The organism is Acinetobacter sp. SW-226 (assembly GCF_055632855.1).
On record NZ_CM145752.1, the window covers coordinates 2,875,024 to 2,932,694 of the forward strand.

Annotated in this window: 51 protein-coding genes and 1 pseudogene (2 of these 52 only partly in view); 23 read left to right on the plus strand and 29 right to left on the minus strand. The window is 42.0% G+C overall.

Annotated elements, in window-relative coordinates; genetic code table 11:
* Nucleotides 1-339: the final stretch of an MFS transporter gene (locus ACZ8ZH_RS13680; RefSeq protein ID WP_119063770.1), read on the plus strand. It extends 915 nt beyond the left edge of the window; the window shows 339 of its 1,254 coding nt (coding positions 916-1,254); its start codon lies off the left edge, out of view; it ends in the stop codon at nt 337-339.
* Between the two features lie 13 nt (nt 340-352).
* Nucleotides 353-688 carry a gamma-glutamylcyclotransferase family protein gene (locus ACZ8ZH_RS13685; RefSeq protein ID WP_119063769.1) on the plus strand — a complete coding sequence of 112 codons (336 nt, stop codon included), beginning with the start codon at nt 353-355 and terminating at the stop codon, nt 686-688.
* Nucleotides 689-824: 136 nt separating this feature from the next.
* Here ACZ8ZH_RS13685 and ACZ8ZH_RS13690 read toward each other — a convergent pair whose 3' ends face one another.
* A complete protein-coding gene (locus ACZ8ZH_RS13690; RefSeq protein ID WP_416332347.1) occupies nt 825-2,711 on the minus strand; it encodes a bifunctional metallophosphatase/5'-nucleotidase in 1,887 nt (628 codons plus the stop codon).
* Nucleotides 2,712-3,006: 295 nt separating this feature from the next.
* On the opposite strand from ACZ8ZH_RS13690, the gene ACZ8ZH_RS13695 reads away from it, so the two are divergent.
* Complete coding sequence (locus tag ACZ8ZH_RS13695) at nt 3,007-3,477, plus strand: Csu type fimbrial protein (RefSeq protein WP_104488387.1); 471 nt, start codon at nt 3,007-3,009, stop codon at nt 3,475-3,477.
* Between the two features lie 23 nt (nt 3,478-3,500).
* Here the strand turns inward: ACZ8ZH_RS13695 and ACZ8ZH_RS13700 are convergent, their stop codons facing one another.
* The 13 genes from ACZ8ZH_RS13700 to madL form a co-directional block, all read right to left on the minus strand.
* A complete protein-coding gene (locus ACZ8ZH_RS13700; protein ID WP_119063767.1) occupies nt 3,501-4,478 on the minus strand; it encodes a Csu type fimbrial protein in 978 nt (325 codons plus the stop codon).
* A complete protein-coding gene (locus tag ACZ8ZH_RS13705) occupies nt 4,469-6,838 on the minus strand; it encodes a fimbria/pilus outer membrane usher protein (RefSeq protein ID WP_119063766.1) in 2,370 nt (789 codons plus the stop codon). Before ACZ8ZH_RS13705 ends, ACZ8ZH_RS13700 begins: the two co-directional genes overlap by 10 nt.
* Nucleotides 6,839-6,844: 6 nt before the next feature.
* Nucleotides 6,845-7,594 (minus strand): fimbrial biogenesis chaperone, encoded by a 750-nt coding sequence (locus ACZ8ZH_RS13710; RefSeq protein ID WP_119063765.1) that lies wholly within the window; start codon nt 7,592-7,594, stop codon nt 6,845-6,847.
* Nucleotides 7,595-7,637: 43 nt separating this feature from the next.
* Nucleotides 7,638-8,114 carry a Csu type fimbrial protein gene (locus ACZ8ZH_RS13715; RefSeq protein ID WP_110973807.1) on the minus strand — a complete coding sequence of 159 codons (477 nt, stop codon included), beginning with the start codon at nt 8,112-8,114 and terminating at the stop codon, nt 7,638-7,640.
* Between the two features lie 580 nt (nt 8,115-8,694).
* Nucleotides 8,695-9,618, minus strand: a complete 924-nt coding sequence (locus ACZ8ZH_RS13720; RefSeq protein ID WP_119063764.1) for an acyltransferase domain-containing protein — start codon at nt 9,616-9,618, stop codon at nt 8,695-8,697.
* Nucleotides 9,619-9,642: 24 nt separating this feature from the next.
* Nucleotides 9,643-10,473: a triphosphoribosyl-dephospho-CoA synthase gene (locus ACZ8ZH_RS13725; RefSeq protein ID WP_470247760.1), complete on the minus strand. Its 831-nt coding sequence runs from the start codon at nt 10,471-10,473 to the stop codon at nt 9,643-9,645.
* Nucleotides 10,451-11,131: a malonate decarboxylase holo-[acyl-carrier-protein] synthase gene (mdcG, locus tag ACZ8ZH_RS13730; protein WP_119063762.1), complete on the minus strand. Its 681-nt coding sequence runs from the start codon at nt 11,129-11,131 to the stop codon at nt 10,451-10,453. The genes ACZ8ZH_RS13725 and mdcG overlap by 23 nt, the downstream gene beginning before the upstream one ends.
* A 10-nt stretch (nt 11,132-11,141) precedes the next feature.
* The gene (mdcE, locus tag ACZ8ZH_RS13735) at nt 11,142-11,858 is read right to left on the minus strand and encodes a biotin-independent malonate decarboxylase subunit gamma (protein WP_119063761.1); all 717 of its coding nucleotides are present in this window, start codon (nt 11,856-11,858) and stop codon (nt 11,142-11,144) included.
* Nucleotides 11,859-11,862: 4 nt separating this feature from the next.
* The gene (locus tag ACZ8ZH_RS13740) at nt 11,863-12,750 is read right to left on the minus strand and encodes a biotin-independent malonate decarboxylase subunit beta (RefSeq protein ID WP_119063760.1); all 888 of its coding nucleotides are present in this window, start codon (nt 12,748-12,750) and stop codon (nt 11,863-11,865) included.
* A 3-nt stretch (nt 12,751-12,753) separates the two neighbouring features.
* Nucleotides 12,754-13,062, minus strand: a complete 309-nt coding sequence (gene mdcC / locus ACZ8ZH_RS13745; protein ID WP_016166424.1) for a malonate decarboxylase acyl carrier protein — start codon at nt 13,060-13,062, stop codon at nt 12,754-12,756.
* A 5-nt stretch (nt 13,063-13,067) separates the two neighbouring features.
* Nucleotides 13,068-14,723, minus strand: a complete 1,656-nt coding sequence (mdcA, locus tag ACZ8ZH_RS13750; protein WP_119063759.1) for a malonate decarboxylase subunit alpha — start codon at nt 14,721-14,723, stop codon at nt 13,068-13,070.
* A 21-nt stretch (nt 14,724-14,744) separates the two neighbouring features.
* Complete coding sequence (gene madM / locus ACZ8ZH_RS13755; RefSeq protein ID WP_086208701.1) at nt 14,745-15,506, minus strand: malonate transporter subunit MadM; 762 nt, start codon at nt 15,504-15,506, stop codon at nt 14,745-14,747.
* Between the two features lie 63 nt (nt 15,507-15,569).
* Nucleotides 15,570-15,971 (minus strand): malonate transporter subunit MadL, encoded by a 402-nt coding sequence (madL, locus tag ACZ8ZH_RS13760; protein WP_119063758.1) that lies wholly within the window; start codon nt 15,969-15,971, stop codon nt 15,570-15,572.
* A gap of 136 nt (nt 15,972-16,107) precedes the next feature.
* On the opposite strand from madL, the gene ACZ8ZH_RS13765 reads away from it, so the two are divergent.
* Nucleotides 16,108-16,776, plus strand: a complete 669-nt coding sequence (locus ACZ8ZH_RS13765) for a GntR family transcriptional regulator (protein WP_086208703.1) — start codon at nt 16,108-16,110, stop codon at nt 16,774-16,776.
* Nucleotides 16,777-16,877: 101 nt separating this feature from the next.
* Here the strand turns inward: ACZ8ZH_RS13765 and ACZ8ZH_RS13770 are convergent.
* Together ACZ8ZH_RS13770 and ACZ8ZH_RS13775 are read right to left on the minus strand one after the other, a co-directional pair.
* Nucleotides 16,878-18,712 (minus strand): annotated as a pseudogene (locus ACZ8ZH_RS13770) (monovalent cation:proton antiporter-2 (CPA2) family protein).
* A 396-nt stretch (nt 18,713-19,108) separates the two neighbouring features.
* Nucleotides 19,109-19,975: a LysR family transcriptional regulator gene (locus tag ACZ8ZH_RS13775; protein ID WP_228199431.1), complete on the minus strand. Its 867-nt coding sequence runs from the start codon at nt 19,973-19,975 to the stop codon at nt 19,109-19,111.
* A gap of 122 nt (nt 19,976-20,097) precedes the next feature.
* Between ACZ8ZH_RS13775 and ACZ8ZH_RS13780 the strand changes: the two genes are divergently transcribed.
* Nucleotides 20,098-20,823, plus strand: a complete 726-nt coding sequence (locus tag ACZ8ZH_RS13780; protein ID WP_213069989.1) for an alpha/beta fold hydrolase — start codon at nt 20,098-20,100, stop codon at nt 20,821-20,823.
* Nucleotides 20,824-20,984: 161 nt separating this feature from the next.
* Here the strand turns inward: ACZ8ZH_RS13780 and ACZ8ZH_RS13785 are convergent, their stop codons facing one another.
* The gene (locus ACZ8ZH_RS13785) at nt 20,985-21,605 is read right to left on the minus strand and encodes a TetR/AcrR family transcriptional regulator (RefSeq protein ID WP_119063755.1); all 621 of its coding nucleotides are present in this window, start codon (nt 21,603-21,605) and stop codon (nt 20,985-20,987) included.
* Between the two features lie 132 nt (nt 21,606-21,737).
* On the opposite strand from ACZ8ZH_RS13785, the gene ACZ8ZH_RS13790 reads away from it, so the two are divergent.
* The 7 genes from ACZ8ZH_RS13790 to ACZ8ZH_RS13820 all read left to right on the plus strand — a co-directional run bounded on the left by ACZ8ZH_RS13790 (nt 21,738) and on the right by ACZ8ZH_RS13820 (nt 33,864).
* Nucleotides 21,738-22,580 (plus strand): enoyl-CoA hydratase-related protein, encoded by an 843-nt coding sequence (locus ACZ8ZH_RS13790; RefSeq protein WP_119063754.1) that lies wholly within the window; start codon nt 21,738-21,740, stop codon nt 22,578-22,580.
* Between the two features lie 72 nt (nt 22,581-22,652).
* Nucleotides 22,653-24,179, plus strand: a complete 1,527-nt coding sequence (locus tag ACZ8ZH_RS13795; protein ID WP_119063753.1) for a phytoene desaturase family protein — start codon at nt 22,653-22,655, stop codon at nt 24,177-24,179.
* Nucleotides 24,172-25,338, plus strand: a complete 1,167-nt coding sequence (locus ACZ8ZH_RS13800) for an FAD-binding oxidoreductase (RefSeq protein ID WP_119063752.1) — start codon at nt 24,172-24,174, stop codon at nt 25,336-25,338. Before ACZ8ZH_RS13795 ends, ACZ8ZH_RS13800 begins: the two co-directional genes overlap by 8 nt.
* Nucleotides 25,339-25,410: 72 nt before the next feature.
* On the plus strand, nt 25,411-27,078 hold the full coding sequence (locus ACZ8ZH_RS13805) for a long-chain-fatty-acid--CoA ligase (RefSeq protein ID WP_119063751.1): 1,668 nt from the start codon (nt 25,411-25,413) through the stop codon (nt 27,076-27,078).
* A gap of 625 nt (nt 27,079-27,703) precedes the next feature.
* The gene (gene atzF / locus ACZ8ZH_RS13810; RefSeq protein ID WP_119063750.1) at nt 27,704-29,533 is read left to right on the plus strand and encodes an allophanate hydrolase; all 1,830 of its coding nucleotides are present in this window, start codon (nt 27,704-27,706) and stop codon (nt 29,531-29,533) included.
* A 20-nt stretch (nt 29,534-29,553) separates the two neighbouring features.
* Nucleotides 29,554-33,156, plus strand: a complete 3,603-nt coding sequence (gene uca, locus ACZ8ZH_RS13815) for an urea carboxylase (RefSeq protein ID WP_119063749.1) — start codon at nt 29,554-29,556, stop codon at nt 33,154-33,156.
* Between the two features lie 3 nt (nt 33,157-33,159).
* Entirely contained in the window at nt 33,160-33,864 is a 705-nt protein-coding gene (locus ACZ8ZH_RS13820; RefSeq protein ID WP_086208713.1) for a GntR family transcriptional regulator, read from the plus strand.
* A gap of 71 nt (nt 33,865-33,935) precedes the next feature.
* Here the strand turns inward: ACZ8ZH_RS13820 and lysM are convergent, their stop codons facing one another.
* The 6 genes from lysM to ACZ8ZH_RS13850 form a co-directional block, all read right to left on the minus strand.
* On the minus strand, nt 33,936-34,409 hold the full coding sequence (lysM, locus tag ACZ8ZH_RS13825) for a peptidoglycan-binding protein LysM (RefSeq protein ID WP_119063748.1): 474 nt from the start codon (nt 34,407-34,409) through the stop codon (nt 33,936-33,938).
* A gap of 239 nt (nt 34,410-34,648) precedes the next feature.
* On the minus strand, nt 34,649-34,885 hold the full coding sequence (gene acpP / locus ACZ8ZH_RS13830) for an acyl carrier protein (protein WP_004695351.1): 237 nt from the start codon (nt 34,883-34,885) through the stop codon (nt 34,649-34,651).
* Between the two features lie 86 nt (nt 34,886-34,971).
* The gene (gene fabG / locus ACZ8ZH_RS13835) at nt 34,972-35,706 is read right to left on the minus strand and encodes a 3-oxoacyl-ACP reductase FabG (protein ID WP_086208715.1); all 735 of its coding nucleotides are present in this window, start codon (nt 35,704-35,706) and stop codon (nt 34,972-34,974) included.
* On the minus strand, nt 35,703-36,689 hold the full coding sequence (gene fabD, locus ACZ8ZH_RS13840; protein WP_086208716.1) for an ACP S-malonyltransferase: 987 nt from the start codon (nt 36,687-36,689) through the stop codon (nt 35,703-35,705). Before fabD ends, fabG begins: the two co-directional genes overlap by 4 nt.
* Before the next feature lie 176 nt (nt 36,690-36,865).
* On the minus strand, nt 36,866-37,048 hold the full coding sequence (rpmF, locus tag ACZ8ZH_RS13845) for a 50S ribosomal protein L32 (RefSeq protein WP_004279227.1): 183 nt from the start codon (nt 37,046-37,048) through the stop codon (nt 36,866-36,868).
* A 76-nt stretch (nt 37,049-37,124) separates the two neighbouring features.
* Complete coding sequence (locus tag ACZ8ZH_RS13850; RefSeq protein ID WP_086208717.1) at nt 37,125-37,682, minus strand: YceD family protein; 558 nt, start codon at nt 37,680-37,682, stop codon at nt 37,125-37,127.
* Nucleotides 37,683-37,779: 97 nt separating this feature from the next.
* Here ACZ8ZH_RS13850 and ACZ8ZH_RS13855 point away from each other — a divergent pair, with 97 nt between their 5' ends.
* The 6 genes from ACZ8ZH_RS13855 (at nt 37,780) to rluB (ending at nt 42,302) form a co-directional block, all read left to right on the plus strand.
* Nucleotides 37,780-38,442 carry an elongation factor P hydroxylase gene (locus tag ACZ8ZH_RS13855; protein WP_470247761.1) on the plus strand — a complete coding sequence of 221 codons (663 nt, stop codon included), beginning with the start codon at nt 37,780-37,782 and terminating at the stop codon, nt 38,440-38,442.
* 84 nt (nt 38,443-38,526) lie between these two features.
* Nucleotides 38,527-39,144 carry an L-threonylcarbamoyladenylate synthase gene (locus tag ACZ8ZH_RS13860; protein ID WP_119063746.1) on the plus strand — a complete coding sequence of 206 codons (618 nt, stop codon included), beginning with the start codon at nt 38,527-38,529 and terminating at the stop codon, nt 39,142-39,144.
* Nucleotides 39,145-39,193: 49 nt separating this feature from the next.
* The gene (locus ACZ8ZH_RS13865; protein ID WP_119063745.1) at nt 39,194-39,496 is read left to right on the plus strand and encodes a hypothetical protein; all 303 of its coding nucleotides are present in this window, start codon (nt 39,194-39,196) and stop codon (nt 39,494-39,496) included.
* A 276-nt stretch (nt 39,497-39,772) separates the two neighbouring features.
* Nucleotides 39,773-40,567: a segregation and condensation protein A gene (locus ACZ8ZH_RS13870; RefSeq protein WP_110973831.1), complete on the plus strand. Its 795-nt coding sequence runs from the start codon at nt 39,773-39,775 to the stop codon at nt 40,565-40,567.
* On the plus strand, nt 40,567-41,154 hold the full coding sequence (gene scpB, locus ACZ8ZH_RS13875; RefSeq protein WP_086208722.1) for an SMC-Scp complex subunit ScpB: 588 nt from the start codon (nt 40,567-40,569) through the stop codon (nt 41,152-41,154). The genes ACZ8ZH_RS13870 and scpB overlap by 1 nt, the downstream gene beginning before the upstream one ends.
* A 41-nt stretch (nt 41,155-41,195) precedes the next feature.
* Nucleotides 41,196-42,302, plus strand: a complete 1,107-nt coding sequence (gene rluB / locus ACZ8ZH_RS13880) for a 23S rRNA pseudouridine(2605) synthase RluB (RefSeq protein ID WP_119063744.1) — start codon at nt 41,196-41,198, stop codon at nt 42,300-42,302.
* 156 nt (nt 42,303-42,458) lie between these two features.
* Here the strand turns inward: rluB and ACZ8ZH_RS13885 are convergent, their stop codons facing one another.
* Genes ACZ8ZH_RS13885 through ACZ8ZH_RS13910 form a run of 6 tightly spaced genes read right to left on the minus strand, consistent with a single transcriptional unit; the run spans nt 42,459 to nt 51,961 of the window.
* The gene (locus tag ACZ8ZH_RS13885) at nt 42,459-44,186 is read right to left on the minus strand and encodes an ABC transporter ATP-binding protein (protein WP_119063743.1); all 1,728 of its coding nucleotides are present in this window, start codon (nt 44,184-44,186) and stop codon (nt 42,459-42,461) included.
* 10 nt (nt 44,187-44,196) lie between these two features.
* Nucleotides 44,197-45,342: an ABC transporter permease gene (locus tag ACZ8ZH_RS13890; RefSeq protein ID WP_119063742.1), complete on the minus strand. Its 1,146-nt coding sequence runs from the start codon at nt 45,340-45,342 to the stop codon at nt 44,197-44,199.
* A gap of 7 nt (nt 45,343-45,349) precedes the next feature.
* The gene (locus ACZ8ZH_RS13895; protein WP_086208726.1) at nt 45,350-46,288 is read right to left on the minus strand and encodes an ABC transporter permease; all 939 of its coding nucleotides are present in this window, start codon (nt 46,286-46,288) and stop codon (nt 45,350-45,352) included.
* Nucleotides 46,289-46,299: 11 nt separating this feature from the next.
* Nucleotides 46,300-48,315 (minus strand): M3 family metallopeptidase, encoded by a 2,016-nt coding sequence (locus tag ACZ8ZH_RS13900; RefSeq protein ID WP_119063741.1) that lies wholly within the window; start codon nt 48,313-48,315, stop codon nt 46,300-46,302.
* A 24-nt stretch (nt 48,316-48,339) separates the two neighbouring features.
* Nucleotides 48,340-50,148, minus strand: a complete 1,809-nt coding sequence (locus ACZ8ZH_RS13905; protein WP_110973837.1) for an ABC transporter substrate-binding protein — start codon at nt 50,146-50,148, stop codon at nt 48,340-48,342.
* A gap of 13 nt (nt 50,149-50,161) precedes the next feature.
* Entirely contained in the window at nt 50,162-51,961 is a 1,800-nt protein-coding gene (locus ACZ8ZH_RS13910; RefSeq protein WP_119063740.1) for an ABC transporter substrate-binding protein, read from the minus strand.
* A 749-nt stretch (nt 51,962-52,710) separates the two neighbouring features.
* Between ACZ8ZH_RS13910 and ACZ8ZH_RS13915 the strand changes: the two genes are divergently transcribed.
* The 5 genes from ACZ8ZH_RS13915 to ACZ8ZH_RS13935 all read left to right on the plus strand — a co-directional run.
* Complete coding sequence (locus ACZ8ZH_RS13915) at nt 52,711-55,395, plus strand: TonB-dependent receptor (RefSeq protein ID WP_086208730.1); 2,685 nt, start codon at nt 52,711-52,713, stop codon at nt 55,393-55,395.
* 140 nt (nt 55,396-55,535) lie between these two features.
* Nucleotides 55,536-56,234, plus strand: coding sequence for an energy transducer TonB (locus ACZ8ZH_RS13920; protein ID WP_119063739.1), 699 nt, complete (start codon nt 55,536-55,538; stop codon nt 56,232-56,234).
* A gap of 36 nt (nt 56,235-56,270) precedes the next feature.
* Nucleotides 56,271-57,152: a MotA/TolQ/ExbB proton channel family protein gene (locus ACZ8ZH_RS13925; protein ID WP_086208732.1), complete on the plus strand. Its 882-nt coding sequence runs from the start codon at nt 56,271-56,273 to the stop codon at nt 57,150-57,152.
* A gap of 17 nt (nt 57,153-57,169) precedes the next feature.
* Nucleotides 57,170-57,595 (plus strand): ExbD/TolR family protein, encoded by a 426-nt coding sequence (locus ACZ8ZH_RS13930; RefSeq protein ID WP_086208733.1) that lies wholly within the window; start codon nt 57,170-57,172, stop codon nt 57,593-57,595.
* Between the two features lie 18 nt (nt 57,596-57,613).
* Nucleotides 57,614-57,671, plus strand: partial view of an ExbD/TolR family protein gene (locus ACZ8ZH_RS13935; protein ID WP_119063738.1) — the 5' portion only. Its footprint extends 359 nt past the window's final position; only the first 58 of its 417 coding nucleotides appear in the window; the start codon lies at nt 57,614-57,616; its stop codon lies beyond the right edge, outside the window.

Genomic DNA, 57,671 nt, shown 5'->3' on the forward strand with positions numbered 1-57,671 from the left:
GGCTTTTCATGCATGCTTTTAGGCGTGCTACTCACCCTTTCTGCATCTTTATTTCTGATTATTCTTGGTATTGGCTGTGTGACCACTGGCTTTTTCATTGCCCATGCCATTGCCAGCAGTCGCGTAGGCGAACTCGCAACATCCAATAAAGGCCATGCCACCTCCTTGTATCTGCTTTTTTATTATTTAGGTTCAAGCATTATAGGCGCCTATGGCGGAAATATTTGGCAAAGCTATGGCTGGAATGGCATCGTTATCTTAAATATTTTTCTGATCCTAATTGCACTCATCGTTATTTTTTCAATAAAACCACTCCATTCATCCACCCCAACACCTTAGGAATTTCGACCTCATGCAACAACACTTATTTGTCTACGGTACCTTAGCTCCCAATAAACCCAATGCCCATATTTTAGAAGCGATTGGCGGTACATGGAGCAAAGGCTCTGTGAAAGGATGGCTTAAAGAAGCTGGTTGGGGTGCAGAACTTGGCTTTCCTGGCCTGACACTGAGTCCAGATGGGCAAACTATTGATGGATATATTTTTAGTTCAGAACAATTAGATAGCCTGTGGAACAGTTTGGATGAGTTCGAAGGCAGTGAATATCAGCGTGTTTTAACTGAGGTCACTTTAGAGAATGGGCAAATACAACAGGCCTATGTCTATGCACTAAATCAGCAGGTATAAGTCGTATTTTTATGTAGCGAAGTCTCAAAAACTAAATTAAATGAAATCGAATACGGATGATTGCTCATTTAAGCTGATGTTTGAATGGTCTCAAAGTCAGTTACATACCGACTGACTTTGAGACATTAAACCAGTTTTACTCTTTATAATGTTGTGTACTGTAGTGCTCAACAGGTAAACGTGTTAACACCTTTTGCCCTTTCGCACCTGGCATGCTTTCGACATACTGTAAGAAAGCTTCGGCATAATCTAAACCCACATCAATCCGACGATCACCCGTAATACCTTTTAAACTGGTATAAAAGTCTTGACCATCGGCAAGGAAATTAATGGTAATCACTTGATAGGTTTGGTTTACATTTAAAGGCAAATACTGTCCATCAGCATTTCGTACTTGTAAATTCGATACCCGTTGGCCTTTGACTTGGGTTAAATCGACATCCCACGTTAAGCCCCCTGTATAGGGATAACTGCCAGTGTTGTTCAAAACCACGGCATCAATCGCATCTTCTAAAGTTGATTTAATTTCCTGCCCCGTGGCTTGTAATTGCACCAATGTATTTTTAAAAGGCAAGACCGTATAAATTTTCTCAACCGTGATATCGCCTTGTGGTACATCGACTCTGACCCCGCCACCGTTTTGAATCGAAATATCCGCATTAAAATACTTTTTGCCTTGTTGTAAAAAGGCTTCTGCCACCAATTGTTGCACATCTCCACCATGTTGATTGGTGAAATCAGCTTTATTGCAAATATCTCCTAGACTTGAACGTGAGGCATCTCTAGTGGTGCCTGGAACACGACGTAAGCAAAGATTGCTTTCAGCTCTTGCTACAATTTCTTTGCCTAATAAATTTTTAGCCACTTTATACGGTTCTAAAATACTTAAAGCCGTCGCATCAGGCTGTACAATTTGTAAAGCATTGCTATTTTCAACATCTTGCCTAATATGCGCGATTTCAGTTGTATTCAGTAGGACTGCATCTTTTGCGGTACGTTTAAAGTCACCACCAATCAATACATTGGCCTTACCTGTACAAGCATCAACTTTACCATTGGCGTCAAAGTTGACTTTTAACTGCCCCACCACATACGCATATTGCCATGCTTGTACTACGCAAACTTGATCACCCTCTTTATTTTTCAATAAAGTTGGATAATCACCCTCAGGGGTGATGCCATAGTTCTTCAACTTTGCATCGGCCAATAAAGTATGCGAATCTCCGCCCACAATCACATCAACTCCAGATAACTGCGTAGCCAGTTCTTTTTCCGCCCCATAACCCAAATGCGACTGTACAATAATTTTATTGATGCCTTGCTGTTTTAGTTCATCAATATATTTCTGTGCAGTAGTCACTTCATCTTTAAATACAGTATCTGTATTTGGGCGTGATGCATTTTTGGTCTTATTGGCAATGGTGAGGCCAATCAATGCAATTTTTTGCCCTTCTTTTTCTATAATGGTATACGGCTTCACCAAATCTGTTCGATACAACGGTGAACTTGGCCCAAACTCGACATTGGCACTGAGTATCTGAGTTTTAGTCTTACAACTGCCTTTATCGTTTAAAAAACCCATAAACTTTTGTAGACCAGCATCTGTATTATCAAATTCATGGTTGCCCAAGGTCATCGTATCGAAACATACCGTATTCATAAGGTCTGCCTCGGCCTCACCTTCTTTCAAGGTAAAATAGAGATCCCCCGTTATGGCATCTCCTGCGTGAATTTTGATTGCATTTTTCTCACGACTCGCCAAATCATTCATCAATGCTGTGACTCGTGCAAAACCACCATTCGAGACTTGGATTTCCTCTCGCTTTCCTGCCGAAGTTTCTAACATTAATTTTACCGTCTCCTCATCTAAGTGTGAGTGGCTATCATTAATGTGGAGAAGATTGACTTCGAGTGCTTTATTCTGCACGTCAGGTGCAGTATTGTTTTTATTATCGTCGTCATTACATCCAACAAGTACGCTGCTACACAATAAAAAACCACCACTCAAACTTAACAGCTTAATGGCTCTATTTCGAAGAATCACGGTTGTCCCCAATGCTTATTTATTAAACAACCATCATGCAAGGGCACCGTTTAAAATTCGTGACACTGGTGAAATATTCTTAATATTATTTACATTGTTTTGATATTTAAACAGTTTTTCTATAACTTATACCAACATGGTTTTACCAAACGATTAAATATAATTCAGTTTCTGCATTATTATGTAATATAAATTATAGTAATCAACGCTATATTTCCCTATATTAGTCACATAACTATTGATAATCATTGTAGTCTCGTGGAGACAGTACACCATGAAACTTTTCAAATATTCTTTCGCAATTCTTGCCGTCATTTCTGTTTCGGCGTATACCATGAGTGATCGTCAATCCTCACAATTTCAAGTCAAAATGCAAGTTACAGAAATTTGCGATATTGGAACAGGCAGTACTTCAGATATTGATTTTGGAACAGTGACTCGTAATGCACAGAATGTGCAAGCGACAGGAAGTTTAAATGTTTATTGTACCAATGGAACACCCTATAACATTGCGTTAAACAGCAATGGCAGTTTAAAACATAGTAATGATATTTCTATACAAATTCCTTATCAGCTATACCAAGATGCTGCCATGAGTAAAGAATGGGGCAATATTGCAGACAATCGTTTGTCTCAACAAGGTACTGGGCAAACGCAAAATATTACCATTTGGGGAAAAGTTCCCAATGCTAATGTCCCTGCAGGACAATATAGTGACAAAGTGACCGCAACCATTACCTATTAAGCTTAAAAGGAATAATGAGCAACTTAGTAAGTTAAAGTGACTGTGATTGTATCGGAGTATTGTCCAATACTTGTGATCGTTTGAGCTGGAACAGCTGCATACACAGGAACACTCTGGTTATCTACAGGATAAAAAACATTCGCCTGCCATATTTGTAAACGACTAACATCTTTATATAAATTGTACTGAATATAACTTCCCACTGCATTTCTCATTCGTCTTTGGCTTCCTTGCGCATTTACGCCATTATCCAAACTAACTTGCATACTGGTTCCTGTTGGACAAGCCAAACGAATAAGTCCTGAACCAAATAATGGGGTGTTTAATTGCTCAACAGCTCCAAAGTCAATATCCGTAGCCGATTGGATTAAACAACTATTTTCATAATTGGAGTTAACGATGAGGTTATTATTTCCTGTATTTGAATTTGCAAAAACCTCTTCATGGCTGGGTATTGCAGAACCATAACGAAAAGCAGAATAAAGTTTCAGATTTACACTATTTGTGGTGTAACTTCTCGCAGGAACCACTTGCCCAGCGAGCACTTGTCCATATATTTTAATTTGAGTACTTGCATTCGCCTGCCCAGCCTCGACTTGAAAAGTCTGGCACTGCGCCTGACTTTTACGGTCTGAACCTGGAATTTTGTACGTTCGCGCAGCATCATAGTACAAATGATAATTGAGCAGTGTTTCAGGATTATAGCTAATCATACTACGAGGATCATTCCCCGAAGGAGATGTACTATCAATTGCTAAACACATTTTATATGTGACTGGCTGACTCCAATTAGAGTTACAGCTAACCGTGACGTCCGTTGAAGCAGTAGAAGAACCTTGAGCATTTGCAGTACCTAAACTGAGAGTTGCCCCCCCAATCCAGCAGCTTTCTGCATGCGCAGGCGAATAGATCAGCCCACAACTAAGGAGCAACAAGCCAATACAAGCCAAATACTGGCTAGAATAGTTCATTTTAAACCAGTGACTGTAGTTTACTGACATACGATTTGCCCCAAATCACTATAACCATTTAAAGTTTCAAGATCTGGCAACTTTACTCTGCACTGCTTGAGCTGATCACCTATATATAGGGTATTATTTTTTACATTATCCAAATACACCATACCATCATGCGCCACAATAGTCGTCGGTTGAAGTTGCTCATTTGGTTTTTCTTGCCAGACAGAAGTTCCTACCGAAAGGTTATTTCCTTGCAAATCGACCACTTGAAGTTGTACTGATTTGACCTGATACATCGGGAACCGAATAAATACCCCACTCGACTGCCGAGGAACTGCATCCTGCTGGGTCGTTTCAATTTTTAAATTGATCGGTAAATCCAAAGTATCTACAGCCACACTGTTATGTTGATACGGATTTAAATAATCAAGCAGTAAATAACCTTTCCGATTTGTTTTGCCAATTAAACGATTTTCTAAACGTACAGGTACATCTGCAACTTGATCTGTTGAAACAACTGCAAATGAACCATTGCCCAGACGTTTAGCTAATACTGTATCTTTTAAAATCACCAACCCACCACTCACAGAAGCATAAGCACTGGTATTATTTTGTTGATCAGATTCGGTATGTTGCACATTAAATTGTGCCAAACCATAACGTCCTAAATAATCCAACTGCCCCTGAAATTGTGAATATTGCTCAGTATGGTTGGCTAAAGCTTGCCAACCTAAACCACCTTGGTCTTGATCCACAGAATGTAAAACATTCAGACTCATTTGGTTTTGGTCATTGCTACGCTGAGCGGTAAGTGTCGCAGAATTACGCTTTGCCCATGGTAAATTTAAAGATAGATAATAACTATTCTCTTTATTTAACAAGTCACGGCTATAACTCAAACTCAAGTTCATTCGTCGCGGTAAAATATAAGACCAGTTGAGCAAAACAAAACGATTACTCGCTTGATCTATGTATTCCTGCTGAATATAGCTACCGCCAAATTGTCCAAATTTAGTATTTAGTCCCATATAAAATTGATCGGACTGGCTTGCAAATGTTGCATCGTTTAAGCTTGCAATATCATTAAACTGTCCGAACTGACGTAGGCCATTATAGTTTAGACTGAGCAATGCGGAGTTCCAGCTATAGCCAAAACCCAACAATTGACCTTGTTGCTCGGATGTATGGCTATAAGCATAGGAAACATTGATTTGCCCTGCGCGCTTGCCTAATTGATAAACTGTTCCTAAACCTGCTTGTTGCAATTGTTCCGTAAGCTCGGCATGCGTTTCTACTGTGAAAGTATTACTTAGCCCATAACGATAATTTCCACTAAAAGCGGGATCATTCGCATAATCAAAAGAAGATAGACCATAATTAAGCTTAGGATAACCCAAGTTCAAAGACCAATCATTTAGTCCCTGTGCCAATAAATGATTGGCACGATACAAAGAAAAACTTTGAACTTGCTGCTGACCATTGATGTCGGTAATGACCATCTGGGCATTTCCAGCCCCCGTAATACTCGGGATGGTTTGGATATCAAATTGCCCCGGTACCACATTTTGTGAAGATTGCTTGATCCCATTAATAATCAGATCAATTTGAGAGGGCAAAGTCACCTGCCCCTTAAAACTCATTAAGGGCGTGGTTACCGTATAAGGCTGTAATGCAAAGTTTTTAGATATGCTCAAACCGCTCAAACGCGTTGAACGTGTCCATGTAAGCGCATCACTTTGAGCATCACCTAAACGCAATCGCAGCAATTGATTTGGAAAATCTTTTTCCCAATACGTATCAAGTATTTGACCATCAGTCGCGACATGATCTCGATACTGATAATTTCCTGACAGACTTAAAACGCCATTAAATAAGCCAAAATAGCGTAGCTCATTCCAACCATTAAATGAAAAAACATCATCATTTTGTTGGGCAAATGCCGTGTAGTTAAGTAACAACCCCTTTTTTTCTTGTAATGGGTTAATACTGGCGGCAGGTAAAGCTTGATAACCATATTGGTTTTGTCCGCTTAACAACTCGACAGGTACTTGTATTGATATTTTCTGATTCAAATCATCATACTGATAGCTCAACCCATTAATTTGATCAAGCGCAATATAAGTAGCTTGATCAATGAGCATTTGCGGAGCATCCGCATGAATGGCAAAACTATCTAAAGATGCACGGTCTATATAAAGCTGTTGACCTCGTTGCAGGAAATGACCAATTTGTGGCTGAACAGACTGATTAAGTTCGACATCCAAGTATAAGTCTTGCTGGATTTCACTTGCTTGCTCTGGGGAGTCCGACTCTGCAAAAACGTGAGGAGCAATAACAATAATTAGCCCTGCACAGAGTAAACGACTGACTCGAACGTTCAATGAAGAAACTCCCAAAGACATAAGATATCAAGGAGATATAGGAAGTTCTTGTTCCCGAACATCCATATTTACAACTGCTACAAATTTTCCATTAGGCTTGACATTTATCGTAGCTGGAATAGACCATTGCATACTTTGACCACTCAGCACATAACCCATGAGTCCTTTTTGGATGGGTGTTTTTTGCCCCTGCGCATCAACATAGGCAAACTGGCTAAAACGTTTATAGTGCGGAGACAGGTTAGTAACCGTTAATTTGTTCGCATTGTATTTAAATGTCATGCCATTGAGCGAGGTTACACCTTGTTGAATGACATCAGTGCTTGAGACCTTAAAAAATACAGGAATTGAATATTTCAGCAACAACTGAAGACCACTTTGCTTTTCTGCTTGAGGGTTCGGTAGCTCATCAACAATCAAACGATAAGCTTGCTCAGATGAGTTATTGCTTGCAGTACTACGAATAAGACGAACCAACTGTCTTTGGCCTGCGGGAATCGTCAATACCATTGGGCTTGCGATCAGATCTTTAGACGGGGTTAAAATATCTTGATTATTGGTTTGCGTCCAAGCATTTACTCGAACTTGACCTTGGATGGCTTCATCCCCAGTATTGGTTAACCAAAGTTCTTTGACTTTTTCTTGAGGCGAAAATTCCAATAAAATAGGCGCAACCTGCAAACTTGCAGCATGCGCCTGTATCATAAAAATACTCGTTGCCAATATACCTAAGCTACACTTACGCAGTACATTTGACCAAAGCGACGTATTTTTCATGCCGATACCCTTTTCGTGAAGAATATCCTTACGATAGCAAAAATTAATACGTTACTGTAGCGGTAACCGTGTCGATATATTTACCTGCTCGAACATTAGTTGAACCAGATACTTTTGCAACAACAGGAATAGCCTGTACGCTACCTGAACCTACACCTGAGTATAGATTACTATTATTATCCCACTGGCTTTTGTCACTCGCATTTTGGAATAATTGATATGCGATGCTAGATGAAGTATCTGTCTCATGTGTCATTTTCCCACTGCCTGCTAAACCCACTTTATATGGTGTTTGGCTTGTACAAGTAACATTTAATGTTCCTGTTTTATCATTTGCAGCCACAGCACTGTTTACACTACCAAAATCAATATCAGTGGCATTGATTGCACAAGTAGAAAGCACTTCAATTTTCACTTTAAAGTCAGCAGTTGCCGTTTTTGAAGTGGTAGCCGCATTTGCCTGTCCAGCTAAAACTAAACCAGCAGAAGCCAATAATGCAGTAGTAAGAAAATTTTTCATATAACGACCTAAAACTATTAAATTAGATAATCAAAAAGCAATCGCTATGAATAACATTGCTTTTTATAGATACTTTTTTATATAGAGGTTCACACATATAAAAAGTAAGCGTGAAATCTATCACATTTTTTAAAATTTTCAATAATTTTTTTTATTTTTTGGCATTTTTTGTTATTTTCATCATTTTTATTTATTTAATAGTGAGACCATACGCATAGTAGAAGATTATAGATTTTGGAGCACAATTTTTTTCTAAAATCCCATAAACGAGTGAGGTAATCGCTTAAAAATTAAAAATAAATGATGATATGTAGAATAGAAAATTCAGCATCATACTGCGTTTTAAAACTCGATAAACATGATTGCTATCAATAATCCATTGCCCTTCTAAACCAACCTTTCGTCGTAGATTCAAGCTAATTTAATCAGGACAAAAAGCGGATAAGGGAACACGGCTCTTCATGTGTTATTCAGTTCATCTACATACTGAAGAAGTGATGTAGACATTGAACGATCTTCAGGACGACTGAATGTGATTTAAAACGAAAAAGCACCGAATACATTTCATATCATCTTCGTTTCAAGATGATCCAATACTTTGCTTTTCTAACCATACCTGCAATCCAGACCAACTTTTAAAATCATCCACCGCACGTACAATACAATGTGGATTCCGCTCCAAGAGCATTTTACTTAAGGTGTTGCCTGGCCCAATTTCTAAGACTACATCAGGCTGATTTTCTTGTATTGCACTTAAACAAGCATCCCAATCAATCGCGTGATTCATTTGCTGAATTAGCGCACTCACGGCATCTGTGGTCTTAAAAAACTTATGCCCACCCGAACCGCTAATCATGGCCGTGCACAAACCAGCAAAGTCTTGTTGCTGTAAAATCTGCCGATACGGCTGAACCGCAGCATCCATGCATGCCGTATGCGATGCAACGGTGACATTCAAGCGTTTAACAAAACGTGTTCCTCGCAATTCGAGTTGCCGGGTCAACTGCTGTAAATTGGCATCAGTCCCACCCACGACAAAATTACTATCACTGAGCTTAATGGAAAGTGCGGTTGACGTTTCAGTCAACAACGCTTCAAGTGTATTGAGATTGATGCCCTGAACAGCCATTAAGCCACATGCATGCTGAGAGGCTAAAGACATTAACGAGGCTCGCTGCTGGGCCAAATATAGTCCTTGCTCCAAACCTATCTGCGTTGCACAAATGAGTGCACTTAACTCGCCGAGAGAATAGCCTGAGAAACTCATAAGGTCCTCAATCTCAGGCTTTAACTTTTGCCAACGACACCATTGCAAAGCAACAATAAAAGGCTGCGCGAACTCATTCGCATACAAATCTGCTTCGGTTAAATCGGAACAAAATAGTCGTGGCAAATGTTGCTTTAAACTCTCTGATACATGAAGCTCATCTGCCAAAGTGAGTAGCTCTTGCACATGGGCTAAGCTTTGGAGTCCTTGTCCACTAAATATGATTGCGAAATTCATGTTCCACCTTCAGCATGAATAAAGTCACCCCCAACAAGTCCGCACTGCCCCCGGACTTAAACGATGCTGAACGAAATAATCTTCCACTTTAGCTACGTCTTGCACCCAATTGTGCTGTAGCACACCGCCACGAGCCAAAAACTGCTTGGCTAGATCCTGCACAATATATAAGGCTGATAAACCACCGCGCCAAACAATATTGGTGTCTTGTACATAGGCCATCAGACTGAATAAAGTCTGAATTGTAGCCTGCTGTGCATTGGCCGTTCTGGCATAAATTTCGATATACGTTGGCAAGGCAACATCCATCACCGTTTTAAAACCTGAAGCCACCTCTTCAATCGCCCCTGTGATGCCATATTGACTACGCATACGTTGCCCGTGGCTGTTAGGATTTCGTTCTAAATGATGTAACAGTTCATCTTGCCAAGTACTTTGAATTTTGTGACTGATTGAGCCTGCATTCAAGGGACTATCAGCTGCTAGACATTGCCCTACTGCAGCGCTGGCAAAGCCTAAATTAAAAATCGCCCCTTTATGGGTATTGATCTGCTGAGTTGCGGTCATCATTTTTTGTTCAGCTAAAATGCCACATTGTCGAATCTCGTCAAAATCGACATTGTGATAGCCATTCAAGCATTGCGCCTGAAAATAGCCCTGTAACGCATCCACACTGCATTGGAACAAGCTAAAGTCCATATCACGATGACTGCCCTGCGAACTTGGACAAACCAAACCGGGCTTATGTTCTAAACTGGCTTCATCCAATAGCGCCATACATGCCAAACGGTCTAATCTTTCAGCAGTCCTGATAATGCTTGGGCATAAAACTTCATGTGGTTGTAGCATTTGCATATTCAAGCTTCCCTTCGAATAATTGTTCTAATCTCAGCATCTCGACACGCTGAATTCCTTTGACGATCACTTGCTGTTTCATTTCAGGAAAAACCGCAATTAACTCATTAAATGACACATGCCAGTCTGGATGGGTTTGAATCTCTCCATCCAAGCGAATAAAACTCTGGGCTTGGACTTGTTGAATGAACTGTAAAATCTCTGGTACATCATGTTGGTGCTGCGGATACAACAACAGATCTAAGTCTGATGTTGAACGTACATAAGCTTCTTTAGTGAGATATTCATAGGCATAGGAGCCATAGACATATACTTTGCAGCCCAATTGTTCTAAGTTGCCTGCAAAATCACTCAGCACTTTAGGTTGTAGGAGCTGCGAATCAGCTTTTAACAAAGCCTGTAAAGAAAGCGGTCGAGTGATCTGCTCGATATCGTGTTTCTCGACTAAGCACGCCACCCGATATTTATAGCCTTCAACCAAGCAATTGATCGCCAGCTTCACTTGTCCCGCATCCATATCGTCCTGCCGACAAACGGTCATTGGAATATGTTGGCTCAACAGCTGATACACCTTTTGTTTCACTGTTTCAGGTAAAGAAACATCTAAAAAATGTAAGTGTGCTGAATCACAAAGATAAGCTAAGTCATGACGATCCATATCTGCTTCCTTAACTGTGGACAACTTTCTCAATAATGGCATTACACAACACACGTCCTTGACGTTGCTGCCCCACCACACGGCGTTGATCTGTCAGATAAGTTTCAAGATGTTGTTGTTGATTTAACAGCATTTGGCTAACCCAATCGGTCTCCAAATCTGGCCAAATGGCATTGATTGCGCCCATTTTGTAAAAATTTTCTGCCCCTGGAGCAAAAATAGCTGAGCTTTGCGACAACTCTTTTAACTTTTCGACTGGAATTTTAGTGACCCGTGCCATCGCGTTTAAGTCCATGACTTTTACTTGCGAATCACTCAGCGCATAAACTTCGTTTGCCATGAGGCCATAGGACAAGAATCCACCACTGACAGCTTGACCAAAAATAATCGTGAGGTTGGCATGTCCACTTCTGCGCAGTAGGTCAACACAAGATGCCAAATGCGCGAAGGTACGGTTTAAGCACAGTAACTCATCAGCACGGGAAAGATCTTGACCTTGCGTATCCACAATAAACACCACAGGCGTCTGTTGTTTCTGCTGTACTAGCTCTAAGATTTCACCGGCCAATTCCATGGCAATCTGTTGATTAATAGGTGCTGCATTGACTGTGCCAAGAATACGCACTGGGCCTGCATCCGTTTGCGCATTGCCCTTAATCACATAACCTTCGATCTGATAATCCAGTTGACGCGGAAACAACTGTTGTAAAAGTAATTCTGTATTCATGAGCTCATCCTTGCTTTAACAACACAACTTCATGGGCAGACAACATCGGAATTTTTTCTGGCTGTGTAATGCCCATATCATGCCAAATCTGTAAACCATCATTTTTACCAAACCAGCGTTGGTATTGTTGCTCAAGCTGTTGCTGCTGTTGCAATAATTGTTCTAAGTCTAAAGAAGCGACCTTAGCATCTAGCTGCGTTAAAATCGCGTCACGAATATCTGCGACATCATCCTCAACCAAAGCCTGTACATGGTTCAGTAAGTAACGATGTTTACCGCCTGTAACGCGCCAAACCAAAGCACGATCTTTCGAATCAAACTCTTCTACGCCTTTCACTGTTTCAATCACTTCTGGACCAGACAGTGCCAAACGCCCTTCTTCCGTCATGACGATGGCACTGCTTAAACACGCACTGATGCCCATACCACCGAAAGCGCCACAGGTTCCGCCAATCACCGTAATAATGGGAATGCCTGCATTTCGTACCTGTAACATCGCACGCATAATTTCCGAAATGGCAATCAGACCTGCATTGGCTTCATGCAGACGCACACCACCTGAGTCGACAAAAAACAGTACCGCTTGCGCTTGATCTTGAATGGCTTTATGCAAAAGACCGACAATTTTCGCCCCGTGGATTTCACCCACAGCTCCACCCATGAATTGCCCTTCTTGAGCCATGATATGTACAGGTGTTCCGTTTACACGTGCCGTACCAATAATCACGCCATCATCAAAACTACCCGGAATATCCAAAGCAGACAGGTGTGGGCTAACTTCAATTTCAGCAGGCTTTAATATTTCATTAAAACTCTGAGCATCGACGACCGCTTGAATCCGCGCACGTGCAGTTTTTTCATAAAAACTGTTTTTGAGCATCACTTGATCCATATTCTATACTCCCTTAAACATAGATATTGCTTGGCTTAATCGCAGGTTCACCACAGCTGGGGTCGCGCCCATATCATTTAACTGAAATTTAAGCCCTGCTACCGCATGACGTTGTGCAAATTCATTCAGTACAGACTGCCAAACATGTTGAAAACCGACGGCCGATGTCGTGACTTCAATCTGACAAATATCCGCCTGATCATGCTGTGAAACCAAGACTTCTAAATTTCCAGAACCGACCACACCACAAATGACAGCTGCTTGTTCAGCGCTCAGTGGCGCTGATTGCAATTCAAATTTTAACTTTTCCATGTCGATCACCAGTTTCTAAAGCGACTTGGGGGGCTATATAAACCACCCGACCATTTAACTAAATCTTTCACCGATTTTGCCGCCAACAAATCACGACTGACCTGTGTTGGATCAATGCCTAAATCTTGTGGGCGTTGAATAATGCCGCGCTGGCGTAACTCATCCACTTTGGTCTCATCACGCTGCATCCCCACTGGGGTATAACCTGCCACACCACGGATGGCTTGTTCACGTTCTTCAGGTGTGCGACATAATAGTAAGTTAGCAATACCTTCTTCCGTCACAATATGGGTCACGTCTTCGCCATAAATCATGATGGGCGGAAGTTCACTCTCCATTTTGTCCTGTAACTGCCACGCATCTAACTCTTCAACAAAGACAGGATGCATATGTTCACGGTATGTTTCGACCAATTGCACCACCAATTTACGCCCCTTAATCAGTTTGCCATCGACCGCTTCACGCCCTGCTTTGGTATAGGCATAACTGGCATGACGGCGTCCATGCGGGTCAGAGCCCATATTCGGCGCACCACCAAAACCAGAAATACGGTCTACGGTTGCAGTTGAACTGTTGCCCTGCAAGTCAATTTGCAAGGTTGAACCAATAAAGAGATCACAGGCATATAAACCGGCCGTTTGACTAAAGGCACGATTGGAACGCATGCTGCCGTCACTGCCTGTAAAGAACACATCTGGACGCTCTTTAATATAGTCTTCCATCCCCACTTCAGAACCGAAGCTATGGATCGAATCGACAAATCCACTTTCAATCGCAGGAATTAAAGTTGGATGCGGATTCAAAGCCCAATTGGTACAAATCTGTCCCTTTAGTCCTAAGGATGCCCCATACGTAGGCAGCAATAATTCAATTGCCGCAGTATCAAAGCCAATACCATGGTTTAAACGTTGAATTTGATATGGTGCATAGATCCCTTTAATCACCATCATTGCCATTAAAATTTGCACTTCGGTAATTTGTGCAGGATCACGGGTAAACAATGGTTCTATATAGTTGTGCTTGGGACTTTCGATATAAAAATCGACCCAATCCGCAGGTACATCCACACGCGGTAACTTATCGACAATTTCATTGACCTGCACAATCACAATCCCGCTTTTAAATGCAGTCGCTTCAATAATTGCAGGGGTATCTTCGGTATTCGCACCTGTATAAAGATTGCCCTCTCGGTCGGCCGCATGTGCCGTAATCAGGCAGACATTTGGCGTCAAATCAATAAAGTAACGCCCATACAGCTCTAGGTAGGTATGGATCGAACCAATACTGATTTTTTGCTGCTGAACCAATTGTGCTAGACGTAAACTTTGTGGGCCTGCAAAGGAAAAATCGACCTTAGAAGCAATACCTTTTTCAAAGACATCTATGTGACTGGGTAAAGCCAATACCGACTGTACGATATGTAAGTCATGAACCACCTCTGGATTACACTGACTTAAACTCTTTGACAAAAAGTCGGCCTGCTTTTGGTTATTACCTTCTAAACAAACGCGATCACCACTGGAAATTACCGTTTCCAAAAGTTCAATCACCCGAGCATGCTCAACTTGTTTTGCAAAGCCTTTTTCTTTAGCAAGATTCAGTTTTTCTAGTCTGCGGGTACGCTGCTTATCCCATAAGCGCGTCTTAACCATTTGGTTCATGGGGTCACCTTTATGCTGTGCTTAGCCGAAGATGGCATTGATTGTGAGAAAAAATACAGAGGGTCCAAGTAAACAACCAAGACCGGTATAGAAGGTTGCGACCAATGCACCATAGGGTACTAAACGCACATCCGTTCCTGCTAAACCTGCTGCTGTGCCACTGGTCGTCCCCGCCATTCCACCAAAAACCATGGCAGAACGTGGACTTTTGAGATACATAAATTTTGCGAATAACGGTGTACCCACCATGAAAAACACCGCTTTAATCAGACCAATTGCAATTGATAATGCAATCACTTCTGAGCTTGCACCGATGGCTGAACCTGTTACTGGGCCAACGATATAGGTCATCGCACCTGCGCCAATCGTGGTCATCGAAACGGGATCTTTATAGCCCATCAACCACGCCACCATTGCACCGATCAAAAATGGAATCACGCAACCAAGTGCAAGCGCGATCAGACCCACCTTTCCTGCTTTTTTCACTTCTTTAACGTCGACTTCAAACGCCGTTGATGCAATGGCCAAGTCACGAATCATGGCACCACCGAGTAAAGCGAAACCTGAGAAAATAGCGATATCTGAAATGCCCTTTTCACCTTGAGTATAAATCCCTGCAAAATAAGCCAAGACCAGCCCCAGAGTGATCGCGATGGCTGAGCTTTGTAACTTGCCTTTGGTGAGATATTTCGACAAAAGATGCGACACATACATCATTAAACCAGTCACTGCGAGCGCCGCGACGAGGGCATTTTTGGTAAAAACCGTAATTATTTCTTCCATTGCGTTTCTTCCTTGTAACCGTACAACTGATTGTTATTTCGTGTTATGACAACACCCTTATCCTTAAGCGGCTTTTTCAGTCTGCTCTACAGCCCATTCATAGTTTTCATAGTCACCACTGGATTTATTCAACCAACGAATCACTAAGACGGTACCAATCAAAGACGCAACCGAAACTATCAAACCCAACATCCCACCCGACATAGCCGCAACTACGTTTTGACCTGCCGACATGGCAACCACAATCGGGATATACATACCTGACCAGTACAACACACCAAATTGAGTCACTTGAGGTAAGTGCCCACGTTTGGCTAATAGCTCCTTCGATAGAATTAATAAAATCATGGCGATGGCCACACCACCTACATTGGCTTGTACACCAAGTGCAATCCCAAGGGCATTGCCTAGATAAACACCAAGCAAATGGCAGACTGCCAATATGGCTGTTCCGTAAATAATCATTGCTGAATCCTCCCTGGATCATGCAGCGCTTCTAATAATCTGACTTATAATTTGCTATAGTTATAGCTTATCTGTATCCAGTGTACAATGTTTTGTACTCAAATAAACATAAATTGTATACAATTTTTGGTGATGTATGACTTCAATTGCGGAACTTCCTCTTTCTATTCAAATTAGTAAAAAGTTAGAGGATGATATTATTTATGGCTTTTTCCTGCCTGGGACGAAGCTGGATGAACAAGAACTGTGCGAACGCTATGGTGCTTCACGTACCCCGATTCGTGAGGCATTAAAGCTATTGGCCGCTGAAGGCTTGGTTGAAATTCGCCCACGTCGTGGCGCAATTATTCCAGCCATTAATTCACTCACTCTCTGTGAAATGTTCGAGGTGATGGCTGAATTAGAAGCCATGTGTGGACGACTGGCAGCACGGCGCATTCAACCTGAAGAAAAGCAAGAATTACAACGCCTGCATCAGTTATGTCAGGACTATTTAAATCAGAACGACTCAGAAAATTATTATGAGGCCAACCGTTTATTTCACTTTGCTATTTACCAAGCCAGTCATAATGCCTTTTTAATTGAACAAGCCTGTACCTTGCACAAACGTTTGCACCCATACCGCCGCCTACAACTCCGCGTTAACCATCGAATGAATCATTCATTTTCAGAGCATAGCGCAATTTTAGAGGCCATTTTTGCAGGTCATGAACAAGAAGCCGAGGCTTTGCTGAAAGCACATGTGGTAATTCAAGGTGAGAAATTTACGGATTTTATTTCAACCTTAGAACATTTAAATACTTAATTAAGCAACCATACCCTTAAGCCACATGGAATTACTTCATATAGAAAAAGAGGCCTGAAACAGACCTCTTTTATCTCCACGTTTAAGCGTTAAACGAAAACTCAACTATCCGTATCACGAGGCTTTATTAATTCGTTATCATTTAAAACTTGCCCTGTATGCTGTGGCTTAATCAACGGTGCAGTAGGACGAGGGTTACGCTGAGTGTACTGTATCCCAATACCTGCATTAACATCATCAGCCGCTACCTCCGTTTCAAAACGCTGACTATCTAAAGCACGAATATCATCACTCACTTGCTGTATTTCTTCTGGACTAACACCCAGTTGCTGCAAGGCAGTTTGACCTAAAACCAATGCGGATTCAAAGGTTTCCCGTACCATCAAACTGACATTTTTCTTCGACAGATACAACGCATGTTCACGGTCATAACAACGTACAATCAGTTTGGCTAAAGGAAACTCAGCATTGACTAGTTCTACAATTTTATTAATGGTTTCTTTGTGATCAACACAAACCAAAATGGCTTCGGCTGTATCTGCACCAGATGCATGTAAAATATCTAAACGACATCCATCGCCATAATAGACATCAAAACCAAATTTTTCTGCGTTTTGGATCATGTTGACATCGTTATCAATAATGGTCACATCCACGCTACGAGCCAATAACAACTGACTGGCCACCTGACCGAAACGACCGAAACCAATCATTAGTACTTTGCCTGTTAAGCCGTCAGCAACTCGCACCTGATCTAATGAATGCTCATCCGTTGCAATGGTAAAGCGTTTAAATATCACCCCAATGATTGGAGTCAACACCATGGATAGCACGACAATTGCAGTTAAATTTGACTTAATGGTGTTATCAATAATTTGAGCGGTCGTTGCGGCACTAAAGAGCACAAATGCAAACTCACCGCCCTGTGCCATGAGTAAAGCTCTATCCAAGGCTTCAATATGATTACTCTTGGTTAAACGTGCCACCACATAGATCATGAGTGCTTTAGTCAACATCAGCGCAATCACACCACTGAGGATGAGTTGCCAATTTGCTTTGACCACAGACAAGTCTAAAGACATGCCTACCCCTAAAAAGAATAGCCCCAAAAGTAGACTTCGGAACGGTTCAATATCCGCTTCAATTTGATGGCGGAAAGTTGATTCGGAGAGCAAAACACCTGCTAAAAATGCTCCTAGCGCCATGGATAAACCACTGAGTTGCATCAGCAACGCGGCACCTAAAACCACCAAAAGTGCAGCGGCAGTCATGACTTCACGTGCTTTCGCTGCTGCTAAAACTCTAAATAAAGGATTGAGTAGCCAATGCCCAGCAACAATTAAGCCAGCAATTGCCAGTAGCCCTATGCCAATCCCTTGCAAATCAATTGATGAACTTTCAGTCGCATGATTGGGGGACATAAATGCGACCAAGGCTAATAATGGAACAATCAATAGATCTTCAAACAGCAATATTGCAACGATCTTTTGCCCCCGCCGTTGATGTAATTCGCCTCGATCATTGAGTAATTGCATCACGATGGCAGTCGAGGTCAAAACAAAACCCGCAGCAGCAATGAAAGCTATTTTCCAACTAAAACCAAACAGCATGCCCATGCCTGTCAACGCAGCCACCGCGATCAAGATTTGCAAACTGCCCAATCCAAAAATTTCTTTCCTCAAACTCCACAGATGTGAAGGCTGCATCTCCAATCCAATGATAAAGAGGTACATCACGATGCCCAGCTCAGCGATATGTAAAATGGCTGTAGGATTATTAAAAAAGCAAAACCAAATGGCCCAATAATCAGCCCTGCAATTAAATAACCTAAAATAGAGCCTAGACCAATACGTTTAAAAAGGGGAACGGCAATCACCGCAGCACTTAACAGTACGACAGGACCCACCAATCCTAATGAATCAACTTCTGCACTCATGTTTTTCTCATCTTTATTTTTTGCTAATCCGTACTAACTTTACTATTTTTTAATTTTACTCAATAAAATCTATTTAAAATGGACTGACCTGTAGTTGATGACTTTTGCTCGAATCACAACTTAATTTTCACAACTTGGCAACTAGCGGACTAAACGAATTACGCTCATAAATGACGCTATACTGAGAACTATATACAGCATTGTCGTTTTACATCAAGGCTTTGTTTCATCAAAAAGAACAGCATTTTTGCTTCAGTCGCAACATACTTCCATTGAAGACTCGTTCAAATTATCAATCTAATGCCAAAAATAATTTAGAAAAACTAAACAATTGAGTGTCATAGCAAGCGTAAAATTGAGCTAAAAATATATTCAATGCTATGGCTACTGCTCCTTTTAAATTCCAAATTTAAGTAAAATAAAATCAATAAAACTCTTTAATTTAGGCGTCATTCTGCGATCACGTGAATACAAAATATGTAATGAACCAATCACTGGCTCATACTCAGGTAATACCCGTATTAATTGCCCTCTTTCCAAATCATCCGCCACCAGCTCATAAGGCTGTAAAAGTAGCCCCTGTCCCGCAATCGCAGCTGCACGTAAGGCTTCACCACTATTTGTCCAAAATCTGCCTGTAATTAAAACCGAACTTATTCCATTAGGCCCTTTAAATGACCATTCTGTGCGCAAAATAGAATGTGTAAAGACCAAACATTCATGGTTTTTTAAATCTTCTGGTATCGACAGTGGAGCAGTAGACTGAATATATGCTGGAGAAGCACATAATACGAGTTGATAGGGAGCCAACCCCCGCACCAATAGCCCACTATCCTGCAATTCACCAGAACGAAAAATAATATCGTAACCTTCCTCAACTAAGTCGATTTTACGATTGCTAAGATTCAATTCAACAGAGACTTCAGGGTAGGTCTTTAAAAATTCGGTAATGGCGGGTGCCAAGGCATGATTCCCAAAAGTGACGGGTGCGCTGATACGTAACTTGCCTCTAGGCGTTGAACGTGTCTCCGCTAAAAAAGCCTCTGCTTCTTGCATCTCAGCCAAAATATGCTTGGCTTTTTCATAATAAATCCGTCCTGCATCAGTCAGACTTTGCTGGCGAGTTGTCCGATTCAACAACTTAATTTCTAAGCTTTGTTCAAGAAATCTTATGTGCTTTCCAGCCACTTGTGAAGACAGATCCAACTCAATTGCTGCGGCAGAAATAGAGCCTAGCTCCACAGCCTTAACAAACACTTGCATACAAGAGAATCTATCCATTTGAATCTTTTTATACCTAATGTTGATATTTTTAGATAATTTATCTCAAATTATTTCCTATGTATAGTGAGCACATCAACAATATTCAAATCAAGAGATACATCATGCAAAACCATCAACACACAGATACTCAAGCAGCCTCTAACCATAAACCAACAATTGTACTTGTACACGGTGCATTTGCAGACGGTTCAACATGGAATCAAGTTCTCAAACTTTTACACGCTGAAGGCTTCAATACCATCGCGGTACAAAACCCTTTAAGCTCCTTAGATGACGATGTAATCGCAGCTCAACGTGTATTAAATAGAGTTGAAGGTCCGGTCGTCCTTGTGGGGCATTCTTGGGGAGGCATGGTGATAACTGAAGCAGGACAACATGAGTCAGTAAAATCTTTGGTTTATGTCGCCGCTTTTGCACCCGCCGTTGGTGAGTCGATCGTCGACTTAGGACAAGGCCTTCCTACACCATCGGGCTTTGCTCATTTAGTCAGTGACCAAGACGGCTTTTTAACTTTGAGCCTTGAAGGTATTGAACAACATCTTGCACAAGATCTTAATGACTCTGTTCAAACCCAATTGATGTATGCAACACAAACCCCAATTCGGGCAAGAAACTTTGAAGAAAAAGTAAATGCTGCCGCGTGGAAAGTGAAACCATCCACTTATATCATTAGTGAAGATGACTATATGTTGCAACCTGAGCTACAAAAGAAAATGGCTGAAAGAATGTCAGCCAATATCACCACCTTGAAGGCAAGTCATGTTCCACATTTGTCACAAGCAGCTGAAGTTGCAAAAGTAATTATTGAGGCAGCGTCAAAAATTTAACGGTTATATAAACGAATGATTAGAGCTTAAAATGTTTCATGCATTCAGCAGAATGTTGCATTTTAAGCCTCTAAAAGCGTTTCCACGATCTAGCCATAAAATTAAATCACAAACATGAAGATTTACGTTATTCAATCACAAGAGAAATGCCATACATCCTTTTATTCAAAATCTAAATGCACCTTCACCAATTGATTAAACCCTAAAAGTGCTTTTTCAATTACAGCATCTTTAGAAATATGTTCTGGTAACTCAAAAACATTATGAATCATCAATGACGCGAGTCCGTGTGCAAAAGACCATGCGGCCAGCGCAGCAGAACGAACTTCTTTGGACTGAATATCTTTCTCAAGCACATCCGCTACACACTGCTCTACCACAGCATAAGCATTTTTTCGTGCCGTAGAAAGAGTAGGATTCATTTCACTATGTGCCAATTGAGAACCAAACATTAACTGATACATGGCAGGATGTTCAAAAGCAAATAACATGTACTGCCGACTAATCACCTGCATTTTATTTTTCTTGTCTATCCCTTGCTGACATTGTCCCAAAACACTTTCTAGCTGAGCAAAGCCTTGTGCGGCAAGATGACTCAATAGTTCATCCTTATTGGCAAAGTGATGATAAACAGCCGTTGCACTCACACCCACTTGTTCAGAAATAGCCCGAATAGACAACTTATCTGGTCCGACTTCTTCAAGCATTTTCTTCGCTTGATCAATGAGTTGGGGTTCAAGATTACCAACATGGTAATTTTTTCTTTTGACGGATTTGTTCATAAAGTGCTGAGTAAAAATCAATATTCTTCTGCCATTTATCCTAGCATAAATTTAAATGCACCATTTAAATTAATCTTTACACTGTAAAGATTAAGGTTTAGAGTATTTTTTAAACATCTTAAGGACAGAGTGATGAATCAAAATTATGAGTGCTTTCAACTGAGTATTCAGGCTCAGATTGCGCATATACAACTTTCCCGCCCTGAAAAAGCAAATAGCTTAAATTTGTCTTTCTGGCGTGAATTTCCTCAAGTGATTCAACAATTGCATAAATCTGGACAGATCCGAGCGTTGATTATCTCGGCTCAAGGTAAAGTATTTTGTGGAGGTCTTGATCTGAGCATGTTTAGTAATCAGGCCGAATTTCATGCACAAAATGCTGTAGCACGTGAAAGCATCATGCAAAGCTTAGCTCTGATGCAAGACGCATTGACTTGCCTTGAAAAAGTTAGATTCCCTGTAATTGCAGCAGTACATGGTAGTTGTGTCGGAGCAGGTTTTGATTTGATTGCAGCATGTGATTTTTGTTTTGTGACTCCACAGGCTAAGTTTCGTATTGAAGAAACCAATATTGGGATGATGGCGGATATTGGCGTATTACAACGCATACCCCATCAAATTCCCTTCAATCTTGCCCGCTATCTTGCTTTCACGGGAGACACATTGCTCGCTGAAGATGCGTACCGTCTCGGACTAGCGGTTAAAATTTTAGAAACACCAGAAGCACTATTGGAACATTCTTTTAGCATTGCAAAAAGTATTGCTGTAAAGCCACCTGTAGCCATGCAAGGCATTAAACGCAGTCTACTCTATAGTCGAGATCATAATGTGGCTCAAGCCCTAGACCATACTGTGATGTTGCAATCAGCTATTTTAAATGGACAAGATATTTTAACCATGGTGCAAAGCCGTATGTCTGAAGCATCACCGCAATTTGAAAACTTACACCCGATTCAATTCGCTGAAACTCAATAAAGCGCTAGAAAAAATCAACCCGTTCTAATTTTTTTTAATCAAATCTTACCAGTGTTAAGATTGGAGTTTAAAATGCAAAACTATGATGTCGTAGTCATTGGCTCTGGCAACGCAGGCTTAACTGCAGCCGTCACAGCACAAAAGGCAGGCAAAAAAACCTTACTGGTCGAACGTCATAACATACCCGGTGGCTGTGCCACCTCTTTTGTCCGTGGTGATTTTGAATTTGAAGTGGCATTGCATCAACTAAGTGGTTTAGGCACAGAAGAGCGCCCATTTATCATGCGACAGTTATTCGATCAACTCGGTGTGATGGATAAAGTCGAATTTGTACAAGAGCATGAACTTTATCGACTCGCTGTTCCCAATCAGGTCGATATCACCTTACCCGCAAGCTGGTCAGGGATTCGTAAGTTGCTACAAGCACAGTATCCTGCTGAGGCCGATCAACTTGAAAAATTTATGTTGGCCTGTGAAAAAGTCACTTTAGAAGGTTTTACAACCCTACCTAAAGCACAAAAAAGCAATGATCCACTGCTCGTTGATCAACTCTGTCCATACTTTAAACGCTATGGTCTACGTTCTGCCCACGATGTATTGCATGAGTTTTTCACCGATGAAACCTTAATCAGTATTTTGGCGACCTATTGGTTTTATTCAGGTATTCCACCCAAAAATCTCTTATTTAGTGATCTCGCCAATATGTTATATGCCTATGCGGTGTTTAAGCCATGGCATATCAAAGGAGGATCACAAGCCATGTCCAATGCGCTGTTGGAATCGTTCTTAGAGTCAGGCGGTGAAGCACAATTCAACTGTGGTGTGGAAAAGATCATCACTCAGGATCATGCCGTCACTGGGGTTAGGCTTGAAGATGGGCGCTTGATCAACTGTAAAGCTGTGATTTCCAATGCTAGTCCTTTACTCACATTTAATGAATTATTAGACGATCCCCTCCCTACAAAAATTCAGCAAGACTTCAAATCTCGACGTATGGGAACATCTGCCTTTGTCATTTATTTGGGTCTAGATTGCACCCCAGCACATTTAAAGATCAATGCAGCATCAACCTTTATTTCCTCGACCATGGACTGGGAAAAAACCCATGACAATATGGAAAGTTTTGATAGCCCTATTTCAGGAATGCTGACCTGCTATAACTACGATGATCCACAAGCGGCTCCAGAAGGCAAAAGTCAAGTGGTGTTGGTGTGCTTGCAATATGCTGATGTCTGGAAAAATGTGAAAGCCGAAGACTATGCCAAAACCAAATATCGTTTTGCGGATGAATTAATTGATCTGATTGAACAGGTCTATCCGAACCTACGTCAACACATTCAGGAAGTTGAAGTCGCGACACCACTCACCATGATGCGCTATTTGAATACTCCAGGCGGTGCAATTTACGGCTATAAGCAAACACGCGAAGACACCAGTTTTATCCGAGACCGATTGAACCATTTACAAGGGCTTTATTTTGCCAGTGCGTGGACCACGATGGGCGGATTCCAACCGACTTATGCTGCGGGAGTATCTACAGCCAAAGCCGTGGTGCGTCAACTCGACAAAATGGCACAACAGGAGCTAAGCAATGTCTGATCTACATATTTTAAATGCAGTCACAGGCTATCAGGAAATTATTCAAGCCAAATCTGAACTAGAACAAAATGGTACAGACTTTTCTGAATATAAAGGCCAAGTGCAACGGATAATGCACTCGCTGCATCCCAAGCGTATTGATTTGATTGTTCAGGCGATTATTGAAGAAACGCCAACGACTAAAACCATCCGCCTAGCCTCTCAGCATGGTGAAGCCTTGCCAGCATTTCAAGCAGGTCAATACATCAATCTATTTGTCACTGTGGCAGGTACTTACACAGCTCGTCCCTATGCAATTGCATCTTCGCCAACCCAAGCAGACTACTATGATCTCACCATCAAAAAAGCAGACGCGGGCTTTGTTTCACACTATTTGGTCGATCAACTATCGGTAGGACAAACCTTGCAAAGTAGTGGTCCAATGGGGAACTTTCACCACAATCCGCTGTTTCATGGTGATGATCTGGTGTTTTTGGCAGGTGGCTCTGGTAGTGTGCCAGCGCGCAGTATGCTTTTAAATCTACTTGAACAAAATCTTCAACAGCGATTCCACCTGATTTATGTCAATAGCTTTGAAGATGATGTGATTTATGCCGAAGAGCTCAGAGCACTGGCCAAACAGTATGCTCATTTCACTTTAACCGAATATATCACTCGTCCGACAGCAGACTATCAAGGTCAAACAGGACGATTAAGTGCAGAGCGCTTGAGCGAATTATTAGGTACAGAGCCGAAACAAAAGATGTTCTACATCTGTGGCCCAACGCCATTTAACCAAAGTTGCCAACAACTTTTGGCTGAGTTAGAAGTTCCTGCTCGACGTATTCGAGTTGAAGCCAATGGCGCCCCCAAAGCCCCAAACACACAGTCAACTTGGACGTCGGACATTGCATTAAATCAAGAAGTGACAGTCACAGTAAGAGGCAAAGGACAGTTTACTACCACGGTTGGTGAGCCTTTACTGAACAGTCTAGAACGACATGGTTTCTTTGTCGAAAATGCCTGTCGCTCAGGCGAATGCAGTCTGTGTCGGATCAAACTGATTTCAGGTGAAGTCTTTAATCCCGACGAGGCGCACTTACGCCGCTCAGACCGCCAATTTGGCTGGATTTATAGCTGTGTTGCATTTCCACTCAGCGATATTGAAGTAATGCTTTAAATCATTCCGCTGAACTTTTTAAGAAAGTTCAGCTTTTTATTTTTCAATACATGCAAAACAAAGGAATAAAGCATGAACAATAAGTTATGGGAAAAAAGTTATCCAAAACAATTAAAAAATTATCAACTCAATGAATCACTCCTGTCGGGTTCGGTCAGTGAATTCTGCCTTTATGCCGCGCAACATTATCAAGACCAACCAGCATTTAGCGTGGTTCTACCCAATGGTTTTAGCCAAAGTCTAAGTTTTAAAGAAATTCACTACTATTCAGACCATTTTGCCAACTATTTAAAACATGTTCTCAAGTTGAACACAGGTGATGTTGTTGCCATCCAAATGCCCAATAGCCTGCACTATCCAATTGCAGTCTTTGGCATCTGGAAAGCAGGGCTCATTCTCACCAATATCAACCCACTCTACACCGCAACTGAGCTCAAGCATCAGCTTCAAGACAGCGGCGCCAAACTGCTGATAGCCTGTGATTTATTTCTTAAAACCGCACAACCTGTCCTGAATACACTGAAAATTGATTTGGTCGTAGCGAGCTTAAGCGACTTTTTTAATTTTCCTATTGGTCTGATGATTAAAATGAAAATATCCAGAGACATCACCACACCAGATATCCCCTACCAGAGTTTTAAACAGGCCTTAAAACTGGGTGAAAAAACAGTCGATCCGCTCATTTACCAAGATCACCCAATTGCCCTATATCAATATACAGGGGGAACCACTGGCAAAAGTAAAGGTGCTGTCATTAGTCATCGTAACCTATTAGCGGTGATGAAAATGGCGGAAGATTTTATCCAAGCATTCTCAAGCAAAATGGAAATTCAACAAGGTGACAACATACTCACTGCACTACCGATGTACCATATTTTTGCTTTTAATTTCAATTTTTTACTTATGTTTCATAAAGGTGGGCATAATATCCTCATCCCAAACCCTCGCCCCTTGGACAATCTTAAAAAAGCCTTCCAACAATTTCGCATTTCTTGGCTGACTGGTGTCGATACCCTATATGCAGGTTTATTACAACAAACATGGTTCCGTAATAATCCGCCACCACTCAAAGTCGCCATTTCAGGTGGAACCAGTTTGCGCCCCTCTACAGCCATTGAATGGGAAAAAGTTGTCTCACCGATTGTAGAAGGTTACGGTATGACAGAAAGTTGTTGCATGGTCTCTATCAATCCACCAAGTATCAACAAAAAATTAGGATCTATCGGTCTTCCACTGCCCAGCTTAGAGCTAAAAATCGTGAATGATCAAGGACAAGCGATAGACATTGGGCAAGCGGGCGAACTTTGGGTAAAAGGCGCAAATATGATTGAGCAGTACCTCAACAACCCGACAGAAACAGCAAATAGTATAGAAAATGGTTGGTTTAAAACGGGAGATATCGCCACAATGGATGAAGATGGATTTTTAAAAATTGTAGATCGTAAGAAAGATTTGATTATTGTTTCTGGTTTTAATGTTTATCCAAACGAAATTGAAGATGTGTTAACACAACATCCTGAAATTATTGAAGCAGCCGTCATTGGCATAGCAGACGAAACCACAGGCGAAGCCGTTAAAGCATTCATCGTTGTCAATAATCACGACATTTCAACTGCGGAAATCATAGGCTTTTGCAAACAAAGTCTGACCAACTATAAAATTCCTAAACATATTGAGTTTCGTACAGAATTGCCTAAATCTCCAATTGGTAAAATCTTGCGGGCCCAACTCAGAAGTTAACCGCCGTTCAGCTCCATCCCCTTCAAAGAATCAAACTAACTGAAGTACCTTGGAAAATATTATACCTTTAACTAAAAATTAATCCCTTGTTTGTGTCAAAAACCCAGATTGAGTAATACCAGTCCGTTAAGAAATGGACGGATATTACTTTTACTTCTAGGCTTTATTTAATACATGACAACGTCATCCCTAGCCTAAATAAGAATACAAGCATGGCATTTTTACGGTGCAAGACAAAAGACTTTTTTAAAATAAACTGCTTTTAAAAAAGCTGCTCTAGGGGCAAAAGTGAATAGGTTTTGCACTGAAATGCGAATAGTGAGAAGGCTAAGATGCAAAATATGAAAATGCTTAACTGATCAGGCTGATTCAAATTGTGAGCTTTTTGTGCTCATGTTCTGTGAGTATCTAAGATCGCAACATAGTATAAAAGCACCATTACATCCCGTTTGATCTTGTTTTGGTGCAGAATCGAACACCAATAAACATTCGCATCAGAATTCAGAAACAAAAAATAAGATATTGATATTAAACAACTATAATTAAATAAAAATTAGATTTATCAAATTGGCATAGTTTCTGCATTTTTGTATTCCATCATGTATACAAGTTGGAATGCAAAAAAATGAGTCATAACAAATGCATTGGTTGGACACTTCAAGAATGGCAAACAGCTTATCTGAACCATGACATTCATCTTGAAGACTTAATCGACTATGTAGCGCAATTACCACAACCTGATCATGCATGGATCTCTATTGCTAGCAAAGAACTACTTATTCAGCAAATCGAAACCTTAGCACAAAAAGTACAACATGCCTCAGATTTGAGTAAAGAACTGCCGTTATATGGTATTCCTTTTGCGGTCAAAGACAATATTGATGTTGCTGGTTTTGCAACTACGGCGGCATGTAAGGTTTTGACCACAATTGCTAGCCAAGATGCTGAAACAATTCGCCTGCTTAAAAATGCAGGGGCGGTCGTCATAGGAAAAACCAATTTAGATCAATTCGCAACAGGGCTTGTCGGTACACGCTCCCCATTTGGCGCAGTTTGCAATACCTTTAACGCAGACTATGTCAGTGGAGGTTCTAGCTCTGGCTCAGCAAGTGTGGTTGCTCGAGGCTTAGTCCCCTTTGCACTGGGAACCGACACCGCAGGCTCTGGTCGTGTCCCTGCGGCATTTAATAACATTGTCGGTTTAAAACCCACCAAAGGCCGTTTTTCAAATCGTGGTTTATTACCCGCTTGTAAAAGCTTGGACTGTATTTCAATTTTCGCATTAACAGTAACCGATGCAAATATCGTTGCTCAAACCCTCGAACAGTACGATGCACTAGATAGCTACTCCCGCCAGCATCCAAAAACCGCACCAGCTAAACTTTCTGGAAAACCACATTTTGCTATTCCCAATAAACTTGAGTTCTTTGGAGATGATCAAGCTAAATATGCCTTTAAATTGGCTTTAGAACAGTTAAAAGTTCTCGGTGCTGAAATTACTGAAATTGATTTTTCAACATTTGAACAATTGGCAGCCCAACTTTATCAAGGCTCATGGGTAGCAGAACGCACAGCGGCTGTTGCTGAGTTATTGGCACAGCAACCCGAGGTTTTCGACCCCACAGTCCGTGAAATTATTCAAAAAGGTTATGATTTTAGTGCAGTCGATGCCTACAACGCAGAGTATTTAAAACAAGACTTAAGCCGAAAAATTCAAGACACTTTAGCTCAATTTGATGCATTGATCGTTCCAACTTCTCCAACCATTCACACTCTTGCAGAAATGGCGCAATCCCCGATTGGCTTTAATTCTCAGTTTGGAACTTATACTAACTTTACCAACCTCGCTGACTTAAGCGCACTCGCATTGCCTGCTGGATTCCGCGCCGACGGCCTACCCTTCGGAATTAGCTTAATTGCACCTGCATGGTATGACCAAGCCCTGATTGAGTTTGGACAAATTTGGCAGGCACATTTGAACTTAAAACTAGGTGCACTCGACCGATTCTCCGCAATTCCAACGTTGCGCCACAGTCCTTCTGCACATCACATTCGAGTTGCAGTCGTTGGAGCACACCTGACTGGAATGCCTCTGAATTTCCAACTGCTTACACGTGATGCAGTACTTGTTGAAACCACACTGACCGCTGAGCACTACGCCCTATTTGCATTGAACGGAACAATTCCCCCAAAGCCAGGTCTAGCAAGAGTTTCAGAACACGGCCAACAAATCATTGTAGAGGTTTGGGATGTGCCAACAGCGCGTTTTGGAGAGTTTGTCGCTGAGATTCCAACCCCGCTAGGCATGGGCAATGTCGAACTAGTCGATGGTCGTTGGGTTAAAGGTTTTATTTGTGAGCCTTATGGTTTGAACGATGCTGAAAATATCAGCCATTTTGGTGGTTGGCGCGCCTATATCCAGCACCGTAACAATTCAAAAGTAGAACAAGCTTAGTCAAATTTAGGAATTTTAAAATGTTTAAAACTGTATTGATTGCAAACCGTGGCGAAATTGCCGTACGCGCAATTCGCACTTTAAAAAAACTGGGGGTGACCAGTGTTGCTGTATATTCAGACAGTGACCGTTATGCACAACATGTCAAAGATGCAGACATCACCATTGCCTTAGAAGGATTAAAACCAGCAGATACTTATTTGAGTATTGAAAAGCTGATTCAAGCAGCACAAAAAACAGGCGCCGAAGCTATTTTCCCTGGTTATGGCTTCTTATCAGAAAGTGCTGAATTTGCAGAGGCTTGTGAAAAAAATAATATTGCTTTTATGGGTCCCACAGCGACACAAATTTTAGAGTTTGGCCTGAAACACCGTGCACGTGAACTTGCCGCTGCAGCTCAGGTTCCCATGACACCGGGTACAGGCTTACTTGAAAGCTTAGATGAAGCAATTTCTGCAGCTACAGAAATTGGTTATCCCATCATGTTAAAAAGTACCGCAGGTGGCGGAGGGATTGGCCTCACACGCTGTGATGATGAACAGACATTGGTTGAAGCTTATGAAAGTGTCAAACGCTTAGGCGCACAATTTTTCAAAGATTCAGGCGTGTTTTTAGAGCGTTTTGTTGACCGCGCGCGCCATGTCGAAGTTCAGATCTTTGGCGATGGTCAAGGTCAAGTGGTTGCACTGGGTGAACGAGATTGCTCACTGCAACGTCGTAACCAAAAAGTGGTGGAGGAAACCCCTGCGGCTCACCTTCCCGAAGCTACACGCCAAAAACTTCACCAAGCGGCAGTTGAACTCGGCAAATCGGTCAATTACCGCAGTGCAGGTACAGTTGAGTTTATTTATGATGCTGCACGAGATGAGTTTTACTTCCTTGAAGTCAATACTCGTCTACAAGTAGAGCACCCTGTTACTGAAATGGTGACGGGCTTAGACCTGATTGAATGCATGCTTAAAGTGGCGGCAGGTGATGTCTTGGATTGGACAGCGCTCAGCAATATACAGCCGCAAGGTGCGGCAATTGAAGTACGGATTTATGCAGAAGATCCTGTTAAGAACTTCCAACCCAGCCCTGGTGTCCTGACCGAGGTTTCATTTCCAGAACACTGTCGCGTCGATACTTGGGTCTCCACAGGAACAGAAATTTCGCAATATTTTGACCCGATGATTGCCAAAATTATCGTACATGCGGATACGCGTGAACAAGCCATTGACCAACTAAAAAGTGTGTTAACCCAAACACGCTTAAATGGCATCAGCACCAACTTGGACTATGCGCATAGCGTGATCTCTGATGAACGCTTCGCACAAATGCAAATCTGGACACGTCTGTTGGATGACTTTGACTACGTGCCGAATGTGATTGAAGTTTTACAGGCTGGTACGCAAAGCTCAATTCAAGACTTTCCAGGACGTATCGGCTACTGGGATATCGGTGTGCCACCTTCAGGTCCAATGGATGACTATGCGTTCCAATTGGCCAATCAAATTGTAGGAAATGATGCTAGTGCGGCTGGTTTCGAATTTACCTTACAAGGGCCAAGTCTGAAGTTCCATCAAGATAGTGTGATTGCGCTCACTGGTGCACCTTGTCCTGCCCAATTAGATGATGAAACTGTTGCCTTTTGGCAACCCATTCATGTACAGGCGGGTCAGGTTCTCAGCTTAGGACAGGTCGAGTCTGGTTGCCGTAGCTATTTAGCAGTTCGCCATGGACTCGATGTCCCCCTATACTTGGGTAGTCGCTCTACTTTTGCTTTAGGTAACTTTGGCGGGCATGCAGGACGGGTGCTTCGTGCAGGTGACATGATCAAACTCATTAATACAGTCCATCCTAATCAAGATGCCCCGTTAGCAACACAAGAACCTCAAGCATTATCTCCTGCACTGATTCCAAACTATGGCACTGAATGGAAAATTGGCGTGCTATATGGACCACACGGAGCACCTGATTTTTTTAAACCCGAATATATAGAAGAATTTTTTGCTTCCGAATGGACTGTACACTTTAACTCCAATCGACTGGGTGTCCGTCTATCAGGACCAACACCAACGTGGGCACGTGAAAATGGGGGGGAAGCAGGACTCCACCCATCCAATGTCCATGACTGCGAATATGCCATTGGTGCGATTAACTTTACAGGGGACTTCCCTGTCATTTTGGCCAAAGATGGCCCAAGTCTCGGCGGTTTCGTTTGCCCTGTAACCATTGCTAAAGCTGAACTTTGGAAAGTCGGTCAACTTAAAGCTGACGATAAAATCAGCTTCTATCCGCTAACAGTTGAGCAGGCCAATGCCCTAGAGCAACAGCAAATTGAACGTGTGCGAAATTTCACTCATGCTGTCCTAGCAACTGAACTAACAAGCAATAATATTCCACAATCTGCAATTCTCGCCCATCTAGATGCAACTGATGTGTCTCCACGCACGGTGTACCGCCAAGCGGGTGACAGTTATATTTTATTAGAATATGGTGATAACGTTTTAGACTTGGCACTGCGTTTACGTGTCCACCAATTGATGCAACTGATCCGAACAGCGAATGTGACTGGAATATTGGAGCTGTCTCCTGGTGTGCGCTCACTACAAATTAAATATGATGGTCTCACCCTTCCACAGCATGAGTTGATTGCTTTCTTACTGCAACTCGAACAGCAAATGGGCGATTTAAGCCAACTCAAGATTCCTTCACGGATTATTCATCTACCCATGGCATTTGAAGACAGTGCAACTTTGGGTGCTGTTGAGCGCTATCAAGAAAGTGTTTGCGCTAAAGCACCGTGGTTACCGAACAATGTCGATTTTATTCAGCGTATTAATGGTTTAGATAGTCGTGAACAAGTCAAAGAGATTATTTTCAATGCCAATTATTTGATTTTAGGCCTCGGTGATGTGTACCTTACCGCCCCATGTGCTGTGCCGATTGACCCACGTCATCGCCTCTTAAGTTCAAAATACAATCCAGCACGGACATTTACTGCCGAAGGCACCGTGGGTATTGGCGGGATGTATATGTGTATCTACGGTATGGATTCACCCGGAGGCTACCAATTGGTGGGACGCACTCTACCCATTTGGAATAAATTTAAAAAGAACAAACAGTTTGGCGACAAAGAATGGTTCTTAAATTTCTTCGACCAAATTAAATACTTCCCTGTTTCAGAGTTAGAGCTAGATCAATGGCGTGCTGACTTTGAAAATGGTCAAGCACAGATCCAAATTGAAGACACTGAATTTGACTATGCCGCTTATTTAAAACTACTGGAAGATGAAAAGGACAGTATTACGGCATTTAAAGCACAGCAACAACAGGCCTTTAGTACTGAGGTCAGCCTATGGAAGGAAAGCTTTGATCAACAAGACCACCTAATCACAGAAGCACCTGATGAAACAGACTATAGTGCCTATTCAGCTCTCAATGCATCTATGACTGGCAATATTTGGAAAATATTAGTGGAACAAGGTCAGATTGTGAAAAAAGGTGAAACCATTGCTATTATTGAAGCTATGAAAATGGAATTACCTGTATATGCAGCAGATGACGGTATTGTCAAAGCCATTATTTGTCGGGCTGGGCAAACCGTTCATAGCGGCGAACCTTTAGTTTATATGGAATAACACATGTCCAATATGACACGTGCGGGTTCAGGTTCAGACAATTTGTCTGAACTTGTTTACCAGCAAATTAAAAATGATATTTTTGACTTTAAATTGATGCCAGGTGAACGTTTTACCGAATCCGAAATCGCCATGAACTATCAGGTCAGTCGTACACCTGCACGACAGGCATTGTACCGACTACAACAAGAAGGCTACGTGGAAGTTGCATTTCGTAGTGGCTGGACTGTACGTCCATTGAACCTGCAATACTATGACGAACTATACGAGCTGCGTATTATGATTGAACAATATGCAATTCGTAAATTATGTAGTATTGAATCTCAGCAACTCAAAGAAATGAAACAGTTGCACAAGACTTGGATGGTTGCACCTGAACAGTATCTTTCGAGTTTAAAAGCGATGGCTCAAATTGATGAAGATTTTCATTGTGCATTGGTTCGTGCCATTGGCAATACGGAAATGAGTAAAATCCACCAAGAAATTAGTGAAAAAATCCGTATCATTCGTCGCCTCGATTTTTCAAAAAGTGATCGAATTAAAGCCACCTATGCAGAGCATCAAGCCATCCTGAATTATATTTCGCAGCAACAAACAGATTTGGCAATTGAAAAAATTAGTGCGCATATTCAGCAAAGCCGTGACGAAGTAAAAAAAATTACCCTCGGTATGCTGAGTCAACATGCTGTGCTGAAAAAGGCAACCTAAATCATTTGATCCATCATCTCTTCTTAAACAAAAAAAGGCGCTTGATGCGCCTTCTTTCGCTAAAAATAAATTTAAGCTGGAATACGTAGTACCTGTCCAGGAAAAATATCATCAGCATCTTTCAATAACGGACGATTGGCTTCAAAAATTTTATTGTACTGGTTGGCATCGCCATAAAATACTTTGGAAATTTTCGATAGATTATCACCTGATTTAACTGTGTAAAACTTACTTTCAGGTTCTGGGCTAGCCACAGTCAGTTGATCATCGACTTGAGCCACATGGTCAATATTACCGACAGCTAAAACAATCTTTTCTTTATCGGCTTGGGTCTGAACCTGCCCTTTTATGGTTGCCAAATCGGTCGTGGAATTATAGCTGACTGAAAGTCCCGTCACAGGTAAGCCCAATGCTTTGATATGACCCAATAACTTGTTGGCAATTTCTTGAGCGGATGGCTCTGTCGGCGTAGTTGGTGCGGCTTGAGGCTCGGCTGCTGCTGTGTTTTTTTTACCAATGCCTTTAACGAAATCAAAAAGACCCATGTGTATGCTCCATCTTGTTATATCAGTGTTGTTATATTGAATGCTCAAAAATGAGACACTCTTTTTTATACCGAAAAAAGACAGCAACTTTGGTAGAGAATAGTCCATTTAAAGTAAAACTTTGTAAGTTCCAAAATAAACAAAACTATTTGCATGCAATGCTTCACCTTTTAAATAGCATAAAAAAAGCCACCCGATAAGGGTGGCTTTTCCATTCAGCAAAGCTGAAACAATATGGATTAACCTAGTTTCTTAGAAACGTAGTCAATCGCAGATTGTACAGTTGTGATTTCGTTAGAATCTTCATCTGGGATTGTGATGTCAAAGTCGTTTTCAAAAGACATAACAAGCTCAACAAGGTCTAAAGAGTCAGCACCTAAGTCATCCATGAAAGATGCTTCGTTTTTGATTTCTTCAGCCTTAAGACCAAGTTGTTCTGCAACTGCTTGCTTGATGCGTTGTTCGATATCGCTCACAGGAATTCTCCTCATTGCTTGTGGCGTTTTTAATGCCGTTAGTTTAATTGAATCTTTAAAATTTTGAAAGTTTATCCATCAGCCAATTAGCTCATGTATAGACCACCATTTACATGCATTACCGTACCAGTAATGTAACTTGCTTTGTCTGATGCCAAAAAGCTCACCGCATTGGCAATATCTTGTGGATCACCTAAACGGTTCAGGGCCACTTGATCGCTCATTTTTTTACGGATGTCTTCACTTAATTGATCAGTCATTTCTGTTGCAATAAAGCCAGGCGCCACCGAGTTTACAGTGATTTGACGGCTACCCATTTCTTTTGCAAGGCTACGGCTAAATGCTTCAATACCAGCTTTCGCTGCTGAATAGTTGGCCTGACCTGGGTTGGCAAAATGCGCAACCACAGAACTAATATTAATAATTCGTCCAAAACGTGCTTTGGTCATGCCTTTTAGCACACGTTTAGATAAACGATAAACGGCTTTTAAATGAATATTTAAAATATCATCCCAGTCATCTTCTGACATACGAAGTAACAAATTATCTTTGGTAATCCCTGCATTATTAACAAGTGCAAGAACTGGACCATAATTTTGTTCAATGTCTGTCACCAGCGCATCTATCGCAGCACCGTCACGAACATCAAGTACTTTACCCACACCCTGCTCACCAAAGCTTGCAGATAATTTTTCTGCGCCAGCCTCAGATGTCGCTGTGCCCACAACAAAATAACCGTCTTGAATCAGTTGCTGAGCGATGGCTGCGCCAATCCCTCGACTTGCACCTGTCACGAGTGCAACTTTGCGTTCCTGTGTCATGCAATTTTTCCTTCAGCCACTAAAATGGCATTGAGTGCATCTTCCATACGTGATTTGCTATCAAGTGGAAAAGCTTTTTCGATATTTGGTAAACGTTTCGCCAAGTTTGCCAAGACATTACCTGGACCACACTCAGCAACATATTGGATCCCTTGATCCTGAATAAACTGCATGGTTTTGGTCCACTGTACAGACTCATATAACTGAGCTGTAAGTGCTTGGCGTACTTGAGCGACATCTATCGCAATTTCCGCGCTCACATTTTGTATTACAGGTATGCTAGGCAGCTCAATGGCAGTTTGTTCCAAAGCTTGTGCGAACTGTTCCGCAGCAGGCTTCATCAATGAACAATGCGATGGCACTGAAACAGGCAATGCAATCGCTTTGCCACTATTTTCTTTCGCCAAAGCCATAACTGCTTCAACTGCGGCTTTTTCACCCGCAATGACCACTTGACCTTGTGCATTATAATTCGCAGCTTCAACTGAACCTTCAGCTTGGTCTGAAACCTGTTGGCATAAAGCAACAACTTGTGCGTCGTCTAAACCTAAAATAGCCGCCATTGCACCCTTACCTTGAGGTACTGCACTTTGCATGAGCTTACCGCGTAAGTTTACCAGCTTCACAGCATCACCTAGGCTTAAACTGCCTGCAGCAACCAAAGCGCTATATTCACCCAATGAGTGACCTGCTAGATACTTAGGTACAACACCGCCAAGTTCTAACCATACACGCCATAATGCAATGCTCGCGGTTAACAACACAGGCTGAGTAAATTCAGTTTGATCTAAACCTTCACCAGATTGTGCAATGTGCCACAAATCGAATCCAACTGCTTTAGAGGCTTCTGCAAATGTTGCTTCAACACTGGCAAATTGTTCTGCCAATTCAGCCAACATACCTACCTTTTGTGAACCCTGACCAGGAAATACAAAAGCTGTTTTTGTTGCCTGAGCGACTTGATCAAGTTGTTTCGCAGACATAAAAAAGTCCTTTCTTGTCTTTGCTCTCGTTTATGGAGCGAAAATTTAACACTTAATTTAGGTCGATGTAATTGCCAAATACAACAAAAACAGAGTTGGTAAACATTCACCCACAAAAAAAGGGAGCTTTACGCTCCCCTTTTTTCGACTAAGCTTTAAGCTTAATGCTTCGACAATTATTCAGCAGATGCTTTAGCGAATAATTGACGACCACGGTAGATACCATCTTTAGATACGTGGTGACGACGGTGAGTCTCGCCAGTAGCTTGGTCTACAGTTAATGCATTCTCGGTTAAAGCGTCATGTGAACGGCGCATGTCACGGCGAGAGCGACTTTTACGGTTTTGCTGAACGGCCATGATGGCTCCTTACAAATCGAAAAATATGGATCAGAACAAATTCAGTTGTCTTATACGGAAGAGTATAACACAAAAATTAGTTAAGTTTACCCTTCAAACTTGCCAAAACATCAAACGGGTTATCCCGCTTTTCTTCAACAAGCTCTTCAATGGCAGGTTGGTGCTTATGTTCACAAGCATCATGCTTAGGAGACAGTGGCATCAACAATAACAATTCATCTTCTATGAGAGAAAGTAAATCAGCAGTCGCAGGCGCATCATAGCTACCTTTGGTTGTCGCTTCACTTTCACCTAAGACGATGAAATCAGCATCCTCATCCAAGCGCTCTATCAGTGACTCATCATCTACTAGAGCTAGATGAAAATCTGAAACCAGTTCAATGTTAACCACGTCTAAACAACGCTGGCATTCCATTGGGACTTGTGTTTCAACGTGACCATCTAGCCATACAATGCGATGATACGCATCCATTGATAGCTTACAGTCTATGTTAATCAATTGATCATCAATTGATCCAACAGCTTCACGAGCAATACGAACAAAGCGAGACAATGGCAGGGTACCTGACCATGTAAAGCCTTGTTCAGCCCATTTAAACGGCTCAATCTGTGCCGGAAAGGTATTTGCTGACATAATTAAGGCGGCAATTCTACAAATTCATCAGTACTCTGTCAAAGATTAAGATACAATTTTGTACTTATTTAGACAGACCATTTGGGTAACTTAAGTCATGCATCTGTTGCAGCCGCAAACAGAAGTGAGTATTTCATCACTTATGAGCACAATTTCAACTGACAATTCTGACATTTCAGACCGCCAAGTGCAACTCTCAACGTGGGAGAATTTTTCGACAGAAGCACAACAAGTTGATTGGCTCATTTTACACTTTAATCATTGGTTTTCCCACCTGAATGTCAACTTGGTCAAAGGTGACTTTGAACCTGAATACTTTCCAGCAGAGCAAGGCTCCCCTGCTCGTATTCAATTTGCCCATGGTTTCTTTAATAGTGCATTACATGAAATTAGCCACTGGAGCATTGCAGGTGACAAACGTCGTCTATTACCCGATTTAGGTTATTGGTATGCGCCCGATGGTCGCACTCAAGAGCAGCAAGCATTGTTTGAACAAGTGGAAATTAAACCACAAGCGATTGAGTGGTTATTTGCTGTCGCATTTGGTCGTAGATTTCGAGTGTCTTTAGATAACCTCACAGGTGACGGCGGTGATGGACGTCATTTTAAAGATCATGTTTTTGCGCAAGTACAGGCCTATTTTTCAGGGGATGCGCAACTACCGCGTGATGCGAAATACTTCATAGACTGTATTTGCTTGTGTACACGCGCTGGAAAAACGTTACAGAGCAATGAATTTGAAAGAGAAATGCTCGACTAAATTTGAGATGTTTCACATTTAGGTCATTGAACATGGTTTAAATAAAGCGCCATAATGTGGGAAAAACCATCAGGAGATAAAAACATGCTGCATTTAAGAGTCCATCCTGATAACCCGCAGCCACGCTTAATTAGCCAAGCGGTTGAGCGTATTCGTGCAGGCGATGTAGTCGTCTACCCGACCGATGCAGCTTATGCCATTGGCTGCCAAATCGGCAATAAACATGCCATGGAGCGTATCGCCCAAATTCGCGGGCTCGGGTCAAAGCACCAATATGCCATTATTTGCGCCGATCTTTCAGATATTGCAACCTATGCCAAAGTGGACAATGCCATGTATCGTTTACTAAAAAACAATACGCCTGCAGTGACTACTTTTATTTTGCCTGCGACCAGTGAAGTCCCAAAACGTTTGATGCACCCCAAAAAGAAGACCATTGGTTTGCGTATTCCAAGTAACCCAGTGTGCCAAATGCTCCTCAAAGAACTAGGCGAACCGCTACTCACCAGCACCTTGATTTTACCCAACCAGCACGAGCCGATGGATGATCCTTATGACATCGAAATGCAGTTATCAAAGCGTATTGATGTGTTCATAGACAGTGGACTAGGTACACTCAGCACGACCAGTATTGTCGACTTATCAGGGGATCACCCTGAAGTGATTCGCCATGGTGTAGGCGATGTGAGTGCTTTTGAGTAATGTCTGATCTTCTAGCTTGGTAGAACGCTATAAAATGAGGGCAATTATAATGACGTTATCAGATGTTGTGCTAAATCCTCACTCAATTGCCCCAAATGCTTTCATTTATGCTATTTGGCCTTGGACACCCGAGTCTGAGGCTCTGATTCAACTATCTAGCAAGAACTCCAATCAATTTAACAGCGCTTATCGTCTTTTTCTGGACATGAAAGTCGTATTGCGGTTGGCGCAGCTGTTTCAGTATCAGAACTTGTGCCATCGGATCTGTATTGAAAAAACCATTGAATTTGCGCAACAACAATACGAACAACTCGATCAAAACATAACTGTTGTCCGGCAAGATAAGCTTTAGTTTGCCTGTTGCAGTGATATAAAATGCAAAATGTGTTGGAATAATTGACCCATCAGTATCTATACATTGTATTGAATACATTCGTTTTATTTTACTTTAGACACTTATTCCCTAGTATTTTTCATGGTTTTTTCTGTTTTCGGGCGTCCGAGCAATTTATTTAATAGTCATTTTCATTTAAACTAATGTGAATCAATTTCCATGCTTTTTATTCGATGCGAGATCGTTAAATAAGCCTATACATGCTTTTGAAAATTCGCGTGGCCAATAACTGTAATGAATCAATCCGTCCATAATGCTATGGAAGATCTTCCGCAAATCCGTGTGATGGATGAGTGGCATGACTCCATTCCTGAGGATTTATATATTCCTCCTGCTGCATTTGAAATTCTCCTTGAGCATTTTGAAGGACCACTCGACTTTTTAATTTACCTGATTCAAAAAAACGGCTTTGACTTATTACAGTTAGATATTGCCCCCATTGCCGCGCAATACCTGTCTTATATGGATGCCATGAAGTCGCTGAACATTGAGCTGACTGCTGACTATATGGTGATGGCTGCACTATTGGCAGATTTAAAGTCACGCCTGCTTTTACCCAAAGCTCCGAATGCGATTCAAATCGAAAAAGATCCGAAACAAGAACTGATTGATCGCTTAGAAACGTATTTACGGATTAAACAGGCGGCTGAGCGCTTGGGGCAAATGCCTATTTTAGAACGAGATACCTTCTCAACCAATGTCAGCTTAGGCCAAACTCTGGATCAGAATGATGGTCATGATGTGCAACAGCTGCGTGATGCCTTATTCTGCGTGTTTAACCGACCTGAGCCCATCACCCATCAAATTGCACAAGAACCAGTTTTACTTGAAGAGCGCATGGCGTTTATTGAAAGTAAAGTCGCTTCAGGTGAAGTTTTAGTTTTTGAGTCTTTACTGCGTCCCATTCAAGGTCGTATGGGTATGGTTGTGACGTTTATGGCCATTTTAGAATTAACTCGTCAACAGCGGATTCAAATTGTAAGTTCTGGCGTTGAAGCCCCGCTTTCAATACAAGGAGTGAAAAAATAATGCAAGACACAACGACTCCTGTATCCAATGAAGACAATTTACATGAAGTAGTGATGCAACTGGAAGCGATTATTTTTGCAAGTGATGCACCTGTATCACTTGCACGTTTAAAAGAATCGTTCCAAAATCAATACAGTAAACAAGATTTACGCCAGTTTTTACAACAACTTGCCATGCTACAACATGGTCGGTCAATCGAACTAATTGAAACTGCTCAAGGTTTTCGTTTTCAAGTTCGAGCAAAATACCGTCAAATCGTTGCACAAACGTGGCCCGAGCGACCAACTCGTCTCTCGCCATCGCTACTCGAAATGTTGGCCGTGGTTGCATATCATCAACCCGTCACTCGAGCGGATATAGAACAAATTCGAGGAGTCTCAAATAACAGTCAACTGTTACGAACGTTATTTGATTGGAACTGGATTAAAGAATCTGGTTTTCGTGAACTCCCAGGAAGACCTGCGTTGTTAGTTACGACGCCTCAATTTTTAAATGCATTTGGCTTAAGTTCTTTAGGCCAGTTGCCTCCCCTGCAGGATGCCAAGGAAGCTTTTATGGCGCTCGATGCGAATGCACCGAAGTCGTAAATAGGTGAACTGTTGATGATAATTTCTAAGGTTATGCTGTCATGAGTGAAAAGTTGCAAAAGGTACTCGCACGAGTCGGTTTGGGTTCTCGCCGTTATATGGAAGAAGTCATTGCCGCAGGTCGTGTGAGTGTCAACGGCCAAGTTGCCCAAGTAGGCGAACGTATTGAACCAGGTGATGAGCTTCGCATCGATGGTCGTAAAGTATCGTTCCAAATTGAAGACGAGATTCGTCGTCGTGTTCTGATTTACTATAAACCAGAGGGCGAAATTTGTTCACGCAATGACCCTGAGTCACGTCCAACAGTATTTGATCAATTACCTGCAATCGCGAATGATCGCTGGGTGATGGTAGGTCGTCTGGATATCAACTCAACAGGTCTACTATTGTTCACGAATGATGGTGAGCTGGCAAACCGCTTGATGCACCCATCAAACGAAGTTGAACGTGAGTATGCTGTACGTGTTATGGGTGAAGTGACTCCGCAAATTAAGAACAATATGCTCAAAGGCGTGGTGTTAGATGATGGCCCAGCGAAGTTTGAGTCATTTTCTGAAATTGGCGGTGAAGGGATTAACCGTTGGTATCAAGTGGTGGTAAAAGAAGGTCGTAACCGCGAAGTACGTCGTATTTTTGAATCGCAAGGTTTAAAAGTCAGCCGTCTACTCCGTACACGTTATGGCACGGTTATTTTACCGCGTGAATTACGTACGGGTCGTTGGATGGAGTTGGACAAAAACGACATCGACAACTTAACCAAAGCGGTTGAGTTGAAACCACGTCAAGGCACTGGCTTATACGGCATGGCAAAACGTCGTACTGAACGTATGCAAGAAAAACCAATGGCTGCACGTCGTGGTGGTTTCTTACGTCAGCAGCGCCGTGACAATGAAGATGAAGGCCAACAACAAGCGAAGCCAGCTTTCAACCGCGAACGCCGTGAAAATCCAAATGGTCACAGCCAGCGCCGTCAAGACAATATGCAAGCGGCTTATGGTCAACGTGAACCACGTCAAAACTCAGGCTATGCACAGCGCGACAGTCGTCCAGACAACTTTGGCAACAAAGGCACCTATGGTCAGCGTGATACACGTGACGAAAATGCACCTCGTAAACCTTTTGGAAATAAAAGCTTTAAGAAATTTTAATTTCTAAAGTCAAAATTAGAGCCACTTTCGAGTGGCTCTTTTTATATGTGTTTACGGTGCAATAAGATCACTTTGTGTTCCGAAGTGCGAAGAAGATGTAAACCCTCATAAAAACGCCCAATTTATTGAGCGTTTCATTATCCCACTCCCTCTTCACTACACTCCCTGCGGGATAGCACTAAGCAAGCGCTTGGTATAATCATGCTGTGGTGACTGGTACAAATCATCTGAATTGGCTATTTCCACCAAATCACCATGATTCAAAACCATGATTTGATCTGAAATATATTTCACTACAGACAAGTCATGTGAAATAAAGATATAACTTAGACCAAACTCATCCTGTAAGTCTTGCAGCAAATTCAATACTTGGGCTTGTACCGAGACATCCAACGCAGAAACTGACTCATCACAAATCAGAATTTCAGGTTTTAAAGTTAGGCAACGCGCGATTGCAATACGCTGACGTTGCCCACCAGAAAACTCATGCGGATAACGATAAAAAGCCTGTGCAGGTAAGCTCACGCGCTCCAACAGATCCAACGCCATCTGTTTGCGTTCAATATCATCCGCCCCGATCCCATGTACCTGCATTGGTTCCATCAAAATCTGCCCAACAGTAAAGCGTGGATTGAGTGATGCATAGGGATTTTGGAAAATAATTTGAATCTTGCGTTGATACTGAGCAAACTCTTTTTCTGTCATCGACAGCAAATCGCGTCCTTGAAACAAAGCTTTACCACCTGTTGCCTCCTGTAACCGCATGAGTAACAACCCAATCGTGGTTTTCCCCGAACCAGACTCCCCCACTAAACCTAAAGTCTTGCCTTTTGCTAACTGAAAAGTAACACCTTTGACCGCTTGAAATTCATCCTTACCGAACAATCCTTTTCGACTAAAGAATGACTTTTTAAGATCACGTACATCTAAAATGATCTCTTCTTGGCCTGTTAAACCTCGTGTTCTTTGTTGTAACTGATCAACATCTAAAGTATGCGTTTCAATATAGTCATCACCCTTTTGCTGCATAAAGTCACTGATCATCGGTAAACGCATTGGTCGTTTAGATAGCTGTGGGCGACAGTGCAACAACGCTTTAGTATAGATATCTTGAGGGTGTTCAAGCACATCTTTCACCCAGCCTTGTTCACGAATTTGCCCATGCCGCATCACGATTACCTGATCTGCAATTTCCCCAACCAAAGCCAAATCATGGGTAATAAACAGCATTGACATGTGGTGCTTCTTCCGCAAAGACTCCAGCAACTCCAAAATTTGCTTTTGAATAGTGACATCCAACGCTGTCGTCGGTTCATCGGCAATCAAGAGTTTGGGTTTACAGGCAATCGCCATGGCAATCATGACGCGCTGCTGCTGTCCTCCTGACAACTGTCCCGGATAAGCATCAATCTTGGTTTCAGGAGATGGAATTCCAACTTCTATCAAGAGTTCTAAAGCACGTGCACGTGCTTGCTTACGACTCATGCCCAAATGCAACTGCAAAATTTCGGCTATTTGTGAACCCACCGTAAACACTGGATTTAAGGATGACATCGGTTCCTGAAAAATCATGGCAATATCTTTACCACACTTTTTCCGCATTTCACGGCGTGGTAAATCGAGTAGGTTTTGCCCCTCAAACAGAATTTTACTGTCCAAAGCAATTTGACTGCTTTCTGTAGGTAACAGCCCCATGGTGGCTAGCGATGTGACCGACTTCCCACTCCCGGACTCCCCAACCAAGGCCACAGTAGTATTCACTGGAATACTAAAACTGATGCCTTTGACCGTTTCAATGTACTGCTTTTCTTCATTTTTAAAGCTGACACGCAAGTTTTCCACCTGAAGTAAGGCTGGCGCTGTCATATCATTGAGTTCAGACATTCTCATGCTCCTATTTCAGTTTTGGGTCTAATGCATCACGCAATGCATCAGTAAACATTGAAAATGCAGTGACCAGAACCGCCATTGCTACAGAAGCAGCCGCTAACTGCCACCACTTGCCTAAAATCAACTCACTTTGCGCTTCATTCAACATACTGCCCCATGACACCACACCAACTGGGACACCAAAACCAAGGAAGCTCAAAATCACTTCTGACTTAATAAAGGCCACCACTAAAATTGACATTTGAACCAGTGCAATATGACTGACATTGGGAAATATATGCACAAAGATACGTCGGCTATGACTCACCCCAATTGCCTTTGCCGCCAGCACATATTCCCGCGAAGTATGCTTCATATATTCAGCACGAATTAAACGATATACCCCCGTCCACCCCGTTAAACCCAAAATCAAAACAATGGATAAAATGCCTTTTTGTTGTAGTACTGCGGCAATCGCTAGCACCAAGAGCAAATAAGGAATCGAGGTAAAAATGTTATAAAACCAGTTCAAGACATCATCGACCCAGCCACCAAAATAGCCAGAAATGGCACCTAGAACGGTACCAATCACGACAGCAAGAAAAGCGGCGACCAAGCCAACAATAATTGATGTTTCTGCACCTTTAATGGTTTTCAATAAAACACTCTGTCCCCATTTGTCGGCACCTAAAACCAAGCTTGGCTTGAGTTCCGCTTGCTGATCCAACAAATGCCCATCCAAGGCTTGGTCAATCGCTTTCATGTCTTCGGCTAAAGGATCAACAACCCCATAGTAATCAATAGCACCACCTACACCCTGTTCTGCAGCAATTTCTGCATTGAGCTCACGAATCACATCTTTCAAAGGATCAACAGGGTTTTCAGGCACAGCCGCTTCGACTTTTTGCGCTTCGCTTTGCGGGAGTGGCACTACAGCTGCCCCGATAAACGTAGGCGGTGCATAACTCACAGCGACTTCTTTATTCCAGTCTTTTGCAATTAAGCCAGTCGATGACAAAATTAAAAGCACCAAATAAAACAACACGATCAGAAGTGAAAACATGGCGATGCGATCGCGTTTTAATCGGCACATAGCGAGTTGCCATAGCCCTGTAGACGCTGTTGCAGGTTCAGCAGTATCTGGTTTTCTTTTAGTGAGAACACTGAGCATAATTCACCTACTTCAACTGTACGCGAGGATCGACCCATTTATAAATCAAATCGGCAATCAAGTTGAAAAACATCGTTGCGAGGGCAACGTACACAGTAATGGCTTTAATCACAGGAAAATCACTACGCTCTACCGCAATAATGACTTCACGACCAATGCCCGGAATACCAAAGAAACGCTCAATCAAAAATGCACCAATCAGCAAAGCAGGCAAACTTGCCATCACGTCTGTAATAATCGGGATTGATGCATTACGTAGCACATGCACACCTAAAATGCGCCGTTCACCAATCCCTTTGGCACGTGCAGTACGAACATAGTCTTGATTAACCTCATCCAAAACAAAACTACGATACAACCTTAAAGTCGGGGCAATACTGACCACCAACATGATCAGAATAGGCAATAAAGCATATTTAAAGAGGTTTTCGCCAAAGCTATCACTCCAGCCTTGGACTGGAAACCAGCTCAACTGATAGGCAAAGACATACTGGAAAACAATGATATACACCAAGATACTGATCGACATGCCAATCGTACACAGCATCATCACCATACGATCTGTTAAACTGCCGCGCACCGCTGCTACCGCCAAAGCCAACACAATAGAAATGATGGTCTGTAAAATCGTCAGTGGAATGAGCAAAGTCAGCGAAGGCCCGAGTCGTGTCGTAATGATTTGCGATACTGACTCCCCTGTACTCCAACTCAGCCCATAATCAAAAGTCAAAATCTGCTTAATGAAAATCCACAGTTGCACATAATAGGGCTGATCGACCCCAAGCTGCTGTCGGATATTTTCAATCTGTTCAGGGTTCGACATTTTCCCTGCCAAAATATAGGCAGGGTCACCACCTACCCAGTTAAACAAGAAGAAAATCAGCAACACCACCCCAAGCATAGTCGGGATCATTTGCCAAATTCGGCGAATAATATATGCCAGCATAAAAATGCCCCTTATTTCACCCGTTGACCAGTAATTTCATCGAAAAAGGCTTTGTTATCAGGCTCACGACCCAAAAAGTCTTTGACCAATGCTTTGGCAGGTTTTTGCCCCCCTTGGGACAAAATCGTTTGACGATAGTGCTGCCCCACTTCAGGGTTATTTAAGTTATCACCAAAGGCTGAAAGCATGTCCAACGCCATCACTTCTGACCACATATAACCGTAATACCCGACTTGATAACCGCCCATGATGTGACCAAACTGCCCCGGAAACTCGGTGGTTGGAACATAACCCAAGGCCGTTTCGCCTTCCATTTTTTCCCAAACCTTTAAGGGCTGAACGTCTAGCGCATCACGACCATGTAATGCCATATCATACTGTGCATACAAAGTCTGACGTGCATAATGTAAACCGCGTCCATAGCTATGCACGGCATTGAGCTTAGTAATCAATGCATCATCCACGCGTGGGCAGTCAGGTTTACAGTAATCTGCCACCTTGGACAATGTCTCTTTACGTCGCGCCCATTCCTCATACATTTGTGAAGGTGCTTCGACAAAGTCTCGCTCAACCGAAGTTCCTGACTGAGATGAAAACCGTGTGTTGGATAAAATGCCATGCAACGCATGACCAAACTCATGTACAAAAGTTTCTAACTCATCGCTATTTAAACCATTGCGGTTAAAATTAGTGACCAGTGCTGAAATCGGTTTGCGTCCAGTTAGGCTACTGCCGCCATAAACGCCCCACACAGCAGCATGTCCATATTTACCTTTACGTGGAAATTTATCCATATATAAGCCACCGAGCAGTTGCCCAGTCTTGGCATCGGTCACATCGTAATATTCCACTTCATCTTGCCAAACCTCGACTTGGACAGGCTTAAACTTGATGCCATACAAGTTTTCAGAAATGGCAAATAACCAATCTTGAGAAGCTTGAGTTGGGAAATACTGACGTAGTTGCTCTTGGTCGACCTGATACTTGGCTTTGCGTAATTTTTCACTCCAATATGCTTCGCTCCAACGCTCAATACTGGCTTGCTCAATAGGGATATTTAAACTTTGTGCTTTAAACTCACGTAAAGTCTGAACTTCCTTTTTCTCTAGGGGTGCTACGGTAGCATGTACCTCTGCCAAGAATTTATTCACGGTTTCAGGGTTTTTCGCCATCCGACTTTGTAGTACCCACTCGGCATAACTGGACTTACCAAACAGTTGTGCTAGCTCATAACGTAAGTCCATGGCTTGCTTCAGCAGCGCTAGATTTTTCTCACCACCACGTCGGGTAAATGCAATTTGATAACGCTTACGTGCGTCATCGTTATCTGCCAACTCCATAAAAGGACGATAATCTGGATACTCAAACCCGAGTAAATAATTACCCTTGTCATTTTTCTTTAAGCCGTCGATATAACTTTGTGGCAGGCCTTTTAGCTCATCAGGGGTAAATTCGAGTTTTTCAGGATTATCACGTACATTACGTGCATACTCTTGTTCAATTTTTGCCAGTTCATCAAAAATCGCTTTTAAGCGTGCTTGTTTATCTGCTGAAAGCTGTATCCCTGTTTTTTCAAAACCTTCCAAAATATCTTCACGGAACTTGGCTTCAATTGGATCAGCAATTTTAACTTTTTTAATTTGTTGATATAGCTTTGGATTTTGATAAACATCGGTTTGGAATTGGCTAATTTTAATTTCACAGTCTTCAGCCGCTTTACGCAGTGCCTCATCAGGGTCAACATTGCTATACAGACCAATCGGGCCGTAAAAATCTTCAAATGATGCAAAAATACGATCCCATTCAGCCAATACAGGCGCTGCTGCCGTTTCGTTTTTAAGGGGCTTATTTTCAAACGCTTTGAGTTGCTTTTTCACATCCGCAATTTTGGCATTACACAGCGCAGGGATATCTTTGGCTTGAAAGCTCGGCAAGGTTTGGCGCTGTGCTGTTTCAGCCAAAGCCATCTGATTCATCCCTAGGCCCAACATGCACAATGCGGTGAATTTAAAATGTTGCTTTTTCATCATGACTCCAGTTTTATTTAATTTCTATTTCTTCAAATCAATATCTATATACATCCATTCTGCTGGCAGTATGGGATGCTTTTTAAATCCAATCACACGCGGTTGTGCCAAGATATTTCGATAACGCGCGCCAATCACCTGCACAGGCATATACACTTCCAGCAGGCGTGACATTTTGGCGTAGATTGCATCGCGTTCTGGACTCGGTGTCATCTTCTGAGCTTGTTCATATAAGCGGTCATATTCAGGAATTTTGGCACAGCCATTGTTGGTGATTTTGATGTTCTTGCCATAAAACAACTGCATAAAGTTATCTGCATCTGGGTAGTCTGCTATCCATGCTGATGCCTTAAACATGGTTTTACATTGTTTTTCTAATTTCAAAGCTTCAGCAAAAGGCAGAGACTTGGTGGTCATTTTGATTTTGATGCTATCTAAAGTTTTTTTCCAAAACTCGGCCTGTTGTTGACTGCGTAAATTATTACCCGAAAGTGTCATCTCAATCAGCAAAGGTTTGCCATTCGGCTGAGTACGCCAACCATCAGCAGCAACTTTATAGTGATAACGATCTAACAATAAATTTGCTGCTTTGACTGAATAAGGAATGCTACTTCGATAATTGGGATCGTAACCAATGACACCACTTGGAATCGGTGCTTGCAGTTTTTGCGCATCACCTTTTTGTAAAATATTGATATAGTTATCGGCTGAAAAAGCCATCGCCATAGCACGGCGCAGGGCAATTTTATCTTTACTTAAACCGCCAACCACTGGGTTTTGCATATTCCAATAATGATAGTCAATCGAAGGGTCCGTGATCCTTGACAACTGTACGCCTTTCTTAACCAACTCAGGTTTTAGTTTCCCATCTTGTAGGGCCTGAACCGTCAGCTCACCATCAAGGGCAAATAAATCTACTTCATCTTTAATAAATGACAACCATCGAGACTGACCCTCTTCCATCACTTGAATATCAATCACCCCTATTTGTGGCATCTTTTTGCCTTGCATAGCTTTGACGATTTTTTGGTCTTCAGGCGTACTGGCTTTAAAGTTCCAAACAAAACTACGGAAATCAGGATTCGCCTTTAAAATAATCCTTGAACCTGGCGTCCAACGGCTGAGCATATAAGGCCCAGTGCCTATTGGATGCCCCATCACAAAACCCGCTTTGTCACGATATTTTTCGATGACTTCCCGTGCAACTGCACCTGCAGGCTGATGCGCAAGCAACATTGGAAAGTTCTGATCGGGGCTGGTCAGACGAATGACCAAGGTATAACGGTCTGGTGTTTGTAAGCCTGCGATAGGTTGGTCGTAATTGAATTTCCCTGTTTTCTGTGCTTGTTTCAGCAAAGCCTCCATCCCCAAGATTCGCCCATCGAGCAACCAACTGTTGGGTGAACGCAAGCTCGGATCCAGTAAACGCTTAAAGGTATATACATAATCGGCCGAAGTCAGCTCACGCTTTTTACCTTTAAACACGGGGTCAGCAGCAAAATAAATCCCCTTTTGCAAACGAATGGTATAGGTCAATCCATCTGCACTCACCTCAGGTAAAGCCACAGCTGTTCGTGGTACCAATTTCGCAGGTGAGGCCAAATAATCGTAAGTAAATAAAGTTTCAAAAATCGAACCGTTAACATGTGCAGAGTACAAGTCATGCACGCCCGCAGGGTCAAAGCCTGTTTCAGCTACAGGAAAAACATAACGTAAAACTTTTTTCGGGTCGGCAGGACTTTGTGCAAAACTGGAAACTGAACTACTCAGCAGAATGCTGCCTGCCAGAATGCTCAGCCCCCATCGTTTAAATTTCTGATTTAGATTTTTCATTGTGTTCGATATCTCAATTATTTTTTATGGGCTGAATATCAAGATATTGCCAGTTGGTATTCATCATCGGATGGGCTTTAAACCCCTGAACTTGTGGATGTAACAACCAATTTCGAATGCGACTGTTATGAATAATCCATGGATTATCCGCTTCAATTTGGCGACTGAGTTTTTCATAAAATGGTTGTCGCTGAGGTGGTGGGAGTGCCATCGCCTGTATATAAAGTGCATCATAGGCTTTGGACTGGTAGCAACTGAGATTACCCTGCGCCGAATTGGGTCCATACAGCAGTTGAGCAAAGTTTTCCCCTTCAGGATAATCCGCAATCCAAGCCCCACCCCAAACCATATATTTACATTGCATCGCAGCTTTTAAGTTATCGGCAAAGTTACTCACGATAAAATCAGCACGGATACCAATGGCATCTAAATTTTTCTTCCACAGTTCAGACTGAATCACGGAACTGGAACTATTTTCGGTCATAAACTTGAGCGTTAGAGGTTGACCATTGGGTAGGCTGCGATAACCATCTGCCGCTTTTTTATAACCGAAACGATCCAGTAATTTATTCGCCAAGAGCGGGTTATAAGCCACGCTGCTGCGATAGTTGGGATTAAAACCTTGTACCCCCTCAGGTACCAACATTTCAGACTTCACTGCCTGCCCTTTATACAGTTGTTTAATGGCTTCTGCTTGGTTATAGGCCAAACTAATCGCGCGTCTTAATGCAATTTTTTCAAGCCCAAAACCACCAACTGTAGGATCTTGCATATTAAACATGGTGTAGGTGATTTCAGCGTCTTTATTGGGGAAATGCTGAATGCCCTGCTTGACCAGTTCAGGTTTGAGTTGCTTACCATTCAAGGCTTGTGGCACCGCATTGGACGTGAGTTTATCAAAGTCGAGTTGTCCCGATTTAAATGCAAGCCAACGTGACTGCTCTTCTTCAATAATACTGACATTGACTTTACCAATTTGCGGCATTTTTTTGCCTTGCATCTCTTTGGCCAGACGCTTGTCCCAACTCGAACCTGTAGGTTTAAAGTTCCAAATAAAACCACGGTATTTCGGGTTAGCCACCAGCTCAATACGACTCCGCGGTACATATTTACTCAACTGATAAGGTCCTGTCCCCACTGGATGCTGCGCAATTCGATCCCCATAAAACTCCACTACTTCCCGTGCTGTTCCGCCAAATGTGGCATAAGCCAAGATATAGGGAAAGTTATAGTCTGGACGGGTTAATGTGATTTGTAGTGTGTATTTATCAATCGCCTTTAGGCCAGAAATCGTAGCATCATAATTAAACTGACCTGTTTTCTTGGCTTGGGCAACAGCAGCATCTCCACCGACAATCTTGCCTTCAATAAATGAATAAGTCGGCGAGCGATTTTTCGGGTCCATAATCCGCATCATGGAATAAATATAATCCTGCGCAACCAATTCCCGGGGCTTTGCTTTGAATGCCGCGTCATCACTGAAATAAATCTTGGGCTGAATTCTAAACGTATAGACTTTGCCCTCTTGCTCAATTTTTGGCATCGACACTGCGGTATTTGGAACCAATTGAGCAGGACGCGCCAAATAATCGTATTTTAAAAGCGGTTCAAAAATGGCTTGGGCAATACTACCACTATAGAAATTATAAGTTTTAACCGTATCAAAACCATCATCGGGGGCTTCATAGGCAATATTTAATATTTTATTTGGATCCGCAGGTGACTTTGCATAAGCGGAAACACCGAAACCTATCACAAGGGATAAAGCAGCAACCTTAAAATTTTTTGAATTCAAGTCCGTACCTATACACATATTTTTTAAGCCATGTTATCTCATGCAAAGCATGGTCAATTTGTCAGTGTTCTTTCTCCCAACATCACACCGACAAAAAAAAATAAACACAAGCCCATGTTTTATAAATTAAATTTTAGTTTTTAAAAATAAAAAACAACCATGGGTATCTATTCACCACAGCGATAAAGCGAATATCATGCCACGCTCATTTTTTTATGATTCTAATTTAACATTTTGCAGGAAAAATACATGCTTATTAATTAGTTATAAAAATTGCGCTAAAAACACCAAGATACATTTTGCCAATTAGTAGCCATTTTTAAATATTCACTTTACATAAACTGTTGCACAGATTTAATACACCAATGATTCAAATATGAACATTACAAGTTAGAATAAAAAGCCTAATGTTATACATAAGATACTGTTTTAATTTAATTAAAATAAAATACGCGATAGAATTATTTTTTGAATTTTTTATTAAAAATTCAAAAAAAGACGACTCATTTTAGATCATTTATTATATGAATAATCATTTTATGACTATTTTTTAATCTATTTATAAGTAATTTTTTGCCATTTAAAATCCACAATTAATCAAAATGTGGAGAAAAATTACATAAAAGATAACAAAACATAAAATAAAACAATATATTCCAATAACTTAATTCACAGTCTTTTGCATATCACCAAAAGTTGGCATTTGCCTTGCAATCCCCCTGCACAGCAATACCGCTAAATATAGAAAAAGAAGGGTTGAATTTACGATGCAAAAAAACAAACTTGTTCGATCTATGGGGACCCCAACCATCAGCAAATCAATACTTAAACTAAGTACCCTGACTTTAAGTATGATGTGTTTGTCTTTAGCTCATGCAGAAGAAACAGAAAGCTCAGTCTCAGCAGAACCAACTAAAAAAGTTGCCAAAGTGACTGTCACAGGTTCCTCTATCAAAGGGGTCGCAGCTCAAAGTTCTTCACCCATTACCGTCATTAAAGTTGAAGAACTTGCTCAACAAGGTGTTACAACAGCCGAAGAAGCATTAACCAAAATTAGTGCAAACCAAGCCGGTTACAGTACGGCTCAAAACGTAGGTGCAAGTAATACTTCTGGCTCAACTGCAAATTTACGTGGTCTAGGCTCAGACAAAACTTTAGTCTTGTTAAATGGTCGTCGCTTAGCCTATAGCCCATTTAGTACATCCGAAACCAACTTAAATACCATTCCACTGGCAATGGTAGAGCGAATTGAAGTCCTTCGCGATGGTGCCTCTGCGGTCTATGGTGCAGATGCAATTGCAGGGGTGATTAACTTCATCACCAAAAAACAATATGAAGGCTTTGGTATCAGTGGTGGCGCACTTAAGCCAGAAGAAAAAGGCGGAGAAGAATACGATGTCTCTATCTTTGGTGGCTATGGCGATTTAGATGAACAAGGCTTTAACGTTTATGGCGCTGTCAGTTACCAGAAGTCTAAAGAAATTATGGCCAAAGACCGAAAAGTCAGTCGCCGTGGAGGACTTTTACCAGAACTAGGGATTGATGGGAGCTCTGCTAACGGCTTTCCAGCCAACTTTTATGACCCAACCAGTAGCATACAAGCCAATCCTTATGGCAATGCCAACTGTAATAACACACCCAATGTCGTTGCAGATGGTGGCTTATGCTTTTTAAACACCCAAGCCCTGATTGCAATTCAACCAGAAACAGAAGACCTATCTGCGCTTGGACGAGCGACATTTAAGTTGAGTGATCAATTCAACGCGATTGCAGAATATGTATATGCAAAAAATGAAGTCACAACTTCGATTGCACCCGATGTGTATAGCCGATCTGTAACTATTCCGAAAAGTAGCCAATACTACCCAGGAGAAGGTATTACTCCTGCAGTTAATGGCTTAAGTGGTGACCCGTTACAACTCTACCTCCGCTCACAAGCAGGTAATCGTGTTTCTAAGTCAACCAATGAATCGCATCGTATTTTTGCGGGTATTGAAGGCGAAGCTTATGGCTGGAACATCGACAGCGGTGTGACCTATGCTCACGGTAAAGCAAGTGATAGTTTTGTAAGTGGCTACTTAAATAGAAACAAACTTCAAGAGGGTTTGGACAACGGCACCATTAATCCCTTTGGTGCTTCGGCAGATGCAAATGCTTGGAGTTCATTAGAAGTCAGCGGTACGACCAATGAGGCAACTTTAGATTCAACTACATTTGACTTTACGATCAGCCGTCCTATTTTCACCCTTCCAGCAGGTGATGTCGGCTTTGCCTTTGGAGGGAGCTTTACCACTCAAGATTGGGAAGCGACTGTAAACTCAGATCTTGTACGACTAGTCCCAGGCAGTGGTATTGACCCAGATAAACCCGTCAGTAAAGGTGATCGTGACATTACAGCTGTTTTCTCTGAACTACAAATTCCCATTACTTCCACCTTAGAAGCGCAACTTGCTGCCCGTTACGATGACTACAGCGACTTTGGCGACACCTTCAATCCAAAAGTAGGTTTACGTTGGGAACCATTAAAACAATTAATGTTCCGAAGCACCTACAGTACAGGCTTCCGCGCGCCAAGCTTATATGAAATTAATGCACCACAAAGCCAAACCTACACAGGTGCTAAATACAATGACCCTGTACTTTGCCCAAATGGTATCGACTCAACGCCAACGCAATACAAAACAGAATGTAATACTCAATTTAAGCGCATGCAAGGCGGATCAGCAGACTTACAACCCGAAGAATCAACCACAATAACAGCAGGTTTCGTTTTTGAACCAATCAAAAACCTTGTCTTTACAGCTGACTATTACAATATCGAAATTGATGGCTTAATTGACACCATTAGTGATGCCATGATTTTCCAAAATCCAACAAAGTACGCAGATCGTTTTGTTCGTGATTCAGAAGGTCGTATCCAATATGTTAATACAACACTGGTAAATATGGGGGGGATCAAAACAGAAGGTGTCGATCTTTCCTTAAACTACCTTGCACCTATGACAGCTACAGGACGGTTTGGTTTCGGGATTGATGGTACATATATCATCAAATACGACAAACAAGAAGAAAAAGGTGGTGCATGGGAAGGCAAAGTCGGAACATATGATGACCCTGCTGTACTGCGTTGGAAACACACAGCAAACATTAACTGGAGCTATGAAGACTGGAAACTGGTCTTTGAACAACAATTCTTCCGCGGTTACCACGACCAGAATGCAACAGGCGAAGAAGGCTATGATAACCACAAAGTTTCAGACTATACCCTCTACAACATTGCAGGCACCTATAAAGGTTTCAAAAACTTAGAGCTTACAGGTGGAATTAAAAACTTATTTGATGAAGAGCCTGCAGCATCTAACGTTCTAGATAACTTCCAATACGGCTATGACCCTCGTTACAGCGATCCGACAGGACGTACTTTCTACTTAAGAGGTACGTACAAGTTCTAATCAGACATACACCACAGGTTGAAACACTCAATCTGTGGTGATGTTTTCTCATTCTCAATTTTGGCTAAACACAGACTGCTCTTTTCAACGTGATGTTCACGATTTAAACAGCAAATTTAGCTCGAATTTCAGGAGTAACTATGGGCACAAAGTTTGAAGATTTAGAAAAAAACTCCGCCAAGAAACTGACTGGTATTGGCGTCGTAATTTTCTTACATATCCTTGTTGGCTTAGTGCTAATGGCAGGCTTAGCAAAAGACATCATCAAACCCTCAACCGAACCTGTTGAATTAGTCATTCTGCAAGACAACAAGCCACCTGAGCCAGAGCCACCTAAAGAAATTCCACCAGAGCCCCCTAAAATGGTGGAAAAAGTAGCGCAGCAGCCTGATCCAAAACCAGTTGAAAAAGTCGTGCCTGTACAAAAAACAGTTTCTACACCAGTGTCTAAACCGACTGTAAGCACACCCACTCCAACTGCTGTATCCCCGTCTCCTAGCCCAGAATCCGCACCCGCACCAGTAGCCGTTGCACCTACTCCAACACCGAAACCTGCAGGAGTTACACGTGGAGTATCGGAAGGAGAAGCTGGATGCAAAGCTCCAAGCTATCCACGCGAAGCAGAGATGAGTGGCATTTCTGGCACCGTGCTGATTTCGGTCTTTGTCGATACCAATGGTAAGGCGCAAGAAGTCAAAGTGAAGCGTTCAACAGGTGACCGTACTTTAGACCGTGCGGCAACGAAAGCGTATAGCTTGTGCACATTTAAACCTGCAATGAAAGATGGCGTACCACAAAGTGCTTGGTTCGACATTCCATACGAGTTTGTCCTCGAATAATTGAAAGAAAATCTAGATGAAATAAGGAGTTACACAATGAAAAATTTAAAGAATTTTACCGCAGCAAGCTTGCTTGGAATGAGTGCATTACTTCCGTTACAAACAACATTTGCCGAAGAAACTAAAGCACAAGCAACAGCAGTTACAACAGAAATTGCCAACATTGATAAAGCTGCTGTTCATGTTCCCCCACCACTACCTGAACAAGCATCTTCAACTGTAGAAAAAACACATAACCCTTATGGCTTAGAGGCCATGTGGAAAGAAGGGGATCTCGTTGCAAAAGTGACCCTTTTTATTTTGGTGATTATGTCGATTGGTACATGGTACATCATCATCACCAAATGCTTACAACAAGGAAAAATTCGTAAACAAGGCCAGCATGCTGAAAAAAACTTCTGGGAAGCCACGTCTTTAGACAGTGCAACTGAAGGTTTAGACGATGCAAGCGTGTATCGCTTTATTGCAGAGAAAGGTATTAAGTCGACAAAAAACCACGGAGGCACGTTATTAGAACGGATCGACTTTAATACATGGGTCACCATCTCAATTCAACGCGCTATCGACAAAATTCAAAGCCATTTAAGTGGCGGACTGGCATTTCTTGCAACCGTAGGCTCAACCGCACCTTTCGTAGGTTTATTTGGTACGGTTTGGGGCATTTATCATGCGTTAACGGCCATTGGCGTATCAGGTCAAGCCTCTATTGATAAAGTTGCAGGTCCTGTAGGTGAAGCTTTAATTATGACTGCAATTGGTTTAGCTGTAGCGGTTCCCGCTGTGCTTGGCTACAACTGGTTAACCCGTCGTAATAAAGCTGTAATGGAAGAAGTTCGTACCTTTGGTTCAGATTTACATGCAGTGCTATTAAGTGGTGAAATCAGTACTAATAACCCGATTAACCGTGATATGAAATAAAAAATGAGGAATCAACCATGGGAATGACGGTTAATTCAAATGACAGCGATGATGATGTAATCGGAACCATTAATACCACACCATTGGTTGATATTATGTTGGTTTTACTGATTATTTTCCTCATCACAGTGCCTGTTGCGATTCATACCGTACCAGTCAATTTGCCTGAAGAAAAGAATGTACCCTATGAAACCAAACCTGAAAATATTCAACTTGCTGTAAACAAAAATGGGGATATTTTTTGGAATGAAAACTACATAGCAGATAAAGCAACTCTACTCTCTCGGTTACAGGCGGAGGCACAAAAAAGACCGCAACCTGATGTTCACATTCGTGGTGATCAACTGACGCCATACGATGCGATTGACCAAGTCATTACAACCACACAACAAGCGGGTATTGGCAAAATCGCCTTTGTCACCACACCGCCCTCTTCACCTTAATCAAAGAAGGATTCAGCTATGGGTATGAATGTTGGTTCCAATCAAGATGATGAAGATGTGATGCTCGATGTCAACA

Excerpts from the sequence above, each read along its gene's own strand:
- ACZ8ZH_RS13775 (WP_228199431.1), bottom strand. The coding sequence starts at position 19,975 with ATGCAAGTGTTTGTTAAGGCTGTGGAGCTAGGCTCTATTTCTGCCGCA.
- mdcC (WP_016166424.1), bottom strand. The coding sequence starts at position 13,062 with ATGGAAAAGTTAAAATTTGAATTGCAATCAGCGCCACTGAGCGCTGAA.
- ACZ8ZH_RS13855 (WP_470247761.1), top strand. The coding sequence starts at position 37,780 with ATGCATCTGTTGCAGCCGCAAACAGAAGTGAGTATTTCATCACTTATG.
- mdcG (WP_119063762.1), bottom strand. The coding sequence starts at position 11,131 with ATGGATCGTCATGACTTAGCTTATCTTTGTGATTCAGCACACTTACAT.
- madL (WP_119063758.1), bottom strand. The coding sequence starts at position 15,971 with ATGATTATTTACGGAACAGCCATATTGGCAGTCTGCCATTTGCTTGGT.
- ACZ8ZH_RS13820 (WP_086208713.1), top strand. The coding sequence starts at position 33,160 with ATGTCCAATATGACACGTGCGGGTTCAGGTTCAGACAATTTGTCTGAA.
- ACZ8ZH_RS13765 (WP_086208703.1), top strand. The coding sequence starts at position 16,108 with ATGACTTCAATTGCGGAACTTCCTCTTTCTATTCAAATTAGTAAAAAG.
- uca (WP_119063749.1), top strand. The coding sequence starts at position 29,554 with ATGTTTAAAACTGTATTGATTGCAAACCGTGGCGAAATTGCCGTACGC.
- mdcA (WP_119063759.1), bottom strand. The coding sequence starts at position 14,723 with ATGAACCAAATGGTTAAGACGCGCTTATGGGATAAGCAGCGTACCCGC.
- ACZ8ZH_RS13920 (WP_119063739.1), top strand. The coding sequence starts at position 55,536 with ATGGGCACAAAGTTTGAAGATTTAGAAAAAAACTCCGCCAAGAAACTG.
- ACZ8ZH_RS13890 (WP_119063742.1), bottom strand. The coding sequence starts at position 45,342 with ATGCTCAGTGTTCTCACTAAAAGAAAACCAGATACTGCTGAACCTGCA.
- ACZ8ZH_RS13865 (WP_119063745.1), top strand. The coding sequence starts at position 39,194 with ATGACGTTATCAGATGTTGTGCTAAATCCTCACTCAATTGCCCCAAAT.
- ACZ8ZH_RS13780 (WP_213069989.1), top strand. The coding sequence starts at position 20,098 with ATGCAAAACCATCAACACACAGATACTCAAGCAGCCTCTAACCATAAA.
- ACZ8ZH_RS13870 (WP_110973831.1), top strand. The coding sequence starts at position 39,773 with ATGAATCAATCCGTCCATAATGCTATGGAAGATCTTCCGCAAATCCGT.
- madM (WP_086208701.1), bottom strand. The coding sequence starts at position 15,506 with ATGGAAGAAATAATTACGGTTTTTACCAAAAATGCCCTCGTCGCGGCG.
- ACZ8ZH_RS13800 (WP_119063752.1), top strand. The coding sequence starts at position 24,172 with ATGTCTGATCTACATATTTTAAATGCAGTCACAGGCTATCAGGAAATT.
- ACZ8ZH_RS13705 (WP_119063766.1), bottom strand. The coding sequence starts at position 6,838 with ATGTCTTTGGGAGTTTCTTCATTGAACGTTCGAGTCAGTCGTTTACTC.
- ACZ8ZH_RS13685 (WP_119063769.1), top strand. The coding sequence starts at position 353 with ATGCAACAACACTTATTTGTCTACGGTACCTTAGCTCCCAATAAACCC.
- ACZ8ZH_RS13785 (WP_119063755.1), bottom strand. The coding sequence starts at position 21,605 with ATGAACAAATCCGTCAAAAGAAAAAATTACCATGTTGGTAATCTTGAA.
- ACZ8ZH_RS13715 (WP_110973807.1), bottom strand. The coding sequence starts at position 8,114 with ATGAAAAATTTTCTTACTACTGCATTATTGGCTTCTGCTGGTTTAGTT.
- ACZ8ZH_RS13805 (WP_119063751.1), top strand. The coding sequence starts at position 25,411 with ATGAACAATAAGTTATGGGAAAAAAGTTATCCAAAACAATTAAAAAAT.
- ACZ8ZH_RS13850 (WP_086208717.1), bottom strand. The coding sequence starts at position 37,682 with ATGTCAGCAAATACCTTTCCGGCACAGATTGAGCCGTTTAAATGGGCT.
- ACZ8ZH_RS13740 (WP_119063760.1), bottom strand. The coding sequence starts at position 12,750 with ATGGATCAAGTGATGCTCAAAAACAGTTTTTATGAAAAAACTGCACGT.
- ACZ8ZH_RS13910 (WP_119063740.1), bottom strand. The coding sequence starts at position 51,961 with ATGTGTATAGGTACGGACTTGAATTCAAAAAATTTTAAGGTTGCTGCT.
- ACZ8ZH_RS13895 (WP_086208726.1), bottom strand. The coding sequence starts at position 46,288 with ATGCTGGCATATATTATTCGCCGAATTTGGCAAATGATCCCGACTATG.
- ACZ8ZH_RS13720 (WP_119063764.1), bottom strand. The coding sequence starts at position 9,618 with ATGAATTTCGCAATCATATTTAGTGGACAAGGACTCCAAAGCTTAGCC.
- ACZ8ZH_RS13790 (WP_119063754.1), top strand. The coding sequence starts at position 21,738 with ATGAATCAAAATTATGAGTGCTTTCAACTGAGTATTCAGGCTCAGATT.
- scpB (WP_086208722.1), top strand. The coding sequence starts at position 40,567 with ATGCAAGACACAACGACTCCTGTATCCAATGAAGACAATTTACATGAA.
- lysM (WP_119063748.1), bottom strand. The coding sequence starts at position 34,409 with ATGGGTCTTTTTGATTTCGTTAAAGGCATTGGTAAAAAAAACACAGCA.
- fabG (WP_086208715.1), bottom strand. The coding sequence starts at position 35,706 with ATGACACAGGAACGCAAAGTTGCACTCGTGACAGGTGCAAGTCGAGGG.
- fabD (WP_086208716.1), bottom strand. The coding sequence starts at position 36,689 with ATGTCTGCGAAACAACTTGATCAAGTCGCTCAGGCAACAAAAACAGCT.
- ACZ8ZH_RS13925 (WP_086208732.1), top strand. The coding sequence starts at position 56,271 with ATGAAAAATTTAAAGAATTTTACCGCAGCAAGCTTGCTTGGAATGAGT.
- atzF (WP_119063750.1), top strand. The coding sequence starts at position 27,704 with ATGAGTCATAACAAATGCATTGGTTGGACACTTCAAGAATGGCAAACA.
- mdcE (WP_119063761.1), bottom strand. The coding sequence starts at position 11,858 with ATGAATACAGAATTACTTTTACAACAGTTGTTTCCGCGTCAACTGGAT.
- rpmF (WP_004279227.1), bottom strand. The coding sequence starts at position 37,048 with ATGGCCGTTCAGCAAAACCGTAAAAGTCGCTCTCGCCGTGACATGCGC.
- ACZ8ZH_RS13795 (WP_119063753.1), top strand. The coding sequence starts at position 22,653 with ATGCAAAACTATGATGTCGTAGTCATTGGCTCTGGCAACGCAGGCTTA.
- rluB (WP_119063744.1), top strand. The coding sequence starts at position 41,196 with ATGAGTGAAAAGTTGCAAAAGGTACTCGCACGAGTCGGTTTGGGTTCT.
- ACZ8ZH_RS13700 (WP_119063767.1), bottom strand. The coding sequence starts at position 4,478 with ATGTCAGTAAACTACAGTCACTGGTTTAAAATGAACTATTCTAGCCAG.
- ACZ8ZH_RS13930 (WP_086208733.1), top strand. The coding sequence starts at position 57,170 with ATGGGAATGACGGTTAATTCAAATGACAGCGATGATGATGTAATCGGA.
- ACZ8ZH_RS13915 (WP_086208730.1), top strand. The coding sequence starts at position 52,711 with ATGCAAAAAAACAAACTTGTTCGATCTATGGGGACCCCAACCATCAGC.
- ACZ8ZH_RS13885 (WP_119063743.1), bottom strand. The coding sequence starts at position 44,186 with ATGTCTGAACTCAATGATATGACAGCGCCAGCCTTACTTCAGGTGGAA.
- ACZ8ZH_RS13905 (WP_110973837.1), bottom strand. The coding sequence starts at position 50,148 with ATGAAAAATCTAAATCAGAAATTTAAACGATGGGGGCTGAGCATTCTG.
- ACZ8ZH_RS13725 (WP_470247760.1), bottom strand. The coding sequence starts at position 10,473 with ATGCAAATGCTACAACCACATGAAGTTTTATGCCCAAGCATTATCAGG.
- ACZ8ZH_RS13900 (WP_119063741.1), bottom strand. The coding sequence starts at position 48,315 with ATGAAAAAGCAACATTTTAAATTCACCGCATTGTGCATGTTGGGCCTA.
- ACZ8ZH_RS13710 (WP_119063765.1), bottom strand. The coding sequence starts at position 7,594 with ATGAAAAATACGTCGCTTTGGTCAAATGTACTGCGTAAGTGTAGCTTA.
- ACZ8ZH_RS13860 (WP_119063746.1), top strand. The coding sequence starts at position 38,527 with ATGCTGCATTTAAGAGTCCATCCTGATAACCCGCAGCCACGCTTAATT.
- ACZ8ZH_RS13695 (WP_104488387.1), top strand. The coding sequence starts at position 3,007 with ATGAAACTTTTCAAATATTCTTTCGCAATTCTTGCCGTCATTTCTGTT.